The following is a 57671-nucleotide window of genomic DNA, read 5'->3' on the forward strand; positions in this document are numbered from 1 at the left end:
GGGACTGGGGACTGGGGGACTGGGGACAAGGTAAATAAGAAGAAACTTGATTTCTATGCCCTATTCCCCATGCCCCCTGCCCCCTGCCTCTTAATGGCCGTGAAAGTATTTGCACACTGAACGCTGAACCAGTAATCTTGATTTAAAATCACCTATAGGATTTTTCCAGGCGATCGCTTAATGTCTTTTCCGAATATTAGTGAATTTACAGTCCGTCGCTATGCTAACTCTAAGTCTTTTCAACGTGGCGAGGGTTACTTTGAATCGGGTGCTGTTACTAAAGTTACTCAACGTGGACAGCAGTTCCAGGCGGAAGTGGAAGGTCATGAAACCAAGCCTTATCGTGTTAGCTTGACTTTTGATGACAAGGCTGTAACCTTGGCTGACTGTACTTGTGCCTACAATTTTGATGGTTGGTGTAAACATTTGGTGGCGACGGCACTTGTATTGATTCGTCAACCAGATATGATTGAGCAACGCCCTACGCTTGCAAAACTCCTCGACCGTTTAGATCATGTGCAGACTCAAAGGTTAATTCAAGAGTTAGTCGCAGAAGCACCCGAATTGATTGATATTATCGATCAGCACGTTAGTTGGATGACTAACCCTACACCCAAGCCATTATCTACCAACACTGAAAGACACATTACCGTCAATTTGCCGGCGTTACGGAGGCAAATCAAGCAGATTCTGCGGGAAGCGGTGAATTATTTTGAGGAGGGGTATGAGGAAGATCCCCTGACGGAAGAGTTATTTAGCTTAGTGCAGGGTGCTTTAGAGTTTAACGAACGAGGCGAAAATGATAATGCGATCGCTGTTTTGGAAGTGATTACTGCTACCTGTGCGGAAAATTGGGAAGATGTATTAGAATACGGTGCAGACAATGATGAAATCGCCTGGGAATTGAATATTGCTTGGTGTGAGGTGCTTCTTTCTGCTGAACTTACTCCAGAAGAAAAAGTTGATATTCAAGTTAATTTGGAAGTTTGGCAAGACGAATGGAATACTGACTTTGCTATGGCTTTAGAAGCCTTACGTCAAGGCTGGGATGAACCACGAATCATCCAGGTACTCCAGGGAAATATCAGTACAAGGGGAGTTTGGGGTCAGGAAATCCCCTATTATGCCGATGATTTAGCGATGATTCGCTTGAAAATCCTGGAACGGCAAGAACGTTATCAAGAATACCTGTATTTGGCGCAAGCAGAAGGACAAACCCAAGCCTATCTCACCATGTTAGGACGTTTAGGCAGAATAGAAGAAGCGGTGCAAGCTGCCCAAACGGAAATGAGTTCAATGGAAGAAGCCTTCGCTTTAGCTAAAACTCTGGCTGAACAAGGTTCATTACCGCAAGCCTTAGAAATTGCCCAAACTGGTTTTAGGCTATGGGGTAATTGTCAGTATGCTTTAGGGATTTGGACTTGTGATTTAGCTTTGGAGTTGCATAATCAGGAAGCGGCTTTATTAGCACTCAAAGCTGCTTTTGAAGTTAAACCCCACTTTGTTGACTATCAAAAAATTGCAGAATTAGCTGGGGAAAATTGGGAAGTTATTAAACCCGATTTATTAAAAGTTGTCCACAACTGTGATAATTGGGCAATCCAACCAGACAAAGTGGATATACTTTTACACGAAGGCTTAATTGATGATGCCATTACCACCGTCAGTGAAATCAGTCATTATCATGCGTCCTTAGTTCAACGTGTCATGAAAGCCGCCATTCCTCACAATCCCGACTGGGTAATTGCCAACTCTCGCCGTCGTGCTGAAAGAATTATGGATGAAGGGAAAGCAGAATATTATAGTGAAGCGATCGCATGGTTAAAACACACCCGCGCCGCTTATATGGCATCTGGTAGAAAAGCAGATTGGGCGAGTTATCGTGAACAGTTAATGGAAATTCACGGACGTAAACGCAAATTAATGGGGATGTTGAAAGAAGGTAGTATGCAGTGAGAATTAATTGGTTGATAGACTACGATTAAATGTCTCGACATTGGCAAATCAACCTATGTCTGAATCAGTGCAATATATTACGAATCAACAAGGCGATCGCATTGGTGTCTTGTTGGATTAGAAGTAGTCAGAGGTAAAGGCTAAACAAAATATACGAATGTATAGGAATCATATTTGATTCCTGAAAAAAGCTCAGTACATCTCTGTTACGTCTTTTCCTGTTCCCTGTTCCCCTACTACGCAAATGATTTCAGGAATCAAAGCGGATTCCTATAAATTTTGACAGCATCATTTCAGGCTGATCAATTTGAATCATTATTATAGTTTGTATAGAAAATAGTCCTATTGTCAGAATAATTACCATGTGTTAATGTAATTTTTACAGTGAAGGTAATTATTTCTACCTAATAGGAAGGTAAAAATGCCTGAAAATCACCAAAGTCAAAATTTAGCTAAAGGAATTTTAGCTGGAGCCTTTATTTTAACTGGTTTTGCTCCGTTAAATGCTGGCGATGCAATAGCGAGTCAATTAGCCAAGAGTCTGGAAAAATATTTGTTACCTGTAGCTGAGGCTAATGTGGGCAATCCTATCTACATTGCTCAATCACCCGAAGAATTTGTGTCTTTACCTGAAGGAAATACATTATATATTGAAGGTAGTTCTGCTGTAATCGTGAATAAAGATGGAGAACAAAAACTTCCACCGGATGGCTATTATCGGCTCTCTATTGGTGCAATTCTCAAAATAGAATCAGGAAAAGTCACTTACAGTTCATCGCGTGATTTCGATCCGAACGTTACAGCAGATGTAAAGTGGAAACTCTGCTCCCCTCCATCCCAATGTAATTAAGTCAATCAATTTTGGATTTTAGATTTGCGATAGCGCAGCGTTAGCGACGCAGGAGCGAATGAGTGGATTGACTGCACCCATAAAGGGATGCAGCGTGGGGATTTTGGATTGACGTAAAGCCTGCGGTATAGCTGTGCTTAGAGCGTCGCGGATGCAGCGTAGCGAGTATTTCAGATTTTTCCACCCACTAGGGGTGGGGCTTGTACCCAAATAATCCAAAATCCGTCTTTAAAAGTTGAGCAACTGCCGTGCATAGTTTCCCGGCTTGTAGTCAGTGGCGTTCCTACGGCGAGAAACCCGCCTACAGAACTTTCCGCAAAATCCAAAATCTAAAATTCGCAGGGTCGCTAACATCATCTATTCCTTGTAGTTTTAAGATAAAAATAAAAATTTGTAAAGGAATTACTAGAGTATGAATCTGGTAATGAAATTAAGTAAACTATGCAACCTAAGATGCACTTATTGCTATGAGTATGATGAGTTATCTCATCAGGAAAAAATGCCCATAGAAAAGATTGAGTTTTTTTTAAAAAATTTAGCTCAGTACATTCTGAATCAAAAGGAAACTTTACCAGTAGAAATTATTTTTCATGGTGGAGAAGCCCTGCTACTACCTCATGATTATTTACGAACCATTTGTCAATTATGTGATCAATATTTTACGGAACAGGGCATATTTCATCGCACAGTAGTACAGAGCAATTTATTTAAGATATCTAATAAAACTATAGATTTACTACAAGAATTAGACATTGCTTTGGGTTTTTCACTAGATGTTTTCGGTGATCAACGAGTTGATATTGCTGGGAGAGTTTCACAAGAAAAAGTTTTAAGTAATCTGCAACGTTTGTTAGACAGAGGTATTGCTGTTGCAGGGATAGTTGTTCTTCATGCTTTGAACGTTAATCACGTAGAGGAAATATATCAATTTTACAATGAATTAAATATCGATTTTAGAGTGATGCCAATTTTTAATTACCAAGAGTCTCCAGAGAGAATGAAGCATTTACTAATTTCTCATGAAGAAATTGTCACAGCTTTAAAAAAAATAGCAGTAGCACAATTAGCATCTGCATCAAACATTGATATTTTACCTCTCAAAGATTATTTTGAGGCAGCCGTGAGATATTTAACAGGGCGCAAATTTCCTATTTATGATCCATCTCAAAAAGAATGGGCTTTAATTATTAACACAAATGGGGATACTTACTCTTATGGTGATGCTTATTTACCAGAGGGTTTTATGGGAAATGTTTTCCAACAATCCCTGAATGAAATTTTTACTTCTTCAGCTTATGCAAACACTACAAAAGTTCGCCTAGAGAGAGCAGCAACCTGTCGTCAATGTGAGTTTGATCAAAAGTGTGATCAATTACATCTTGTAGAAGCAATTTCTAGTGAACGTTCTTATGATGAAGTCGGCAAGCTCCAGTGTATGATCGCTAAACCCATGATTCAATTTATGGTAAATGAAATTTTGCGATCGCCTGAAGCTAAAGCACTCATTAATGTTTATGCTGTTCAAGATAAGTCTCAAACAAATGTAATTGTGCGTTAATCTAAAAACTAAGATTAAAGTGCTTATTACAAACTTTAATAAACAGATTAGAAGGTAAAACAAAAGTGGCGTAAGGTTTACATTTCTGTGGAATTACAGCGACATATACGAAATAAATGTCGGAAAACCTTAGATGTTACAGTTTACAAGTCTTGATGCAAAAGAAGAGAACAGCCCCGCCCCCAAAGAACCCCACGCCCCACAAATCCACGCACCACTAAATAAATCCAAAACCGAACCCCTCCTTAACCCCATCGGGAGGTATCCTTTAGTTGTAGGTGTAAAAGTAACATCATAGTGGTGAATCCAACTTCCCTCCACTCTCCATCCGACGCGATCGCCAAATCTTTCCCAGGCTTCTGTACTATACTCACGCTCTAGTTTACCACCGACGCTTAAGTATATTTCTTTTTGAACACTGAAGCCAAAATTTCCATTGCTATATTTTACCCACAGGCGGTCAATCGTACGGAGGTCAGTACAGGGAAAGTTTAAGAATTCTTCACGTCTAATGAAGTCTCCATCTATACGCCCTACGGCCTGAAGCATTACAAGATAGGTTTCATTGTCTGCTTCCTGCCATTTTTGTGCTGCTAGTAAGTCGCGCAATTTTGTGTAATCTACACCTCTTTCTGAGGCTAATTCATTTTGACGTAGTTTCTCAGCTTCTTGTTGTTCGTATTTTAGTCTTTCTGCTTCCTGCCGTCGCCATATTTCTGCCTCATGTTCGCGTTTTAACCTTTGCGCTTCTTCCTGTTCTCTTTGTCTTCGTAAAGCTTTAGCTTCTTGTTGTTTGTGTTGAAGTTTTGCTCGTTCCTGCTTGCGTTTTTCCACAGCAGCGCGGATACCTCTAGCTACATCCGCAAACGCTTCATCTTGACTATGCCAATTTCTTGACATCACAGGTTCAGCATTTTTAGGTAAAGCTTGCAGTTTAGCAAATGGTGCGCCAGTCCAATCAACAGGCCGCAAAATCACGGGAATGACGCAAGCTTCGCCTTTATCATGGCGTTCTATCGCTTTCTTAACTTCCACATCCCAACAATAATTAGAAGCCAAAAAGTAGGCACTCACAAGCAACAGAATAATGTCGGCTGTGTTTAAATTGTCGCTAATCTGATCATGCCACTGTTCTCCGGCTCGGATCTCACGGTCATGCCAGCTTGATATTACACCCTGCTTTTCCAATATACTCAGGTGGTAAGCTAATTCATCCCGTAGAGTCTCATCTTTGTGAGAGTAAGAAAAAAAAAGCTTGAAAGATTCCTCTGCCATTTTTGCGCTCAGGAGTAGGGGAATTCCAATGAAGTAAATATGCTATCACGTTGATGGCAAGGGGGCAGGCTTCCGCCGTGAGCGTCAGCCGAACGGGGGGCAGGGGGAAAGACAGTTGTTTTGGAGAAAATAAATTGGATAGTTTATTTTCTGGAAGTCCCTGAGATAAATTAGGCTTAGGATAAATTATAGTTTTTTACTTGATTTTCCTAAGCAGGTGACAGCCACATTACCTTAGTTCACAACATTACAACATTCAAGCAAAACATTTAAAAGTCAACTTAAAGCATTACAACATTAAGACAAAACATTCAAAGGTTAACCCAAAACACTACAACATTAAGGCAAAACATTCAAAGGTTAACCCAAAACATTACAACATTAAGGCAAAACATTTAAAGGTTAACCCGAAACATTACAATATTGAGGCAAAACATTACAACATTTGTGGCAAATGCTTATATGTTTGTTACAAACACTTAAACAAAACTTATAACCGCAGTCTTTCTTTTTAAATCTGCACTTTGCAGTAGTTATATATAGTTACTAGGTTACTTTTTTCTGTTGGAGTGTGAGTTGCGCTGTGATTGGCTGTCGGATCTCAGCTGTTGTCGGCCGTTGGTAATAATTCGCAACATATCTTTTAAGTCTTGTTCGATACCTTCTAAGACATGATCAGCGTATTCATCAGCACCCCCTTCAATTTCTTGAGCCTGCGCGATCGCAGTTTGTCGCATTTCCTCTAATTCTTGTTGACAAGCACGCCGCTTTAACTCAATTTCATTCAGAGTTTCTTTCATCATTGCATCACATTCTTGCTGCACTTGTCGCCGCAATTGTTCTGCTTCTTGTTGAGCCTGCCTGACAATATCGCTTTCCGCTAAGATTTGCGATCTTTTGACTTGAGCCGCATCAACAAGCTGTTGTCCATATTCTTCAGCCTCTAAAAGAATTTCATCTTTCTGTTCTAGGATGGCGGCTGCTTCCTGAAACACTGAAGGTAAAGAAACCCTGATGTAATCTAGCTGTTCTAATAATTTTTCCTCATCTATAATGGTGCGTCCCGTCAGAGGGATGCGGAAACTAGAAAGGATGAACTCTTCTAGGCGATCGAGTTCTTGCTGAATATCTACATTTCCGGCTTCGGGAATTTCTCCTGGAGAGATTCCGTTGGTGTACTCTGGGGGATAGCTTCCGTTGCGATTGGATTCGCCGCTATTGGATACTTGTGGTTGTAGCATTTGTATATATCTAGGGCAATTTGAGGGGGGACAAGATGATCGACTGAACCACCAAATCTTGCGATCTCTTTTACCACACTACTACTTAAAAAACTATATTCATTTGATGTCGCTAAAAAAACTGTCTCTATTTGAGTAGAAAGTGTTTTATTAGTATGCGCCATCTGTAGTTCTACTTCAAAATCAGAAATAGCTCGTAGACCCCGTAACAAAACTTGTGCTTTTCGTTGCTGGGCATAATTAACAGTTAAGCCATCAAAGCTATCTACCTCTACATTAGATAGATGTTTTGTTGTCAGGCGAATCTGCTCTATACGTTGCTGTACGCTAAATAGTGGTACTTTATTGGGATTACGCAATACAGCCACAACTACCCCATCAAACAAACGACTACCACGCTGAATAATATCGAGGTGTCCGAGAGTTATAGGATCAAAGCTACCAGGATAAATAGCAATCACAATTTTGACGGTATCGAAGTTACTGAGGAGATTATATAGGAATTGGGGCAGGGGGCAGGGGGATTAGGGATTGGGGATTGGGGATTGGGGATTGGGGACAAGGTAGACAAGGTAGACAAGGTAGACAAGGTAGACAAGGTAGGAAATGAGAACAACTGTTCCCTGTTCCCTGTTCCCTGTTCCCTAATGACTATTGACTAATGACTAATAACTATTGACTATTGACTATTGACTATTGACGATTTGGGGAATTTTACATGGTAATGGATTTTGCTGCTTTACCTCTGGCGTTTGTATTCACTTCTCCGGGCGCGGAAATCGGCTCTACGCCTCTTCGCTGGTATGGCTTACTAATCGCTATGGCTGTCTTAATTGGTGTCAGCCTTTCCCAATACCTTGCAAAACGTCGTCAGATTGATCCAGATTTATTGAATGATTTGTCAATTTGGCTGGTAATTGCGGCAATTCCTGCTGCCCGCATTTATTATGTTTTATTTAAATGGTCAGATTATGCTAAACAGCCCAGCAAGATTATCGCTATATGGGAGGGAGGTATTGCTATTCATGGAGCGATTATTGGTGGCGTTTTGGCAGCTTTAATTTTTGCAAAACTCAAACGAGTTCCTTTTTGGCAATTAGCAGATTTAGTTGCGCCTTCGCTGATTTTAGGACAGGCGATCGGACGATGGGGTAATTTTTTCAACTCTGAAGCTTTTGGTCGTCCTACCAATTTACCGTGGAAATTGTACATTCCACCAGAACGCCGCCCTTTGAGTCTAGCCAATTACGAATATTTTCATCCCACGTTCCTCTATGAATCTGTGTGGAACTTAATGGTGTTTGGCTTGCTTTTAACCTTATTCTTTCGCAGCTTATCAGGTAAGCCACGCCTGCGCTTAGGAACATTATTTATGGTTTATTTGGTAGCCTACAGCATGGGACGCTTTTGGATTGAGGGACTTCGCACTGATAGCTTAATGTTAGGGCCTCTGCGAATTGCACAAGTAGTCAGCCTCAGTGGAATGACATTAGGATTAGCCGGTTTAGCTTGGCTTTACCTTCTAAAACGCCCTTTACCTGATGTCGTATCCCCCGTAAAAGAGCAGCCAAGGGGACAGGTGACTGGGGATTAGGGATTGGGGACTGGGGATTGGGGACTGGGGATTGGGGATTGAGGACAAGGTAGCAAGAAAGAAGAAGCTAATGACTAATGACTGTTGACTAATGACTAATGACTGTTGACTAATGACTAATGACTAATGACTGTTGACTAATGACTATTGACTATTGACTATTGACTAATGCCTAAAAATAAAAAATGCCCCAGAGTTTTCTCCAGGGCTTAACCAGGGTGCATCTACCATTTCTCTCTACTACTCCTATAGAGGTAATCCGGAAAGATACTGAGCAAATTTCCAAAAAAATTTTTGGGGGGCTAAATTTATCCTGGTAATTACTGAGGCTGTATGAAAATTTTTGTATGAAAGCTCATCAAAATTCTTTAGAATCGAAAGTTTATATTGTGGGAGCAGGCCCAGGAGATCCTGATTTAATGACGCTTAAAGCGCAAAAATTGCTAGCGGCGGCGGATGTAATTTTATTTGCTGACTCTTTAATTCCTGAACAGCTTTTACAATTTTGTCGGGAAGATGCAGAAATTATTCCCACGGCTGATAAAACCTTGGAAGAGATTTTACCTTTGATGATTGAACGGGTGCGATCGCAGCAAAAATCCTTAGTTCGTCTCCAATCAGGTGATCCCAGTCTCTACAGCGCAACCCACGAACAAATGCAGCTTCTCGCTGAGGCCGAAATCCCTTTTGAAGTCATCCCAGGTATTAGTGCTTTTCAAGCCGCAGCCGCTAAACTGAATATCGAGTTAACCGTCCCTGGCGTGGTACAGACTATCATATTGACGCGCATTAGCGGACGTACAGAAGTACCTGAAAAAGAAGAGTTAGCCTCTTTAGCAGCCCATCAAGCTAGTTTGTGCTTATATCTGAGTGCGCGTCACGTAGAAAAAGCCCAAGCTAAATTACTAGAACACTATCCACCAGAAACTCCAGTGGCGATTTGTTTCCGCATTGGCTGGCCAGATGAAAAAATTAGGCTAGTCAGCCTTGAGCAAATGGCAGAATGTACCCAGCAAGAAAATCTGATGCGGACAACGCTATATGTCATTAGTCCAGCATTATCAACAGCAAAAGGGCGATCGCGCCTATATGATCCCGAATATAGTCGGTTATTTCGTCAATAGATCATGAGGCAGGGGTGCAGGGGGACTGGGGACTGGGGACTGGGGAAAAGGTAGACAAGGTAGGAAATGAGAAAAACTTTCCCTGTTCCCTAATGACTAATGACTAATGACTAATGACTATTGACTATTGACTATTGACTAATGACCATTGACCCTTCATTTGTGTGAAGGGTCTTAGAATATATAGAGGTTTCAGTTACCCTGAACACACCAGGATTTTTCGGTCAAATCTCTGATCACGCCAGCAGACGAGGCTATTCATGCTTATAAATACCTTACTTCTTTCTAATCAACTGCCCACACTAAAATATTCTTCTACACCAGAGCGTTTCGATGAAACCTGGGGTGATCCCCTAGCTACCCTCTTGGGTTTAGGACGTGCGGCTGGTGCTGACTTTATAGAATTCTTCTTAGAACGTCGCAACTACATTAGTAGCCTTGCAGAAGACGACACTATTACTAGTATTTCACCCAGCCTATCCACAGGTGCGGGAGTGAGAGTATTTCGGGGCAAAGCCGACTGCTACGTCAGTACCAATGACTTATCATTTTCTGGCTTAAAAGCAGCCTTAGAAAAAGGTTTATCTATTTTAGGGTTACAACTACCAGCCCCTAACGCTTTTATCCCAGAAATTAACCTGGAATTATTTAGAGACTACGCCACCAAACGAGGCAAAGATGGCTGGCTACCTCTGTGCAGTTCTATCCGCGAAATGGGCGAAATCCTCCTAGATGGTACTGCTTACCTCAATCAGAAAGCTAGCCATGTCCAGTCCCGCCGTGCTAGCTATTTCCGTGATTGGCAAGAAGTTTTAGTCGCAGCCAGTGATGGTACTTTTGCCCGTGACATTCGTTTGACGCAATCAGTAGGGTTTAACATACTCTGTGCTGACGGTGCAAATCGTTCCTCCATTGGTGAACGCGCCGGCAATACCAGCGATGCTAATTTCCTAAGAACTTGGGACTACCAGCAAGCCGCCGAACACATCGCCGAATCCGCCGGTAAAATGCTCTACGCTGATTATGTAGAATCAGGTAACTACCCCATCATCATGGCGAACCACTTCGGTGGAGTAATTTTCCATGAAGCTTGCGGACACCTGCTAGAAACTACCCAAGTTGAACGCAACACCACCCCCTTTGCTGACAAGAAAGGCGAAAAAATTGCCCACGAAAGCCTGACAGCTTGGGATGAAGGACGCGCCGATAATGCCTTCGGGACAATCGACATGGATGACGAAGGAATGCCAGCACAAAGAACCCTATTAATTGAAAAAGGCGTTCTGAAAAACTTCCTAGCAGATAGAACAGGTTCTTGGCGCACCGGACACCCCAGAACAGGTAGTGGTCGCCGTCAAAATTACACCTTCGCAGCCGCTAGCCGGATGCGGAATACTTACATTGCGACTGGTGACTACACACTTGATGATTTATTTGCTTCAGTCGATAAAGGTATTTACTGTAAGAAAATGGGCGGTGGTAGCGTAGGTGCTACTGGTCAATTTAACTTCAGTGTGGACGAAGCCTATTTAATTGAAAATGGCAAAGTTACCAAGCCACTTAAAGGTGCTACTTTGATTGGTGAAGCCAAGGAAATCATGAATAAAATTTCCATGTGTTCCCAAGATTTAGAAATTGCACCTGGTTTTTGTGGTTCTGTAAGTGGCAGCATTTACACCACCGTAGGACAACCCCACATCAAAGTTGATTCTATTACCGTCGGAGGACGATAGAATTTTAGATTTTAAATTTTTTTCGCAACAATAGATACCGGACTTCTTTGAGAAGTCCGGTATCTGAAACAAGCATCAACTCCAATCTAAAATCCAAAATTGACTATGCCGAATATTAATGAGATTGCAACTTACGCCAAAGAGAATGCAGAAAAACTTGGCATCAGAAAATTTGACATCTATGGTTCAACAGTAGATGAAACTAGTGTGCAAGTTGACCAAGGTGAACCCAAACAAGTCAAGCTTCTAATCGCTCTGGTGTAACTGTACGCGTTTGGAATGAAGACAATACAATCGGTATCACCAGTACCACCGATGTAGATCCCCAAGGATTAGAATTAGCTTTAAAAACTGCTTACGAAGCTAGTTTTTTTGGTGTGAAAGAACACGTACCAGATTTTAGTCCTGAAGCTACTTTACCGCTAGCAAAAACACTGGATGAAAAATCACCTCAATCACCTGTATCAGAACTAATCGAAAAACTGCTAATAGCTGAAAAGAATTATTAGCATCTCATGCAGCTATTAAAGGAGTACCTTACAACGGTTTAGCACAAAAGATATTGATAGATTTTATCTCAATAGCGATGGGGCTTTGAGAAAAGATTCTCTGTCTTTATCTTCGGTTTATCTGTATAGCAAAACTGAGGAAGAAGGTAAAAAACCACGCAGTGCCGGTGCTTATCGAGTCAGTCGCAATGTAGCAGATTTAGATATTAATGGTTGCATCGAAGAAACGGCTGAGAAAACTATCAGTCATTTGAACTACGAAAAAGTTAAGACTGGTAAATATCAAGTAGTGTTTTCACCGGAAGCTTTTTTAAGTATTTTGGGTGCATTTTCTAATTTGTTTAATGCCCAAAGTATCCTAGATAAACAAAGTCTATCTACACCCGATGATTTGGGTAAACAAATCGCTTCACCTCTGCTTTCTGTGTATGATGATGCCCTACATCCGGCTAACTTAGGTGCAGAAACTTTTGATGGGGAAGGTACACCTACTCGTCAAATTAAGTTAATTGAAAACGGTGTTTTAACTAGTTTTCTACACAGTGCCGGTACTGCTAAAAGGTTAAATGCTCAACCAACTGGTCATGCTAGTATTGGTGCCAAGGTAAGCGTCGGCCCGAATTTTTATCATGTGTTTGCTGCACAAAATGCTGCACAAGAGTTGAGCTTAGAAACGGCGGAAAATGTAATTTTAATTGATGATTTGCACGCTCTTCATGCGGGTGTAAGAGCTTTACAAGGTTCGTTTTCCTTACCGTTTGATGGTTGGTTAATTAACAAAGGTGAGAAAACCAGTATTGAATCCGCAACGGTTGCTGGCGATTTCTTGGAACTGCTGAAATCTATTATCTATGTAGAAAAAGAAGTTGAGTTAACTCCTGGTGGTGTTGCTCCGAGAATTTGGGTTGATGGTTTATCAATTACTGGTGATTAAATTTTGTAGTTTGTAGTAAGGACTTTAGTCCTTATTCTAATAGGACTAAAGTCCTCACTACGAACTGATAACCCTACTTTCTTTGTGAAGGTGGGGTTTTTTTATGTGTGATTGCAAACTTAAAACTTACATAATTAGAAATTAATTTGCTGTTAACGTTTGGTTTCTAGCCTAACTCAAGTGTTTTTACCGAAACTTGGCGACTTTAAGTAATTTGCCTGTAACCAAATACTTGTGAGGAGAAATCATGCGGCATTTCTTGGGAGCATTTTTGCTGGGAATGGCTACAATAGCTGTTATGCCTACAGAAAAAGTCCTAGCGGGAACATTGACAGGTCAACCCCCCATTGTCATCGGACATAGAGGTGCTAGCGGTTATCGTCCTGAGCATACTTTAGAAGCCTATAAACTGGCTATTGAGATGGGTGCTGATTACATCGAGCCTGATTTAGTCGCCACTAAAGATGGTTACTTAGTGGCGCGCCACGAAAACGAGATTTCTGGAACTACCGATGTTTCTAGCCGTCCTGAGTTTGCTGACCGTTTTGCGACAAAGGTTATTGATGGACAAAATATTTCAGGTTGGTTTACAGAGGACTTTACCCTAGCTGAGTTAAAAACTCTGCGTGCGATTGAAAGAATTCCAGCTATTCGCCCTGCTAACACAGCTTTTAATGGACGTTTTGAAGTTCCGACTCTACAAGAAGTGATTGATTTAGCAAAGGAAAAAAGCTCACTACTGGGACGGACTATTGGTATTTATCCTGAAACTAAACACCCGACTTATTTTGATTCTATTGGGTTGTCAATGGAAGAAATTTTGGTGAGTGTTTTAAATGCTAATGGCTATACTGATGAAACTGCACCAGTTTACATTCAGTCTTTTGAAGTTGCTAACCTTAAAGACCTGAACGCATTAACTGATGTTTCTATAGTCCAACTGCTCAGTAATGGTGGTAGCCCTTATGATTTTGTAGTAAGTGGTGATTCTCGCACTTATCGTGATTTAGCTACTCCTGAAGGTTTAGCAGAAATTGCTACCTATGCTAATGGGATTGGTGCTAATAAGAATTTGATTATTCCTAGAGATGCTAGTGGAAATCTGTTATCACCAACCAGCTTAGTTGATGATGCTCATGCGGCTGGTTTGTTGGTTCACGCATGGACATTCCGCGATGAGAATGTTTTCTTACCTGCAAATTTGCAAGGTAATCCAGAAGAAGAATACAGACAGTTTTACGCAACTGGAATTGATGGTTTATTTAGTGATAATCCTGATACAGCGTTTGCAGTTCGTTCTACTTTAGTTCCTGAACCTGGTGCAATCCTGGGATTGGGAATTGTACCTTTGTTTGGATGGTTATTCCGTCGTCGTAAGTAGTTCTGACTTTTCAGGGGATCTGGAAAACCTCTCTCTAAATCTCTCTCCTGCGAGGAGAGAGACTTTGAATTTGTGGTTGGGAAGTATAGCAATTCCCATTCCAGTGAGGCACAGCAGTCAAAATTAAACGCAGATGGACGCAGATAAACGCAGATAATTTTTTACGTCATTAGAAGTGATATTTAACAAAATTTAGGGGGTTTAAATCCCCGTTACAACACTTAATTGCGAATTGCGAATTGCGTTAGCGTAGCGGGACGTTAGTCCATTGCGAATTGATTTAATTGGTTAGAGATGTGGTTGTAGTGTTGAGTGAATTTAAGGGAAGATTTGCGATCGCACTCAAGCCTGCTGAATTCATTAAGTCTATCCAGTCGCGAACTAGGGTAAAGTCACTGGGTTTTTCAGCACGTAAATCAGTTAGGGCTTTTAAGGTATCGTACCAATAACCGTTGTCTGCGTAGATAAATACTCGCTGCTTGGGTGTGGATGTCTGCAATTGTGTGGCTAGTGCGGTGCTTGGTTGTACCCGTTCTATCCAACCACCGGCGACGGGATCACCACTGCGATCGCCGCCTGTGGGGTCGCATAATAGGGAAAATCGCCACCGATATTTTTTACCTACCTCTAAACCAGGAAAGTCAGCAGGTAATGTGTAACTCATGATGCCTTTGTTAGCGTTGAGGGGCAAGGTTTTCTCTAAGAGTATTTCGTTTCCGGCTTCGTTTCTGAGTAGAAAGGTGGCTTGCTGGGCGGAAGTTTCTGGTACACTGACAAAGAATGTCGGGCGATCGCTTATCGTTAATTCAACGGGAATTTGTGTGGTTGACATCCCTGTGGGTTTAGCTGGTAAGACTGCGCTGATGGCTTGGGGTGTACATTGACCCCGTGCTGCGCCTGCTTCTAAATTCCGAGAACCTCTAATTCCTGGGACTTTAAACTTTAACAGGGAACGACGACGCGGGGTAAATCTGGGCAGAGGATTTTGGGAAATTAAATTTGCATTGTTAATTACTGGTGTGGCTACTGCTGTTGTAGTTAACAATACTTCTGTAGAGAAAGTTAGACCTAATGTGATTAATAGTAGGGTCTTTTTTAGCATAATTTTTTGATGATAGTTAACTGAATAAACAGCTTGTTATGTGAAGTTACTTCTCCAAGCTGCTCAAAGATTTAATTAGTTTTATTAACAACAATTACTTACTAGTGACTTTATCATGACCGACAAAGTTCCGATATTGCAGTTACCTCAGTAGATATACCATAAAAACTTTCGGTAATTTATGAAAAAACGGTCAAATAAATGTTATAAAATTACCCAAATCTCAGGAATTGAGTAGTTAACATTACTTAAATACTGAATCTTGGCAAATTAGATAGTCCTCATCTGACTTTTCCACATAATGTGAAAAGTCAACGTTAAACCTAACCCCCTAACCCCCTTCCCTACTAGGGAAGGGGGAAAAATTAAAGCCTATCCCATTGATTCACGCCCTAATTGTAAGAGCAGGAGAAACCCCAGCTATGACTAATCCTCAACCAAAACCCTCTGGTTTCCCTCAAGCTGTGTTGACCTTCGGTAGTACAGTATTGCTGACAACTTTAGCAATTACTGGCGGAATTTTAGGGTTGCGGGGGTTAGGTAGTTTGGCGGGAATGGAATTAGGGGCGTTTGATTGGTTAATGCGATCGCGTCCTGATGAGGGTGTAGATAATCGCTTTTTGGTGGTGGGTATCAATGATGCAGATATTCAAACTCGTAAAGAATACCCCATAGAAGATGGGACATTAGCCCAGGTGTTGACCAAATTAGAGGCGCAAGCACCGCGAGTCATCGGTATAGATATTCTCAGGGATGTCAAGCAAGGAAGTGCTAAGGGTAGAGCCGAATTAGTGAAGATATTAACCGATAACGATAATATTGTTGCTGTCTGTGCCATTAGCAAGGCTGACTCTCCAGGTATCGCCGCCGCCCCAGGAATTCCTGAAGATAGGGTGGGAGTAGCAGATTTTCCTGTAGATCGGGGTGGAACTGTGCGTCAGGGAATGATTTTAACGATTCCCCAAGCCTCAAAACTACCAGTCCCTAGCGAACATATTTGCAATTACGCCAACTCTGAAAATCAACTACCATCCCTTAGCTTTCAAGTGGCTGCACGTTACTTAAATGAAGATGGAATTGCACCAGAACCAACCCCAAAGGGAGAAATCAAATTTGGTAACACAGTGCTAAAACGCTTAACCCCGAATGCAGGCGGTTATCACAAAGTGGATACGGGCGATTATCAAATGTTATTGAATTATCGTTCTGCCAAAAATGCCGTTAAACAAGTATCCCTGAGTGATGTGTTAGCTGATAAAGTGCCGGCAGATTCGATAAAAGACAAAATCGTGCTGATTGGTTACACAGCTGCCATTGTCAAAGATACCTTCTACACGCCTTATAGTGGTGGCGCGGATGATAGTCAAAAAATGCCAGGGGTGGTAGTTCATGCCCAAAACGCCAGTCAGATATTGAGTGCTGTTTTAAATAAACGACCATTATTTTGGTACTGGAACGAAGCACAAGAAGGCTTTTGGGTGTTTGGTTGGTCTTTGGTGGGAGGGATTTTAGCGTGGCGAATTCGCAAACCCTGGTTATTAATTTTAGGGGGTGGAGTGGCGATCGCTATCTTACTCGGCGGTACTTACCTCATCTTTCTCCAAGCAGGTTGGATACCCTTAGTACCAGCAGCCTTGGGACTCTTAACCACGGCTGCTGGCGTAGTTTTGATAGATAGATATGCCGCCACCATTGTCAAGACCGTGAAAGGATTCTTAAAAATCAACATTGAGATTGACAAAGACAAGAAAGATGAAGAGGTAGCTGCAATTACCGAAAGCGATTATTTTGTAGAGTTACAGCAAAAAGCTAAGGATTTGCGAGTTAGAGATAATTCACAGACATCTAATGTTGTAGGAGAAAATTCACCAACATCAGATTTGCACCCCCCAGAAGATATACATTTAGCTCCCACAATCCAGCCAAAATTGGAATTACCCCCCAATATTCTAGAAGTTGATTATTTACAAGCAGTGCGCGATCGCCGTAATAAAAATCAATCATCAGAAAACACAGAAGATATCAACAATCAATCAGGAGAACCGACATCAAACCCCGCAGAAGAACAAGAGGATTCAGATTATTGGCAACAATTACAAAATCGGGGGAAGAAACTTAGAGAAAACAAAAAGTAAGTTTTTAATGATAGGGGTTTAGGGGTATAAGGGTGTAGGGGTGTAAGGGAAATATATATACTTTATCGGCAGATGAATTATGAGTGAACCAGATTTTGAAGTATCATCAACACCAAAAACCATCTTAGATTTAACAGAATTACCCGATGAACAACGGCAATTAATGAATTGGATCATTCGCCAACACAAAGTTACTTTACCTGAGATTGTCAACAATCAGAATATTTCTGAAGAATTAGCACAACAGCATATTGATGATTTTATTTCTCAAGGTTTGATTCAAGTTATCAATGAAGGGGAGACTGTGTATTATCAACCCCATTTCAAAAGCCCGAAAAAAAGCCGCCTACCTCAAAACATTTGGGATAAATTAGACATCTAAATTCATCCCAATGCCCAATTCCCCATGCCCAATCCCCAGTCCCTAAACAATCATGTCAAAAATCGTCTCCATCCACTCATTTCGAGGTGGTACAGGTAAATCAAACTCTACCGCGAATTTAGCTGGAATCGTCGCCCGTTACGGTTATCGAGTCGGCATTGTCGATACTGATATTCAGTCCCCAGGGATTCATGTTTTGTTTGGTTTTGACGAACAGAAAATGAAATATTCTCTCAATGATTATCTGTGGGGACGCTGTTCTATAGAAGATACAGCCTATGATGTCACATCAGTTTTACAAAAAAATGTCGGTAAAAATAGCAAAGTTTACTTAATTCCTTCCAGCATTAAAGCGAGAGATATTACCAAAGTTTTACGAGAAGGCTTTGATTTTAATTTGCTCAATGAAGGCTTTCAAGATTTATTAACTACTTTAAATTTAGATTATTTATTTATTGATACTCACCCTGGACTAAATGAAGAAACCTTACTTTCTATTGCTATTTCTGATATTTTAGTATTGATTCTCAGACCTGACCGCCAAGATTTTCAAGGTACAGCCGTCACCGTGGAAGTAGCCCGCAAATTAGAAGTACCGAAAATGTTACTGTTAATTAATAAAGCTCTACCAGCATTAGATTTTGATGCCTTACGTGAACAAGTAGAAAAGACATATAACGCGCAGGTGGCAGGTATTTTACCTTTATCAGAGGAGCTAATTCAATTAGCAAGTAGTGATCTCTTTTGTTTGCGTCATCCAGAACACCCCTTTAGTCAAGTTATGGATAAGGTAGCTCAGATGATTATGCAGAGGTGATTGGGCATTGGGAATGGGGCATTGGGCATTGGGCATTGAGTATGGGATTTTTCTCCCCTGCACCCTGCACCCTGCCCCCCTGCTTCCCAAAGTTGCAAGTCACTTATTCAAGGGTCGTGCGATCGCTCTATGATTCGGTAAGTATCGTATAGGCGAAAATTATGACGCAGACAATTTCTATCAATGACAGCCAACGCTTACAACTGCAACCCCTAGAAGTTCCTAACCGGCTGTTATTGGGGCCTGGGCCTTCTAATGCTCACCCCGCAGTTTTGCAAGCTATGAATACCTCACCATTAGGTCATCTTGACCCGGCTTTCTTAGCTCTGATGGATGAAATTCAATCTTTGCTACGCTATGTGTGGCAGACAGAAAATCCACTAACTATTGCTGTGAGTGGTACGGGTTCGGCGGCAATGGAAGCAACCATTGCCAATGCTGTAGAACCTGGGGATGTGGTATTAATTGGTGTGGCTGGTTATTTTGGTAATCGTTTAGTTGACATGGCCGGAAGATATGGCGCAGATGTCCGCACCATTACCAAACCTTGGGGACAAGTTTTTTCACTCGCCGAACTCCGCACCGCTTTAGAAACTCATCGTCCGGCGATTTTGGCTTTAGTTCACGCAGAAACATCCACCGGTGCGCGCCAACCATTAGAAGGGGTGGGCGAATTGTGCCGTGAATTCGGCACACTTTTATTAATAGATACAGTCACGAGTTTGGGCGGCGTTCCCATCTTTTTAGATGCTTGGGGAGTAGATTTAGCTTATAGTTGCAGTCAAAAAGGCTTAGGTTGTTCCCCTGGTGCTTCTCCTTTTACTATGAGTCCCCGTGCAATGGAAAAATTGCAAAAACGCTCCACTAAGGTAGCAAACTGGTATTTAGATATGAATTTACTCGCTAAATACTGGGGAAGCGAACGTGTCTATCATCACACAGCTCCTATTAATTTATATTATGGGTTACGGGAAGCGTTGCGTTTAATTGCTGAGGAGGGACTAGCCAATTGCTGGCAACGCCACCAGAAAAACGTAGAATATCTGTGGCAACGCTTAGAAGAGATAGGACTGAGTTTACACGTAGAAAAAGAGTATCGCTTGCCTACTTTAACTACAGTCCGCATTCCGGCTGGTGTAGATGGGAAGGCGATCGCACGCCAACTACTCATCGAACATAACATAGAAGTTGGCGGCGGTTTAGGTGAGTTAGCAGGTCAAGTTTGGCGTGTGGGACTCATGGGTTATAACAGCCGTCCCGAAAGCGTTGATAGACTCATAGAAGCATTAGAGCAAGTTCTACCCAAGCAATAGAACAAGACACCAGGGTGTAGGGTATAGGAGAAGAAAAAGCCCACCCTACACCACAAATGGTGCAAGATTTGATTCTACAAAGTCTATAGTTGAGATAAGAATATTAACTAAAATTCGCCAAATAATTACAAATTAATAAGCTATTAAGCAGAAATATTGACAAATATAGGTAAAATGCCCAATTAATAAATTAGGCTAGCTCTTATTCATGTTTATAGCTATAAATAGCTGATTTATTAATTAAAACCATGTTAAAAAAAAATTTCTGCACCGACTTTTTACATTAGGTATTACTATCAGCGTCAGCTTGACTTTGAGTAGCTGCACACCAAAAAGACGAGCAATGCTGAGAGTAACTGCGGAAAAATTTCATGAACAAGTCATTGCAGCCATAACATCAGTTAAAGAAATTTACACATTGGGTAACGTTCCTCTAGAACCTTCCGTATCTCGTGAATCCATTACGGAACAATTGTTGGATGATAATGGCATCGATTTTAGCAACATTAACCAAGTCAATAAAATTATTACTCAAGATGATACAACAGATAAACCACCGTCAGTAGTTGAACGAGATTTAGAAGACTTAACAGCAGAATATGATACGGCATTAGAGATATTTAAAAATTTAGAAAATGTTGATTATGGCAGTTCCCAAATAGTTGCTAAAACTACACAACCTGCTAGATGTTTAACTGTAAAAATGTTACTCTTAGCCAAAGAAATTCAAGCAAACCCACCAAAACCAAGCAATCCGCGACGGGTATTAATTAGCTTAAAATTAAAGGATTTACAACAACAATATCGTGAAGCAGAGTCATCTGGCAACACCACAAAAATCGCAGAAATTAAACGCCAAGTTGCAGAACAAATTGATGAGTGGTTAAAGATTAATGCGGCTGAGAAAAAATTGATTGAAGATTCTATTACTCAATTAGTCATAGCTGCGGATACTGGGAGTAAACTATCAAAATTAATCGATGAATACTCTGACTTAGATTTTGAAGTTATCGCTACGAGAGTCACTCAAATCGTTGGCGTAACATCTAGTCTTACGGGTAAAGATTATAGTTCTGTCTTAACAAAGATGAGGACTGTAGAAACTACGATTAATTCAGATCCAACTTTGCGAGATTTCCTGCGGGACGTTTCTATTAAAACTAGACTAACACCCACTTCACAGCCAAAATTATGCCAAGAATTAGGATAGTTGCTTAAAAGTTCGTAGTAAGGGCTTTAGCCCTATCTTTCTACATATTGAATAGTTAGTTAAATAGGATAAAAATCCATATGTCTACCAATGATGAAATCGTTGAGAAATTGCAAACTATCGTAGATAAAATCAAGCCAGATGCGGACATAGATATCGAACAACTGCGTCAAATGCAATCTGATTTATTAGATATTCAGTCACAGCTACAATTTGAAAGAATAGATGCACGTAAAAATAAGAAATGGAGAGAAGCAGAAAAGCTTAGAGACGCTGAACAAGAATGTACACAAGCTCTAGGCACTTTACAGTCTGCTATTTTACGTCCGATTCTCATAGGAAAGAATCAAGACAACTTACAGGAGATGCGGAAAATTCTAGGCGAAGTTAAAACCGCCGCTAAAACTCAAGAACGGATAGATTTTATTATCAAGTCCCTCAGCTTTCTGAGAAGGATTTTGACATGATGTTATTGCAGGAAAAACCCAGCAAACAGCAATGGTAAAAGTATCAGAACCGATATGATCAAAACTACTGTCCCTGCTTCGATTTTAATTTGATTATCTGGTGGTTTAGTCATTTTGAATGTTAAGGATATAGTGAAACAACTGTTGACTATTGACCAATAACTATTTTGCCATTGCCTTTCTCACTTTCTCAACTTGTTTGGGTGCTGGCATATCGTTGAATAGAGCGATCGCTCTGTTAAAATTCTCTAGGCTCTGTTGTGTTCCACCAATTCTTTGATAAGTTAAACCTAACTGGTAATAGGCTTTGGCTAAGTTACATTTATCAGCCACCCTATTCATGTTGGCGATGGCTTCTTGATGTTTACTTATCGCCATTGTAAATTCCCCCTGTTCTCGATACAGTGCAGCTAAACAGGATGTAGCCCTTGCTTCTAAAACGGAAAACTGATTATGTTGACAATGTTGAATAGCTTGATTGCAGGTTTCTAGGGCAGCTTCAATCATACCTAAATTTTTATAGGTTAAGCTGATAAATAATAGGCTGACTCCTCTACCCCAAGAGGTTAATTTTTCACTGGATAAGCCTTTTTTTACCTCTTCTAATATCGGGGTAATATTCTGATTAAAACCGGCAGACGAATCTAAATAAACTAAACAGCATAAACAATACACTACATATTGATAATAATCATCATCTTTAATGACCATGTTTTTGACTGAATGCAAAATATGGGTGGCTCTTTCTACCTCCCACAAATCTATGTAACACAGACCTAAATTAAACATACTAGATATTTTTTCCTGCACAAAATTACATCTAGTGGCAATTTCGCAGGCTCTATGATGAAACTCAATGGCTGTAGAAATATTACCTGTTTGTGCGGCGGAAATGTTACTAACTTGGTGATATGCTCTGCCTAAAATATTGTACAGAACACTCAGATGATAATCAGATTTTAAATGAGGAATTAGGGGAGCGATCGCACCAATTAAAGTTTCTAAAAGACCAAGGCGACTGAACAATACACCCAATGATAAGCTATTATCCCATCTATTCGGTCGGCGTTGAATAATCACATTGGCGGCTGCTTCAAAATCCCCGATTTCCATATAATGGTGATAAGCTTCTAGTGCCATCAGTGCATTTTGCGGTTCTGTGACTGTTGTAACGCTGTTAGTCCAAAACTCTGCGGCTTTGCGGTTAGCGATTTCCCATTCTCCACTTTGCTTTAATCTAGCGATCGCTTCTGCACAAATTACAGGATGTAACCAGTATTTCCCCTTACGGCATTCTATCAATAAACGATCAAATAAAGACTTGATCACTCTTCTATGTTGTAGTTCCGTAACATCCCACAGCAAGCATTGTAATCCTGATATATCAACATGATTAATATCTTGATAACGATAGCAACCCAAACGACAAAGCAATTTATAAGCTGCTTTATCCATTTGTTCCAATCGTTTAAATTGACTAGATACTAAGTTTTCTAACCCACGCTCAATTAATAAATTACCTCGATTTTCTCGCCAATAAATATCTGCATTTCCCTCAAAATCTGTCCTAATTGTACCCGTGATAATTTTCATCGCCTTCGCATTACCGCCAAAGGCTTGACACATTTCCCTTAGTGCAGTTGCACTGACTTGAATTTGACGAATAGCAAAAAATTCTTGCCAAGCCGATTGGTCTAACCCTGTGAGAAAATAACAATCAACATCTACACCAGATTCATACAGGCGTTCTCGACTGGTAATTAGGGTGAGTGATTGTACAGTGGGATCTGCTAATACTCTAAATAGTTCTACGTAGGGACGATGTTCAGGAATCACACAACCGTTTTGATCTAAGGCTGGTTCTAAATTATCAATCAGAACGCCGATTTTTCTGTTGGGATCTCGAAGTTTGCGCCTCAGTCTTTCTAGATTAATCCCAAATTCTTTACCTGGTTCTTCGTTAAAATCTCCCCGCAGCCACTCCTCTACTACACTTTCCACAGTGACGATATTTTGGCTTTCTTGCGCCATCCAAAGTTCCAGTAAGTAAAAACCCTGAGACTTGAGATACTTACGAGCTAGTGTCGTTTTACCGACACCACCTTTACCTTGAATTAAAATAATTTTCGCACCACAATTAACACGGGTGTTAAGTTCAGTAATTTCACGCTCTCTACCCACAAAATGCTCTTCTGTTTCTTGTGACTTGCCATTATTGAGAGCTGGATTTAAAATAGTTTTCGTTCTCTGGGACAGTTGCGATTTGCAAAATCTCTGCACAACTGTGTGAAAAGTTGATTTTGTGACTTGTTCTCCCAGAATCTCTGAAAGCATTCGCCATAGCTCTGCACCAACTGCTTTTACGTGTCCTTCTGTGTAACGACAAAGTTCAGCTATCTTCTTATATGTATTTCTTCTGTCCTCCCAAAGATAGCGTAGGATGTCCCTTTGAACATTGTCGAGTCGTTTACCGGTTTGATCAAGAACCAATTTATCCAAAAGCTCTAAGGCTTCTTCTGCACCCATCGATCATTGTCTGTGTCATTGTTGGTTTATTATACTCATATTTTTACTAATTCTTTTCCCGTTTCCGTACCATAAACTACTTTTTCTTACTTAGTGGAATATACTGAATCATACCGAATCATACTGAAAACAATATCCACTTGTATTATGCTTGTAATCAATACAGGCAGGTTAAGTTAAGTGTCCAACGTGGTTGAGGAAAGATGCAAATCGCTACTAGTCTGAATTGAATCATGAGCAATCACAACTGAATAATCAATATTGTCTACCACAACTGAATAATCAATAACAGTAGCGTTTACTTAATAAGTAGTCAGCATTAACTAACTAGATTCTGTAGAGAGTGTTTTGAAACAGTCTGTCAGTCTTCACCCTACAGGAGTTTCAACAATGTTGAATCAAGATTGTCATCAAGATTGCAATCATAGTTATTGCCCTTTTGCTCAAGATACCAAGAATCCCAACAGATATGTTTGTCTCAAATGTGGTGTAGAGAGAGAAATTAACAGACATCCTTCTGGGTTTGGTTCATTCTTGATGTTGTTGTTATCTCTATTTATTGCTTTTCAAGTGATTGTAATTTTGGATAAGCAAAACAACGATAATCAACAGACAGAAGCAGTATCTCAACAGCAATAATTGAATATTTCCAGTTTCTTCCCGACAATTTTCCAGGAGTGCAATTATGAATACCCATCACGACACGATTCTCTTCCGTTTTACTTCTAAGTCACTGAAATACTTTCTGTTGATGTTGTTTGGCTTTGCTATTGTTTACGCCCTTTCTCATGCTTTAGGTGCGTTACATATTCTTCCTGCACTAATCTTTGTGTTGCAGCATTTATTTGTACCGTTGGGCGTGATACTTTTGTGCTTAATTACTGTCACTGTTTTATTTGAATCTCTGCGTTAGCTAGGATTGATCAGACGATGAAGAAGAGACTTGTATTCAATATAAAAACTCTGGATACAAGTCCTTACCTAGTTTTGTTCATTTTTTCCAGGGAAGTTTAGTCCCCATTTCTGTTAACGCTGAAAAAATCAGATAGGTAATTAATAAAGCCACACCTGCAAAGAAGGCTAGTAAATCATGATCCATAAGATTTTAGGCGATCGCTCCATTCATCGCCTATATTTTCTCACAAAACCTTAGCGTGTATTCAAGCTTGATATATGTATCGTGTTGAGGTTGATTAGTGCTGTTAGCCGCGCTACCGCTAATAGCACTCAGAACTGTTTTAGTGAATAGTTCAAATTGCTGAATAAACAAAAAAAGTCCGCTTTAGCGGACTAGGGTAGAAGGGTCAAATGATCTTAAGTTGACTATGAGATTGTTAAATCCCTCTTTTATTGTTAGCAATTAAGTCCTAAAAAGCAAGTATTAAATCCCATGATTTTAGACATTATTGCCAGAATTATGTCTTTAGAAATAGTCGCTGGTAATCTATGAAACATCTATCATTGCTAACAGCCCATCAATGCTTTTTTACCTATAAGCTTGATTTTTTAATTTTTATAAATCGCAGCTTATCAAGTTGTTAGGTTTTTAAATTTAAGTCATGCAAATCAGGAATTTAATCAGAAATAAATGTCTTTTGTCAATATCTAAAATATCTGTTTACCATATAAAATTTTACTCATTGCTATTTAGAGAACACCAAAAAATAAATTATCCTAAATAAACAGCTTAGTAGGGTGCGTCAGTGCGAGAAAACTTAACTATACCAAGAGATTATTCATACTGATGCACCCTACAGTTTGGATATTTTTTATCTGGAAGTCCCTTATTTTATATCAACGCAATGATATACAAAATTGTTTGATACCAATTTTATATGAAGCTGCATATAATAGGGGGAATAGAGTGGATAAATAAAAATAAGCATGAGCCGCCCGTTTAAGATTGAAATTGCAGAAAGCGAAGCAGAATTAAAGAAACGTCTACAAACAGCCAACGTAGGAAAGCAGAAAGAAAAACTGATGATGCTGTGGTGGATAAAAAGCGGACAGGTTGATGAACAGCAAGAAATTGGAAAACGCTTGGCTATAGATACATCAACTGTCACAAGGTGGTTACAAAGATATAGAGTCGGTGGACTAGATGAATTATTAGAAATTAAAAAAGCTCCGGGAGCAAAACGAAAAATTGATGAAGTAGCGATCGCGGCACTAACAGAGGAGTTAAAAACTCTGAACAGGTAATTTCCATCTCTTCTTATAACTTTATTTTAGAAGTTATTTTCTATGCAGCTTCATATTAAATTGGTATTAGTCCTTAGATGAGGACTAAAGTCCCCACTACAAACTATTTTCTTAACGAAGTTCAGCTTTGCCAGTCTGCTAATTGTGTAACTAAGAAATAACGCACATGATCAACAAAAGTTGCGCCCCATTGTCTTGTTCCATGTCCCATTCCAGGAACAACATAACAAGCACCATCAGGAAATTTCTGGGCGCAATTTTGAGCATCTTTAATATTGACCATTGGGTCATTAGCACCAATTAAAAAGCGCACTCTCCGAGGTAATTTTACACTGTCAATATAGTTCATGGGATTGCATTCCCACGCAAATTCATCTTGATATTTGAGGTTTTTAGCTAGTTGTAAAAGTTTGACTACAGGTGTTAAATCAGGTTGCAATCTGTCTAAAATTGACTCTGCTATTCCCCCTACCGGAGATGCAGCAATATCTGGTAAAAGATTATATCCCCAACTTTTTGCGAAAGATGGCAAATCTGCATGACCAATAGTTCCTAGTAACCTTTCTCCTAAACCATTGGTTGTGAAAGCATAGGCGGATAATAATACGCCCATACTCACCCCAAATAATGCCAGTCTGGGGTCAGAAAGTCCATAGCGATCGCCACAAAATTCTCTGACTTTGGCGATATCATTGGCTGTGCTGCGAAATATCGACAACAGCATGGCGGTATCAAAAGCAATTCCTCTATCAAGTAAGGGTTTAATTTCGTTCTGTGCCAAACTTGTAAAGCTGCGTACTAAACTGCGTTCACCGGCTAAGGGGGTATCGAATAAAGCTACAGCTATACCCATTTGGGTGAGAGTCGGAACGATGAAAGCATTCCAGCCATAAGGCGCGCACATCCCTTGTAAACCGATGACTAAAGGTGTGTGGTGTCTGGGGCGATGTTGTGGTAAAAATACTGCTACCGGAAAGCCGCTTAATTTTTCATCGATATCACTTACCCCAGTATAAGGATAAGGCTCATAGAACCAATAGCGATCGCCTCTCACACCTGCAAAAGTAATCTCATCAGCCCCGTAAATCATCATATTGTTTGAGAAATTTGCTTATTTTCTATGATTATTTGGTTTCCATCCAGTTTTCGCCTGCTCTGACTTCCACTACTAACGGTACACTTAATTTGACTGCACCTTCCATCACCGATTTAATTTTCGGTTGTAATTCTTCCCACTCATCAGGGGGAACTTCAAAGACTAATTCATCATGTACTTGTAATAATAATCGCGCTTGATAGTTGCGTAAAACTTCATGCAGTTGCACCATTGCAATTTTGATAATGTCTGCACTAGAACCTTGAATTGGCGCGTTAGCGGCGGAACGAAGTAAACCTGCGTCGTAAGCACCTAGATTTTTTAATTTGCTCAAATCAATGTCTTCTGGGTTGATATTTTTGAATTTACTTAAACTTTGATTAGTAAACTCAAAATATCGCCGACGACCAAGGATAGTTTCGACGTATCCTTGAGATATAGCTTGTTTTTTCACTCCTTCTAGATAAGCGAAAATTTCTGGATAGCGACTATTAAATCGTTTAATAAATTCATTGGCGATGTTCTTATCAATCCCTGTGGAACGGGAGAATTTTAGCGAACCCATGCCATAAATTACACCAAAATTAATCGTTTTAGCAATTCGACGTTCATCGGCTGTAATATCTTCTTTTTCAAAAACTAGTTTAGCTGTCACAGTATGAATGTCTTCATTCTGTTGATAGGCTTGCACTAACACAGGTTCTTGACTCAAATGTGCCAAAATTCTTAACTCAATTTGCGAGTAATCAGCCGCTACCATTAACCAACCTGATTCGGGTAAAAATGCTTTGCGAATTTGGCGGCTAAAGGCTGTCCGAATGGGGATATTTTGTAAGTTAGGATTAGAGGAAGACAACCTACCTGTAGATGTGGATGTTTGGTTGAAATTTGTATGTACTCTGTGGGTGTCTTTGCGGACTAACGCAGGTAAAGCATCTACATAGGTAGACTTTAATTTTGATAGAGTCCGATACTCAATAATCGCATTGACAAACCCCGTTTCGTCGATTTCTTGCAGTTTTTCTAATGTGGCTGCATCGGTTGAGTAACCTGTCTGAATTTTCCGCGAATATTTGGTACTCAAACCTAATTTTTCAAATAAAATATGACTTAATTGTTTAGGAGAACCTAAATTAAAGTTTTCACCAGCAATTTCTGTGGCTTGTTCATGCAGTTTTGCTAAATCTGTTTCTAATTGCTGGGATAGTTCTTTGAGATATTCAGAATCAATCCGAACTCCTGTATATTCGACTGCGGCTAAAACAGCTTCTAGGGGTTGTTCTACCTCTGTCAGTAACTTAGATAAAGCAGGAATCTTATCTAATTCCTCACGCATTTTTGCCACAAGTTGCCAAGTAGCATATACTTGTAAACAGCAATAATTTGCTACAGCAGGAATACTAATATCCGCAATGGTTTTACCTTTGGGGACTAACTCTTCATAGTTAGTCAATTGTAAGCCCAAATGACGCAGGGCTAAATCTGTGAGATTATGGCTATTATCGGGATTTAAAACATAACTAGCTAGCATGGGGTCAAAAATAATTCCCGCTAGGTTAATTCCTTGGGTGCGAAATACTAAGCGGTCAAATTTACCATTCTGGAATGTTTTAGGATATTGCTCACTTTCCAAAATTGGTTTGAGGGCTTTCAGTACAATATCTTTATTTAAATTCTCTCCGATTTTATGGTTTATGGGGATATAAGCTAATTCATCGGGTGCATTTCCCCAACAGCAACCAATCCCTACTAATTCCGCATCTCTGGGTTCTAAATCACTGGTTTCTGTGTCCCAAGCAACAGGAGTTTGAGGATTAGTAAATGTTTGTAACAGTGCAACTAATTCTATTAACTGTGATTCAGTGCGAATAATGCGCGGTTGAATGGGGGAATCTATTTTTTCTTGTTGTGCGGCTTGTGTTTCCGCCAAGGTGTAAAAATCTGCGTCATCGGCAGAATTTTCTTCTGTATCTGTAGTAGATACTTCTGCTGCTTCTGCAACTTGTCCGCCGAATTTTTGCTGTAAGGCGTTGATTTTCTTGAGATATAAATTAAATTCTAATTTCTCTAAAATAGGAATGAGAATACTATCATCAAAACCCTGTAATTGACTATCTGTTAAATTTACTTCTAGAGGGACATCTGTAACTATCTTGGCGAGGTATTGAGATTTATATGCGTCTGCTTTTCCTTCTATAAGTTTTTTTTGCGTCGCGCCTTTAATTTCATTAATAGAAGCGTAAATATTATCTAACGATTCATAAGCACTGAGTAATTGAACGGCGGTTTTTTCTCCTATTCCTCTCACGCCGGGAATATTATCTGATTTATCGCCACACAAGGCTTTAAAATCTACTACTTGTGTAGGTAAAATACCCAGTTTTTCTTTAACTTGTTCTGTACTAACTTCCGTGATGCCATTATTATTTGTAACGCGTTTAAGTGCATCGGGGCTAAAATTTAAGACAGTGATTTCCTTGGCGGGGTCGATGAGTTGAAATAAATCGCGATCGCCTGTTAAAATTTTCACCTTATACCCAGCCGCAGTGGCTGTTTGCGCCAATGTTCCCAACACGTCATCAGCTTCATAACCAGGCGCGGTGTAAATAGGAATATTAAAACCTTGCAATAATTCGTGTAAATTTTTTAAGTCCGGGACAAAATCTTCCGGTGTTCCTGGACGATCAGCTTTATAGGTATCGTCAGCTTCGTGGCGAAAAGTCGGTAAACCCAAATCAAAGGCGATCGCCATTGCTTGCGGTTGTTGTGTATCCATGACTTCCAACAGCGATTTGAGAAAGCCAAAACATACACTAGTGGGAATTCCGGTTTTAGTCCGCAGTCCCCCATCTCGTCCTTTAGCGAAAGCATAGTAAGAACGAAAGGCTAAGGAATGTCCATCTACAAGGATGAAGGTAGGACGGGTAGTAGTTTGATTCATTAGGGGTTTAAGGGTTTAAGGGTTTAAGGGTATAGGGGTTGAAGGTGTTCGACGGGGATTGAAAAAGAACCTAACACAGTTCCCCCAAGGAGTAGGGCTTTTAACCCTTGGGTTAGCTTGGCTGCGCTTTCTTCCCCCTACACCCCCACACCCCTACACCCCCACACCCACCCCAACGGGGCTTAGTAATAGGAGTTTGAGACATAGCCATATTGTAGCTAGAAAGCTACATCGAATCTACTGAGGCAGCAGTTTTTAACATCTGTTATTATTAACGTCGTTAGTTTCCAGCATCAAATCTAGTCGCTGCAAGGGTGAATCTTTTTCTACCTAGATACTTGCTAAATTAATTCAAACCTTAGATTTTAGTTTTCAACTTTGGGATTTATTATATTGCTTTTTATTCCTGTTCGTAGATAAAAATACAAGTAAATATCAATATTTAAATCTCTATATTCTACAGTGAATGAACACCATTCAAGTAATCACTAAAATCTAAATCCTGAGCGGAAATGAATATCATTGAGAGATAAGTAGAACGACTTGAAAAAACCAAACTATGTAAAGTAATGTAAAAAAATTGCATTTAGTTCGTAGTAAGGACTTTAGTCCTCTCATAAGGACTAAAGTCCTTACTACAAACCTTTAATTATTTACACCTTTCTACTTACTTGATAAAGTAAACCTGAAATTTGTAGTGACGTGGCAAGGCTAAAATAGTGCAATAGCAGAAGTTATATCCGCGTTTATCTGCGTGCATCAGCGTTTAATTCCAACCAAGTCTGTTGCATCATTTTAGTCATCTCAGTCCACTACTTAGTATTTACTTTATCAATATGTTCTAACTCTACAAAAGATTACATTTCCGTGGCAAATTGCATAAATCAACTGGGGTGTCAGCATCTCTACCAAAAATCAGCCTTACACCATCAAAACAGTTGAGCAATGAATAGTCTATTAAAAAAGTGGACTAGCAAAGTCAGTCAACATTCACTATTGCTAGCTCTATCAACATTACTCCCCACCTTGGGAGTTAGTCATCATGCAATGGCAGCAGAAAGGGTATTTACATCTTATTCTGGTTTGGAATTATCTATTTCTGTGGCTAGTTTAGAAACCTATGCCAAAACAGGTACAGTAAATGAAGAATTAGCCGTTTATCAACAATATTTGCCGGCGAAGCAATTTCAAGAATTACGACAAATCTTATCTAATCCTATCAAAGTTAGCCCTGCGATGTTGTCGCAGTTTCTGCACACATCCCAAGGAGAATTTTTACTGCGACGCTTGGGGGAAGTCATTCAAAGCAGAACTACGCAAGTGAAACCCGACTTAAAAACCTTGCGTTCAGCGTTAGTGTCAGCAGCTAATGAACCGGAAGGGTTAACGTTATTAAATATATTACGCAAATATCCTACTAACGGCGTTTACATTAATTTACCCCAAAGTTTAGCGATCGCCAACGAACTAGAACAAATCGTCAATAAAACCCAACAGGCGATCGCACTCGTTACCAATAAATCGAATCAGGAAGCTGCTAACATTTACAATAGCAAGGGTTTAACCCAACTAGCAGATTTAAGCAATCCTGGAAAAATCACATCACAGAAATATACACTGCGGTTATTTGACTCTACACGGAATCGCTTATTGTTAACTGATGTTTACCTTCCCCAAACTAAACAGAACGCACCTGTAATTGTGATTTCACATGGGTTAGGTTCTAACAGTAGTAACTTTGAATATTTGGCGACTCACTTAGCATCTTACGGTTTGGCGGTAGTTGTTCCCAACCATCCCACAGAAAATACAAAACAGCAGCAAGATATTATCTCAGCCGCAGAATTTCAAAATCGGCCTTTAGATATCAAGTATGTTTTAAATCAACTGGAAGTCAAAAACCAGTCTGATGTTGAGTTTAAAGGTAAATTAAATCTGCAACAAGTAGGTGTGTTTGGACAATCTTTAGGCGGTTACACAGCTTTAGCCTTAGCTGGTGCAAAAATTAACTTTGAGCAATTACAACGAGACTGCCAACCAGGAAAACTCAAAAAAACATGGAATTTGTCTTTATTGGTGCAGTGTCGCGCCTTAGAGATGAAAAACAAATCCCTACCAGATAGTTTACAAGATAAACGAGTCAAAGCGGCGATCGCTGTTAATCCCATCACTAGTTCGATTTTTGGCAAAGCGGGAATGAATCAGGTGAAAGTTCCTGTAATGTTGATTAGCAGCAGTGAAGACACCATTGCACCTGCTCTGTATGAACAAATCTTACCTTTTTCTTGGCTAGCTAATTCCCAAAAATATCTCGCCATACTTGTCGGTGGAACTCACTTCACCACCATCGGGAATAGTAACCCCAGCAGTCAGCAAATCCCTTTACCACCAGAGTTAGTAGGAGATGCAGCACAAGCACGCCGCTACATCAATACTTTGAGTTTACCTTTCTTTCAAAACTATGTAGCCAATAATGTCCAATATAACCCCTATTTAAGTGCAGCTTATGCCAAAACTATTTCTCGAAATTCTCTTGGTTTAAGAATAGTTCAATCTTTGAGTTTTACTGAATTAGCGCAAAGTTTAGGGAGTGAATCTAACAATATTCCTCCCCGATGAATAGGATGCTAGTAAGGACATAATTCCTGATTCCAATTCTCTATTAAATTTCGCCAAGTCAATGATGTAGAGACGTTGTATGCAACATCTCTACATCACTACGAAACATCATGAATTACTCGCTAGTTTATCTAAAATACTAAACATCACAGTATTAATTTGAGTAAAATTATCTGCTGGAGTTAGCATTTCTGAAGCTTGTTGGATATATTTCCCATCAACAAGTTCATCACCACAATTTTCAATGATTTGACTTACACTCTCTGGTGTTGACTCTAAGTGAAACTGTAAACCTAAAACTTTTTCATTATAAATAAAAGCCTGATTTTGACAAGCTGCACTGTAGGCTAATCTAGTTGCACCAGACGGTAAATCAAATGTATCACCATGCCAATGAAAAACTGTGAATTTCTGTGGCAAATCCCCAAAAATATATGATTCTTGCGCCGCCTCTGTTAATTCAATCGGAAACCAACCAATTTCCTTATACTCTCCTGGATAAACTTTAGAGCCTAAAACATCTGCAATCAACTGTGAACCTAAACAAATCCCAATTACCGTCTTATTAGCTGCGATCGCTTGTTCAATAAATCGCTTCTCTTGTGTCAACCAAGGATATTGTTCATCTTCATAAATATTCATCGGGCCACCCATCACCACCAACCAATCGAAATCCTCAATAGGTGGTAAGGGATCTTGAGCATAAAATCTAGTTGCAAAAAGAGAATGTTTATGCGTTGATGCCCAATTCTCAATACTGGCAGGTGTTTCAAAGGGAACGTGCTGCAAGTAATGAATTTTCATAGATAACCCCCCGATATCTGGCTGTAAATTTCATCATCTTTGCTGAAATTATAAAATTTAGGGACTTCCAGAAAATAAATTATTCAATTTCTGAAAGAGAATATTTTGATTTTTCCCCCTGCTCCTCCGCTCAGAGTTCTCTCTGCTCCCTGCCCCCCTGCCCACCACAGCGATTGTATATTTTTTTAGTTGGAAGTCCCTTATACCGTAGCTACTGATGTAAGTGGAAACGGATAAGGTACTCTCTCTACCCTAGTTTCCCACCTACCATCAGGGTAGAGTTTTAGTAGACGGAATCCAGGAAAATCTTGATTAATAGCAAAGGTTGGACTTTGGGAATGAAACTGAAAGCACGTTGAGGGAGTACCGAAATAGTCAACTTGATGACGCTGGTGCTGAAATTCCTGGTGAATATGACCAAATAAAACTAATTTTACTTGAGGATAACGATCTAAAATTGCAAACAACTCTTCAGGGTTTTGCAACCCACTCGCATCTAACCAAGTCGAGTTCACCAGAAAAGGCGGATGATGTAAAGCTACTAAGGTGGGGTAGTTACCAAGAATTTGTAGTTCTGAGTTGAGCCACTCTAGAGTTGTAGACGACAGATAGCCATACCAATGCTCAGGTAAGGAAGAATCTAGCAAAATAAAATTCCAACCTCCCCTTTGAAAAGACTTGCGTCGCGATAGCATTCCTTGATTCAAAATTTTATCCATTGCGATCGCGCAGTCATGATCCCCTGGTAGCCAATAGGTTGGTATTTTGAGTGTGTTTAGTTGATATTGCAGGTTTTCATAAGATTGAGGCGTACCATCCTCCGACAAATCTCCCGTAAGTAAGACTAAATCTAGTTCCTCTCTCAACTCTTGCAACCGTTGAATCACCGCTTGAAATGACTCTGTCGTCTGTATCCCTTGTAGTTGACAATTTTCCGTTGCCAACAGATGTAGATCCGTCACTTGAGCAACTGATATAGGAGAAGCCTGATTCATTTTTACGTTTAGGGATTTTTGGGTATTAATATGTGATTCTCCTTTGTCTGTTGTGGAGACAATATCATTTTTCTCGGTTGTCAAAAAATAGCTTGTTTATAAAACTTACATTTAACAGCACAAATAACATTATTTACCTTCACGCATCATGTTTAACGCCTCAAAACAACCTTTCCTTTTTTCAGCAATAACACATAAATAAAAGCAAAATTTTTGTATAAATTGTTATCCATATTAGTTTTTTAATTTTTCAATCTATCCTAAGATAGAAATTATGTGATTTTTGTAGCTTACAACACTTATACATTAACTAGAAGTGTAAATCCGGTTTCGGTCGGAAGATATGGCAGTTGTTAAGTGTCCATGAAATTGCTAGCCAGCTCACACTGAAAACATTTTCCCCCAGCTAAGAGTTGCTAGCAGCAGATCGGGAAGTTTCAGAAATACAAAGGAAAAATTTTCTAGAGCAGGAATGTCAATTTCGCTGATTATCTGATAATATGGATAAATATGGATATGGCGACATAGCCAAGTGGTAAGGCAGAGGTCTGCAAAACCTTTATCCCCCGGTTCAAATCCGGGTGTCGCCTTTAAGAATGTACATTAACTAATTATTTGTCACTGTTAACAGATTGATGTCATTTTTAACAAATTGATGTCCTGTTAACAGATTTTTTGTCACAAATACAAACGGACACCTATGACAAAGGCAGACCTCTGCCTTACCTTTCAACCCACCATAAATTTAGCAAAGTTTTAGTAGTTGTACTAAAACCTAAATATTGTAGATGTTCTTGGAAAGAATTTTTACAGCAACCTAGAGACGCACTCATTTTTTCCTCTAAGAACTTTCAACCCCCTAATTTAAGAACGGGAGTTGAAACTGCTCGAATCTTTAACCCCTTTCAAAAATAATTAAGGTGGGTTCCTCCTTGGTCGGAGGTGATTCGGTAGCCACCACTGCGGTAAACCCGCACCTCTATTACTGGGGGCGCACCTAATTCCTGTCTACAACAGACAGCAGTTTCAAGGTGGGCAGCTACTAGGGTCAGAAAGCACGACTGTGTTCCCACAGTCAAACTAACCCAAACTTTTCACAGTTCAGGGGTTGATTACAACATGAACTGCGGCGCTATTACTTATTCTATTTTCAAGGTTCAGGTTTTTGTCAATCAACCATTTGGCGTGAATTATAGGCGGCGATCGCTAACTCCTTTGCTTTTTGGTGTGGACTTCCTCTGATAGGCTGTTTCCCTTGTTCTATAACAATTCCAGCTTTAGTCGCTTGAGTTTGAATACACTCAATCAATCTGCCATAACTCCACTGATGGACACTATGCCGATACTGTTTGGCATAATTTTTCTGTGCTTCCAGGCAATCTGGACATTTTTGTTCAGCTATTGCTTGAATTTCACTGTTTACCTGCTCTCGTATATCGCCTAGTTTAGGAACGACTATGCTACCAGCAGAGTATGTTTGAGCAAGGGCGACAATTTTTTTAGCTATTAATCTATCTATGTACTGCCCTAACTCAGATTCTTCAAATGGTTTTGGTGAAGCAAATATTTGGGCTATTTGGCGTTTGTGAGATAAAGTTTGTTTTTCTCTTTGCTGTCTGTTTAACAGTTTGTAATTATCCCCAAGTAGCTGTTTGATGCTTTGATAGGTAATAACTTTATCTGTAATGCCGTCCACTATTGCTACTGTTGCAGGTTGTTTTAGACCAAGACTAACACCTACCAAAATATGAGATTTACCTTTGTACAAAGGTTGACTCGGACGAGGAAAGGAGTTATTGATTCTAGATAGTGTCGAATTTTTCTGCTTGATAAATCGTTCTTGTTTAGAGTTGAGATTGCCTTTCGCTTCGGTTCTGGTGATGATTTTGGCGATTTCTTCTGCTCTTTCTTGCTTTACTTGTTCTGTACCTTCAGCCGTCCACAGGCGGGTATCCACACAACAGTAGAGAGTTAGACTGTGAACGTTCCAGGGTTCACCCTTACCTTCCCCTTCCCGCCAAGCAATGCGACCACTGCGAAGAGTGAACAAACTGCTGGAGTGCTGATTTTTACTGTTGCGTTTGATTTGTTGGTCTTCTAAAAAGCGTTTAAACCAATGTAGCTGCCTATTATCGCAGTACACTTCAAAGGTATGCTCGCTGATGCCGTTGAATTTTACACAAATGCGTCCTTTTTGGTTTTTAAACCAAGTCATTTCTTCGCTGCTTTCATAAGCTACTGGGAACGGTACAGAACTAGATTGTCTCAAAAGGCTATTTTGCCAAGATTTCGCCTCGGTTTCGTTTTCAGGGATGTTGTATGTAGCAGTGAAGAGTGTTTGCAACCATTTAGTATTAGTTAAATCTCGACCTTTGGGAATTCGTGCTTCTAATTGTTCTTTTATACGTTCGATCTGAATCTCAACTTTACGGCGGCGTTGAGTAAATTTTTCGCAGTCTTCTTCTTTATCGGTGACTTTGCAGCCATTTTTGAGTACATAGCTAATGGCACAACGAGTCAGAATGTCTTCGGTATTGCGGTAAATTTCAAATAAGGTGTTAAATAGATGGCGATCGCTTGTTGGAAGTGCGTGCTTGATACCATCAGTTTGTGAAAGTGCAGATTTTTTGCTCTTTTTAACTTTGCTACTCTTGGCCTGTTGAGTGACAACTGTATCGAGTGAAGCAATTTGAGCCAAAATTTGAGTTGCTTTGGTGCGAATTCCATCCAAGGACGCGCCACAGATTTTGACTAATTCAGCATCACTTCTGAGCATTTCCAGCCAGTAGGTTTTACTGTCCAGTTGGGACTGCAACCGCTTCATTAAGGCCAGCCATGATTTATAAGTGTAATTCACCAATGCAACTGCACTGGCATAAAACCGAGAAGGTTGACCACTATAGCGCGAGTCAGTTTTGAGTGTCAGACATAGTTGCTTGACGATATCAGCAGGGATTCTAGCTTTTTGCCGCCAATTTTCCAGGTCTGGGTGATGTCCCAATTGTTCCAGTAACTCGTTAATCAGAGGCGTGTTTTGCTCTGCCATTAACTTCCATAAGTATTGGCGGGTAGATGCACTGGCAACCAAACGACACTGAATCGTGATTTGGCTCATGACATTTTAAAACATATATGTTTAATAATAACAATTTTGTCTTATAAATAGCCGTGTGTAAAATTATTTCATGCAAGAGACATTTTTTACGAGCAAACAAGCGGCTGAAATCACAGGCTGTACCCTGCGTCAGCTTCAGTACTGGCGAGAGAAGGGGGTGATTGTTCCTGTTATCAGTGAAACGGGAACTGGGCGTAGTATTTATTACTCAAAAGCCAATTTGGTGGAATTGGCTGTGATGGTATATTTTTTGTCAGCTGGGTTGAGTTTTGATTTGGCTGGTGAAACGGTCAAAACCCTGAAATACAAGGAGCCGGAGTTGTTTAAATCTGGTCAGGGAAAGCGTTTTATGTTGTGCTGGAATGAAAAAGAGCGATCACTTTCTTTAGTAGAATTTGACAGGGAAAAAGCGATCGCTTCCGTAGTGGAAGGTAAACCAGTGATTCCGTTGTGGTTAGATCAGATTTATCAGCAGATAGCCTTAAAATTGAAAAATTAAGTATTGAAAATAATTGTTTATGCTTAATAAAGTAAATAATTGCTGTAAGTATAAATTGTAGAATTGAAATTTAAAGGTGTGATTCTAGCTATAGATTAAAAAAATGATTCATGTAAGCTTGCCTATTTTAAGTTATACACAGCACAAGTCTTACGAATTATAAGATAATAGACGTATAAACTTGAGTAAAAATAACATCTTATGGTTAATGTAATACGAGGTGATGTAGATAAACCTGTTTCGTCCAGAAGACTAGCTGAGTACTTTGAGAGTAGAACAGATATTGATGGGAGTTTATATCTTGGCTATCCCATCATAGGAACTTCTCAAGGGGGTTATCAAATAGATGCACTTTTGGTATCTAGAGAAAATGGTGTTGTTATTTTTAACATTGTTGAAGGGACTAATAGCAATATTAATCTTGAAGAAGTTCAGGATGAAAGTTTTAACAAAATTCAGTCTAAACTATTTCAGCATAAATCTCTAACTGACAGAAAAAAATTGATGGTAGAGATTGGTGTAGTAACATTTGCACCTGCTTGGAGTGGTAAACCTAACAATATTTCAGATGAATATCCTGTTATAATTAGTGCTTCGTCATTAGATGAATATTTAAATTCTCAAAGCTGGGAACATAGTGAATACTTCGAGAATCTCAACTCAGTAATACAAGCTATGACTTCCATAAGAAAAAGGAAGCAACGCAGCTATGTTCAAAGAGAAGATTCAAGAGGTGCAAAACTCCAAAGACTGGAAGATTCTATTGCAAACTTAGATAGGAATCAAAGTGCTGCCGTAATTGAAACTGTTGAAGGTGTACAGAGGATTAGAGGTCTTGCTGGCTCTGGTAAAACTATAGTTCTAGCTCTTAAAGTTGCATATTTACACGCTAAACATCCTGATTGGGATATTGCTGTTACTTTTAATACCCGTTCTCTGAAAGGTCAGTTTAAGCACCTTATAAATACTTTTACTATTGAACATACAAGTGAAGAACCAGACTGGGATAAAGTCAAAATTATTCATGCTTGGGGAAGCCCGTCTATTGAAGGCATATATTATGAAGTATGTAAAAGACATAATATTGAATATAGAGATTTAAATACAGCTAAAAGATTGGCAGATACATACGGACAAGAATTTGATAAAGTGTGTGAAGAAGCTTTAAATAAAATTACAACTTTTGAGCAGTATTATGACGCAATATTAATTGATGAAGCACAAGATTTTTCTCAACATTTTCTGCGACTTTGTTATGAGATTTTGAAGGAACCAAAAAGAATAGTTTATGCCTATGATGAGTTGCAAAATCTAAATAAAAAGACGATGGAATCTCCAGAAGTCATCTTTGGAGAAGATGCTCACGGCAAACCGCGTGTTCAACTTCAGAACATACCAGGAGAACCAAAACAAGACATTATATTAGAAAAATGCTACAGGAACTCTCGCCCAATTTTATCTTCTGCACACGCTTTGGGATTTGGTATTTATAGAGAGGGTGGATTAATCCAGATGTTTGAATATGCTGGATTATGGAGAGATATTGGATATGAAGTCGATGAAGGAAGCCTAGAAGATGGAAAGTTTGTCAAGCTTCATAGAACAAGCAATACTAGTCCGAAATTCCTTGAATCTCACTCATCAATTGAGGATTTAATTATATTTAAATCATTCAATAATAATCGAGAACAAATAGAATGGCTGATAGATCAAATAGAGAAAAATTTGAAAATAGATGAATTAAAGGCAGATGACATAATGGTTATTCACTCTAATCCGCTTACAACTAGAACTGCTGTTGGAGAAGCTAGAGCTTTACTATTTGATAAGGGTATTAACTCTAATCTTGCAGGAGTAACAACTTCACCAGATGATTTTTTCAATGAAGAAGTAATAACTTTTACAAGTATTAATAGAGCAAAAGGAAATGAAGCTGCAATGATATATGTTGTAAATGCTCATGAATGCTTTTCTGGTTCAGAGCTTGCTAGAAAAAGGAATATATTGTTTACTGCCATGACAAGAAGCAAAGCTTGGATAAGAGTATTAGGGTATGGCGAAGATATGAAAGGTTTAGTAGAAGAGTTTGAGAGAGTTAAGACGAACGACTTTGTTCTTGAGTTTACCTATCCTACTGAAGAAGAACTTAGAAGAATGAATCTGATCAATAGAGATATGAGTCCGAAGGAGCGTGAGCGTATTGCCAAGCAACAGAAAAGCTTAAAAGAGTTACTTGAAGCTCTTGATAAAGGTGAAATTCACAAAGAAGATTTACCCCAAGACGTGCTAGAAAGATTAAGAGATAAGCTCCTTTAACAATGACTACTTATCAAGTTATTCACAAAGAAATTAATACTATTACTCAAAAATTAATAGAAATTGGTTTATCAGTCAAACAAAAATTTCCTTCATGTCTATGTATAAGTAAGGATTGTTATGAAATTGCTTATCCTGGTATGCAAGATTTATCAATAGTATTGAAAAATATTAATTATAAGGAAATATATAATGAGCTAGACAAAGGTGAAAACTATAATATAAAGATGATTGATGGTGCATTAATACAACTTTTGTACACTTATCAAAAGTCTGAGTTAATTTCACATAGGTTAGCTTTCTTCCCATCACCATCATTAGAAATGTTTCAAAACGAGCCAGAACTTTATGAAGATGATGAAATATATGCGGATATAATAGCAAAAAATATATTACCAGTACCAATTAGATTTGATTACGATCCAGACAATTATAAAGAGATAGATCATCCTAAATGTCATCTTACTTTAGGACAGTTTAAAAATTGTAGAATACCTGTTTGTTCACCCATTACACCAAGTACGTTCATATCCTTTATTCTTCGCAGTTTTTATAATACGGCTTTTAGAGAATTTACAAGTGAACTTACATTTTCAAGTAACCTTTTCAGTGAAACAATAAGTATTACGGAAAAGAAGTTATTACACATAGCTATTTATTGAAAATTTATCACAGGATGCTTCATTTTCTCCCATACGCATCAACTTAAAATAAGTATATATTTCTGCTCACGAACTACTAATTCTATGTTTTGTTGCAACATATTAAACCTTATTTGCCTTTTTTAGATAAAAAGGTTAGCAAGAGTGGATAATTACTGTTGGCATAGAGAAAGTGCTACTGAATCTCACAGCTTGCCAGTCAATAACGCTTCTGAAACTTACCCATTTCCGCAAATGGGGTAAAACATCGCTGACACCAACCATCAACCCATAAAGCCGGAACCTTAAACCTCGCTCCACAATTAAGACACTCTGACAATAACCTTAACTGATGCTGCTTACACCCTTGCGTTACCTTCAACTGCCACTCAATTTTGTGACAAGGCGACTCGGCATAACAAGCTGCACACAACCTAATCGGCTCCATCTTCATTCCCTCCCCAGCAGGTGGTAACATCTGCTCTAACCTATTGGCTTCAACTCCCACCACAATAGCCAAAGCTTCCAACTGCTGACGTGAGGGAGGCGGATTAAAGCGAAACTTTTCCCAACGAGCAACAGCACCCCCAAGTCGCGCCGCTTTACCTAACCCAGTAGGCGTTAATTCATTCGCTCGTCGAAACCGTCCCAAATAATGACTCAAACTTTCGCCCTGATACGGTTCCACTCGAAACAGCCAGGGTTGGATATCTTCGGCTTTCATTACCTATACTCCCCAGTTACTTCCTTCAAAGTTTCCAGGTCTATTTTTTGTAATCCTTTCTTCAAAGCCCGAATTGCCGCTTCTCTGAGAATCATATCCAACAGCCCAATATAACCCCCCGTTGCTTCACCCAAAGTCTTCAACATTGTCTTGCTGGAGAGATTAGAAGCCACCGACAGTTGCAAAACTTTCTTTTCCCAGATATCCACAGTCCGCTTAAAATCTTCTCCTGACATCTTGCCAAAGCGATGACAAGCCCGAAAACGGTTATAAACCTGCTCATCTCGCTTAATTACAGCATCCAGGCGGTCTGTTCCTACCAAAATTACGGCAATTTCTAACTTGTCAAAAATATCGCGCACCTCTGCAAAGGTTTTCGGTTTCAAACGATCAGCCTCATCAACAATCAGCATCTCTACCCCGCAACCCTTGAGAACCCGAAACGTGCGATCGCGAATCTCTGCAACTGTACCTTTTGTTACCTGATACTTCAAATGTTCAAGAATCACCCCAAACAATTCCTTAGCACCACACTCTTGCGGAATTTGAATATAAGCAACAGGCACAGTAGGCGGTTGTCCTGGTTCTTGCTTGGGTTTATGTCTGAGCCTGTAGGCATCACAAGCCATTGTTTTACCAGTTCTTGACTCACCTACAACCCGTCCAGACTGACGCGCTTGACGTTTTCCTTCCAGCCAGTCATGGAGAATTTTGACTTGTTCAAGTGGAACAAAACTTTTACGATTCAATCTTTGAATTTCTGCTTGTAATTTTGCATCAGTGAGGGCAATATCGCCCAATTCTTGAGCAACAGCTTGGGCTTGTTTTAAAGTCATTTTTTAAAATCCGTAATCTTCGCGCATTTGTTCGTAATCAAAAACCTCTGGCATCTCCGATTCTTCTTGAGTTTGGGGAGATGCTACTTCTAGTTGTTCTACTTCACCAAGCGATGGTTGTTTAGCTTTTTTAAGTTCCATCTGTTCGGCTTTTTGACGTTCCTTCTTAGTTGGCTTTTGGTTGACAAAAGTTTCACGCTCCCTGACTTCTGCTAAAATTGAGCGATTGCTAATTGTCTTACCAGCCTCTCGAATCTTACGACTACTGGCTTTGGCTTCATCTAAAGACAGTTGCTCTGTCTCCAAATCTTGAGCAAATGCCCTAGCAACAAACTCCTCCCGATTTCCTTGTTGGCGGTAAACCAATATAGTTGTGATATCTCTAGGGTCGAATCGTAAAATAATACTTTCCCCGGCGTATCCTGCTAAAAGTTCACCTCGATACATGATGTTTTCAAATTGCAGGTAGCCTCCTCTTTGAATCTGCCGTCGTGTTTGTTTCATGAGGCAGATATCCAAATCTCGCTCGGACATGGCATCTGGAACTGCAATCAACCCAGATTCCCAGCGTTGAAATCGAGTTTGATCGCCCATACGTGCATCAATTCGCTGGTTATAGTGATTGACGATATAACGTACCAACTGCTGCTCTAGCTGTCTTAAGGTAAGACAAGCTTCTTTTTCTGCTTCTTCTGGTCGCTCTTGTACATTCGACCCCGTATATCCTGGTAAATTAGAGAATAATTCGGTGTTAAAGGTCTTAAAAGGACGCTCGACAATACCCCCTTCACTAGGGCGATCTCGTAAATGACAAACAAAACCTAGTTGTACTGCAATCTGTTGCAAGTGGTTAGAACGAAAATCTTTGCCGCCATCTGTATAAAAATGTTCCGGCAAACCGTAAGTACCCCATTCTTGATGGAGTCCATATTCTGAACCATACTGTTTGGGCAAAATGGCATGACGCAACGCCAAAGCGACCACCTGAGAACTAGGTGCGTCATAGCCCAAATTAATACCTATAATGCAACGGGAGTAACTATCTACAACTGTTGTCAACCAGGGACGACCCAGAACTTTGCCATGCTGGTCTACCAATAAAACATCTACACGGGTATGGTCACACTGCCAAACATGGTTACTGTAATCTACGGATAAATCTTTTCCGTCACGGGTTTTTATTGCTAGGCGTGACCCTCGCCAACCTGGACTGCGAACGCTTTTAGCTTTCTCTTGCTTCTCAATTAATGGTTGCAAAATGCGGTATACGGTCATGTGGGAAGGAGGTTTAACACCAAGTTCATCAGCCCTTACCTTGACTCTCACAGCTACCTGCTGACGAGTCATTCTTTTACTGCCTTTATTGCCTTCCTTATAGGTTTTTAAAATAAATTCTTGCCAATTCTCGTTGACTCGGTGCTTTCCTTTGTCTGCACGTTGAGTTTGAGTGAGTCCTGCTAACCCTTCTTGCTCCCATTTATCAATCAGTCGCCGTATCGTTCGCACAGATTTACCCAATTTTACTGCTGCTTGTTGGAGCCTTTGAGCATATGTTGTGCGATCGCTTGCTTCTAGTAGACTTTGAATCACCTCCATTTTTAACTTTGCCTCATCTGTAAGTTCCGAGACAATTACATTTGCTTCGGTGATACTGCTGCTTGAGTCTGTGATGCTTGTCTTGGTTGCAGGTATGTCAGAAAAATTAGCTTCCTGCATAAACATAATTGTTTAATTGAAACATATATGTATATTTTACCTACAGAGTGACATTTAATCTGTTAATTTTTCTAAAATTCAAGAATTTTTCCGGTTTTTGTGAAATGACAGTTAAATTGTTAAATTTCAGGAATTGGACATCTAATTTGTTAATCCAGCCAAAATAAGGTTGTGAGAATTGAGCTAATCAAAAACCTGCCATAACCTTTGTTAAGACAGCCTTTGAGCTATTTATCTATTTTGTGACAAGATTTTGTTAATTGGACAGATAATTAGTTAATGTACAAGAAATATCAACCCCTAAAGCCCTTGATTTCAAGGGTTTTGTTGTTTTTATGTTGACGCTCCCCGCATTTCGCTTCGCTACATAAGGGGATTCTTGTTTCACTGAGCAACCTTGCCTAGACTTGTTGCCAAATCTGGGTAGAGGGTCATTTCTCCACAAGCGTTAAAAGTTTCCGTCCGCCCGACGGTACTCATGTCTAAATTAGTTTGTTTCAGTGCCTTGTTCAAAATGTTAATACTGGCGTTCAAATCCCTATCTAATATAGACCCACACTTACAAATATGAGTGCGAACAGATAGAGATTTTTTCACGACTTCACCACAGGATGAGCAGTTTTGACTAGTGAATTTTGGGTCAACAGGTATAACAACTCGACCATATATTTTCCCAAAGTATTCTAGCCATTGGGTGAACAGTGACCATGAAACATCACTAATTGATTTCGCAAGTTTACTATTCTTAACCATGTTTTTCACTTGCAGTTTTTCATACGCCACAAGGTCGTTAGACTTGATCACGCATAACGCTTGCTTAATTGCGTTATCTTTACGCTGACGCGAAACTTTCAAGTGTTTTCTACCAAGACGGTTAATAGCTTTTTTGCGGTTATTAGACCCTTTCTTTTTGCGACTAACTTGTTTTTGAAGTCTTTTTAAAGCCTTCTCTGACTTGCGTAAATATCTAGGGTTCTCTACCGTATTACCAAGGGAATCAGTGTAGAAGTGATTCAAACCAACATCTAAACCTATGGTTTTACCTGTTGGTTGAGTATCTATATTGCGTTCTGCGTCTACGCAAAATTGGACGTAGTAGCCATCTGAACGCTTAACTATTCTGACTCGCTTGATTTGTTTAATTTGGTAAAAATGTAAATCCCTAGTCCCTATTAACTTCAGTTGACCAATATTACATTTGTCTGTGAATTTAATGTACTTGCGGTCATCTGAGAGTTTCCATCCACTCAGCTTATATTCAACTGAGCGATTATCTTTTTGAAACTTTGGATATCCCTTTTTACCTGCAATTTTAGCTTTGCAATTATCGAAAAATCTCTTGATAGCAAAAGCTGTTCTTTCTGCTGCTGCCTGTCTTGCTGAGGAATTTAATTTATCAGCAAAATCAAACTCGTTAGCTATAACAGCAGTGTATTTATTCAAGTCGTAAGGTTTAACACCACGATTGTCCATCCAAAACCGTAAGCACTTATTACGGATGAATTTAGTAATCCGCAATGCTTCATCTATCTGTTGATATTGTCGCAAAGTGCCTTTAGCTTTGAACTCGAAAACAATCATTGTTTCTTACCTTATCGACCTCATGGTATTTTATAGTATTTTAGGGAATAGTACAATCCCTAAAATTGTTCAATGCTCAACTATCCCTCTCACTGTTCTTGCAAAGCAAGAAGTCATTCAAGGAATGTCTCGCATTAAGAAGCCTTTCATCCCCAAGTTCCACTTCGTTCCACTTGGGGTCTTCACAGCAAGTTAGATAAACAACTGGGGTAAAGATGTAAGTAGAGGGTTTTACCCTGAGATATATTTGATACTAAATTAACTGACGCTGGCGTAAGTCCTGGATATATCCAATCTACAACTTGATAGTCACAGTCTTAACTTCGGTGTACTGTTGTAAGCCATATTCACCCAGTTCACGCCCGATACCTGACTGTTTAAAGCCACCAAAGGGTGCTGCTGCATCAAATACGTCGTAGCAATTTACCCATACTGTACCAGCCCGGACATTATTCGCGATCGCATGAGCTTTGGTAATATCTTTTGTCCAGACGGCGGCGGCGAGTCCGTATATGGTGTTATTTGCCCGTTGAATGACTTCTTCGATATCTTGGAATTTGATAATACTCATCACCGGGCCAAAGATTTCCTCTTGAGCAATTTGCATCTCATCAAGGACATCAGCAAATACGGTGGGTGCAATAAAGAAACCCCTATCTCCGACACGATTTCCACCGCATAAAATTTGCGCCCCTTCTCGCATCCCTGATTCGATATAACTCATGACTCTATCGAATTGGTCTTTGTCTACTTGCGGCCCTTGTTGTGTATTGCTATCAAAAGGATCGCCGACAATTCTATTTTTGGCTTTTTCTACAGTTTTGGCGACAAACTCGTCATAACATTTTGCCTCTACAAATAGCCGTGAACCAGCAGAGCAACATTGACCTTGATTAAAGAATATGGCATTCTGTGCGCCTTCAATGGCAGCGTCTAAATCAGCGTCAGCAAAGACAATGTTGGGACTTTTTCCCCCTAGTTCTAGAGTGACGCGCTTGAGGTTACTTTTAGCCGCCGCTTCCATAATTAAATGTCCCACCTGAGTAGAACCAGTAAAGGCGACTTTATCCACATCCATATGATGAGCGATCGCAGCTCCAGCAGTCGGGCCATATCCTGATAATATGTTCACTACACCAGGGGGAAAACCTGCTTCGATGATTAACTCTCCCACACGCAATGCTGATAATGGTGTTTGTTCAGCCGTCTTGAGAACTACTGTATTACCTGTAGCCAAAGCTGGGGCTAATTTCCACGCTTGCATGACTATAGGAAAATTCCACGGGATAATTTGACCAACTACGCCCACAGGTTCATGACGAGTGTAGCAGAAGTAAGGGCCACTAATGGGGATGGTTTTACCTTGTACCTTATCTGCCCAACCTGCATAATAACGATAGCAGGCGATCGCTAATTCTAAATCTTCTACAGAATCGCGCAGTGGTTTACCGTTGTCTAGGGTTTCTAACCGCGCCAACTCATCAATATTTTCTGCTATTAAATCCGCTAACTTATAAAGCAACTCTCCCCGACGAGTCGCTGATAGTTTCGACCATTCTCCACTATTAAAAGCCTGACGCGCCGCTTTTACGGCTTTGTCTACATCTGGCGCATCTGCTTCTGCTACTTCACAGATGACCTCACCTGTGGCTGGGTTAATTGTCTCAAATCTACGACCGCTAACACTATCCACCCACTCATTATTAATTAGCAGCCGAGTTGCGCCAATTTTTACCTGTTGTTTTGGTTCTTGTGCTGTAACCATCAGACCGATCCAAAAATACTAACAGTTGCTCTTATGAATTTAGCGCAATGTCATATGGATTGGGCATTGGGAATTGGGCATTGGGAATGGGACGAGAAAGCATTTTTTATTACGTGCTTTCTGCGTCATCCCCACTACAAATATTGACACTGTTCTACTTAGGTTTAATGAAAATACAATTAACTGTGACATGACCATTAGAAGAGTAGGTGCAAGTTGTACAGCGATTAGTTCCATTAACTCCCTGACTATTGGTAGCAGGTGCATTAGTGGTTTCACAAGTTTTCTGTTCTGTTGAACCACCAGGCTGTGCGATCGCTCTTTGGGTATTAGTCGGGGCTGGAAGTACACTAACTAATGTATAATTTGCCGCGTGAACAGCATCAGCACAGTTACGAGAAATCACTTCTGCTTGGGGTTGTGCAGCCATTGCTCCGGTAGAAACTAGGGCAGTTGCTAAGATTGTCATACTCATCATGGCGGTGCGAGCGAGATTCATAGTAGTTTCCTTAGATTCAGTGGTGAAGTTTGTAAAGTGTTGTTTAACACCTTCACTTACTATCTATGTCGGAAGCTGATTTTTTATGCAGCGTCAGTGATGGACTCAGCATTCTCATAGCTATTTAGTTAGAATTGTGGTATCAAAGAATTCCGATACCAGAGCAATAGCCAAAACAGGTTTTTCCTAAGATTTGAGCTTACTTAATTAGAACTACTGTTTTCGCAAGTAGAGATAAGTAGAACGGTGTAAATAATTAAAGGTTTGTAGTAAGGACTTTAGTCCTCTCATAAGGACTAAAGTCCTTACTACGAACTAAATACAATTTTTTTACATCACTTTACATAGTTTGGTTTTTTCAAATCGTTCTATATCTAGTAATTAATTTGATATTTTTGAGGTGATGCTGATACCTGCATTCTCTAGCTATGGCTCAAGGTATGGGTAAAAATTTACTAACCGAGGAGTCGATTATGGAATCTCTGGATCTGAAATGGATTCGCGGACAGTTTCCTGCGCTGAACCAAAAAATTAACGGACAACCCGCTATATTCTTCGATGGGCCTGGTGGGACACAAGTACCAGGAGCAGTATTAGATGCAATTAGTGATTATTTAGTGAGGTCAAATGCTAATGCTCATGGTGCATTTGCTACCAGTGCGCGAACAGATGCGGTGATTACGGCGGCGAGGGTAGCGATCGCAGATTTTTTGGGTTGCAGTAGTGATGAGGTGGTATTCGGTGCGAATATGACCACTTTGACGTTGACTTTAAGTCGAGCGATCGCCCGCACTATTCAACCAGGTGATGAAATTATTGTTACCCGTTTAGACCATTATGCAAATGTTTCTCCTTGGTATGCTTTAGAGGAACAAGGCGCAATTATCCGGGTAGTGGATATTCATGTCACAGATTGCACCTTAGACATGAGCGATTTAGAACAGCAAATTAATTCCCGCACCAAGTTAGTAGCTGTCAGTTATGCTTCCAACGCTGTCGGGACAATTAACGATGTAGCTGCGATCGTGCGTTTAGCTCATGCTGTCGGTGCTTGGGTATTTGTTGATGCTGTTCATTATGCACCCCACGCCCCGATTAATGTTCATGCTTTAGACTGCGATTTTCTGGCTTGTTCCGCTTACAAATTTTTCGCCCCCCACGTTGGAATTTTGTATGGTAAACGCCAGCATCTAGAAAATCTCCAACCCTATAAAGTTAAACCTGCGAGTAATGAAGTACCATCTCGTTGGGAAAACGGTACTCTCAATCACGAAGGACTAGCAGGTGTAGTGGCAGCAATTAATTACTTGACAAAATTAGGTTGTCATGTGTCTCCCACTATGAATAATGAATTAGTAGAAGCGTTGATGGAAGCCGACAAGGAAGGCTTAGAACATTTCCAATGTCCACGCTTTTTAACATCAGAACACCCAGATGCTATTGCCTCAGCTTATCATAGTCGGCGTGCGGCGTTAGTTGCAGCCATGTCAGCCATTCAGCAATATGAAAGGGAACTCAGCCATAAACTAATTTCGGGACTCTTAGAAATTCCTGGCTTAAGCATCTATGGAATTACCGAACCCTATCGCTTTAACTGGCGCACACCCACAGTAGCCATCAGAATCGCAGGGAAAAGCCCCGAAAGTATAGCCAAAAATTTAGGCGATCGCGGTATTTTCACCTGGAACGGTAACTTTTATGCCCTTGGTTTAACAGAAAGACTAGGTTTAGAAACCAGTGGTGGCTTATTGCGAATTGGGTTAGTACATTACAACTCAATGGAAGAGATTGTGGAACTAGTGGAAGCGGTAAAAGGGGTGTAGGGGTGTGGGGGTGTGAGGGTTTAGGGGTGTGGAGGAGACAAGGTAGACAAGGAAGAAATGAAAAATTTTTCTCCCCATGCCCCATGCCCCATGCCCCATGCCCCATGCCCCATGCCCCATGCCCCATGCCCCATGCCCCATTTCATTATTGAGACAAATTCGTCAAATTCGCTAATTTATAGACGATTCGCGCGCCTACATTGCCATCCCACTCATCATCGCCAACTTCGCAGACATCGAAGCCGATAATTTTTCTCCCACTTTTGACTAGTTCTCTAAACAAACAAAAACTTTGCTCTAATTCCAAACCACCAGGGACGGGAGTACCTGTATTGGGGCAAAGTTTGGGATCTAATCCATCCACATCAAAACTAACATGGACATATTCTGGTAAATGGCTGATAATTTCTTGGCATAAATCTATCCAAGTTTTCCCAGAATAGAGTTGTTGTTTAATCGCTGGGTCATAATATGCCACAATGCGACCATTTGATTCATCAATCATGTTAACTTCATCATGACAAATATCACGCAAACCTACCTGCACTAATTTAGAAATTTGCGGTATTTTCATCGCATTAAACATGATGGAAGCGTGAGAAAATTCAAACCCTTCATAGGCATCACGTAAATCAGCGTGTGCGTCTATATGGAGAATGCCAAAATCAGGATATTTTTCAGCTAAAGCCTGGAAATAACCCAACGGTGAACTATGATCACCACCAATTACAGCAACTTTCTTACCCCGATTTATTGCTTCTTGACACTGGTTAAACAACCATTGATTTACCTGTTGAGAAGCTTGATTAATTTCAGTTAATACAGGTGTTAAATCGGGTGCATCTGTTAGTTCTTTTCCTTGTGCTAGCCGTTCAATAATTTGTCCAGCTAAGTCGCGATAATATTGATTTTTTTCGAGAATATCTTGAGGAATTTCTACAAGATAAATTCCTTGTTTCCAAGCTTCGGGATTGTCAAAGTCAAATAAATCCAGTTGAATGGAAGCATCAAGAATACGCTGTGGCCCGTTGGCTGTACCTGCACCGTAGGAAACAGTAACCTCCCAAGGTACAGCAAAGACAATTAAGTTTGCAGATTCATAATCAAACGGTAAACCCAAAAGATTACCGTTGATTTCGCCAATACCACTAGGATTATAGTCTTGCAGTAGATTACTCATAGTAAAAATTTGATGACACCTTACAAGGTATAACAATTTTGGATTTTGGATTTTGGATTTTGGATTAAAAGCCTAGATTCTTAGTCTGTTCCAGAATCTCGAAACAATACTACCTATCCCGATTTGGTGTTAAAGTCTCTCTTCGTTCCCAGTCCCCAATCCCCAGTCCCCAATCCCCAACCCCAAGTATCATTCCTCACAAGTTCCTCAAATTTTCTGTTTATAACTGCTTTAACGATGAAGGCGGAAAATCCAGGATTATAGCCTGATTCAATTGTTGATGCTTGACGGAGAATAACTATGATTCGCTTACTTGTGGGTATCTTAGTTTTTGTAATTAATACAATTTACCGCGATCGCCCTTATCCTCGCTTTTATGTTTTAGAAACTGTTGCCAGAGTACCTTATTTTTCTTATCTTTCGGTTCTCCACCTCTACGAAACTCTAGGTTTATGGCGTAAGGCTGACTGGTTGAAGGTTCACTTTGCAGAATCTTGGAATGAATTGCACCACCTATTGATTATGGAAGAATTGGGGGGTGCTGGATTTTGGGGCGATCGCCTCTTAGCCCGCACAACTGCTTTAATTTATTACTGGATTATTACGGCGTTGTATATTGTCTCTCCTGGTGCTGCTTACCATTTCATGGAGTTGGTAGAAAAACACGCCTACAACAGCTATGATAAATTCCTCACATCTCACGAAGCAGAATTAAAAGCTAAACCAGCACTAGAGGTAGCTAGACTCTATTATCGTGACGGCGACTTATATATGTTTGACGAATTCCAAACAGCACACACCCCCGCCGAACGTCGTCCACAAATTGAAAATCTCTATGATGTATTTGTCGCCATCCGTGATGACGAGATGGAACACGTTAAAACCATGATTGCTTGTCAATTACCAGACACAAAGCTTGCTTACCTCAGCCCTCATAACCTCGAACCTCAAACCGCAGCTTTCGCCAATACAGAAGCGAATAATACTCAAGCCATCACTGCTCGGTAGTTCATAATCATATTGTGTGTGGTTCAATACTAGCTAATAACCCCAGTTTCATACAAAAAACTGGGGTTTTCAAGTTTGGGGACTGTGGACTGGGGATTGGGGATTGGGGATTGGGGATTGGGGACTGGAAGTTAGACAAGGTAGAATTTATCTCTCAACCCAGCACTCACTACTCATTACTCATTACTTATTACTCCTTACTCAGCACTCAGCACTCAGCACTCAGCACTCACCTACGGTGATTACTGACTCAACCTCTCTAAAAAAATTTTTATCTTCACACTAAAGTTATTTAATTTACATCTACCTTAAGTATTATTTGAGCTATTAGCCATAACATGGTAACATCCAAGTGATTGATTGATGACTATTACAAAGAACAGTTCATCATACACCAATTAACATTAACAGCATCTACTATACTTACTTTACTAAGTATGCGTCATTTAGCCTGATGCGAAAATTTGGCGCGCTCTACTGAAAAAATCAATATCAATCAATTCTTTATTCAGCATCCAAACTTTGAGACTGTATGGCTAGTAAATTACACTGCAAAATTTGGCAATGGTGTGTTGCGTTGATTCACACATCATTAAAACCTGTAAAACTTATGTTCTTTAGCCAAGTTTGGCGGCGAAATCTCCAACTAAGACGCTTGTTCCCCATCTTGGCTATGATATCGTTTGTTACAGTCTTGTTGGTGAGTAATTTCACTCCTGTACTTGCCCAATTACCACGTCAAGAAATTCGTGGCGTTTGGTTGACGAATAATGATTTTAATATCCTCAAGGATCGTCGCCAAGTCCAAGAGGCGATGAATCAACTCCAGGAAATGAACTTTAATACTGTTTATCCTGTGGTGTGGAATTCTGGTTATGTGATGTATCCCAGTGCTGTAGCGCAAAGGGCTGGTATTCAACCTTTTGTTTTTCGTGGCTCAGATGGACATGACATTTTAGCAGATGTAGTTAACCAAGCCCATCGTCGGGGTTTGTTGGCGAATGCTTGGTTTGAGTTTGGGTTTATGGCTCCTCCTACATCAGAATTAGCTGTGAATCATCCAGAATGGTTGACACAAAAACGCAATAGTGGCAAAACTTCTATGAGTGCGGCTGGGGAAGTAGTATGGCTAAACCCTTTTCATCCCCAAGTTCAGAAGTTAATTAGTGATCTCGTTTTAGAGATTGTCAGTAACTATGATGTTGATGGGATTCAGTTTGATGATCACATGAGTTTACCTCATGAGTTTGGCTACGATCGCTACACCATTGCTCTCTACACCCAAGAAACTAAGAAAAGTCCTCCCGCTAATCCCCAAGACCCCAGTTGGTTGCGCTGGCGAGCTGATAAAATTACCGCATTCATGACTCAGCTAAATCAAGCCGTCAAAGCCAGAAAACCCAATGTAATTTTTTCTGTTTCGCCTAATTACTATGATTTTGCTTACAAGTTTCAGCTACAAGATTGGCTGGCTTGGTTAAGAAAAGGCTTGATAGATGAGTTAATTGTGCAAGTTTACCGTCCTGATTTGCAAAGTTTTGTGGCTAATATTTCCCGTCCCGAAATTCAAGAAGCCCAAAAAACCATTCCCACCGCAATTGGGGTGATGACAGGTTTACGAAATAATCCCGTTTCCATCCAACAAATTAAGTCTCAAGTCCGAGCCACCCAGCAACGAGGCTTAGGGGTAGCCTTTTTCTACTACAGTAGTATGTGGAACTACTCTTCAGAATCTTTAGATGAGCGTCAAGCAGGATTCCAAGCCTTGTTCCCCTATCCGGCGTTGCGTGCTAGGGTGGATTAACAAGAGGGACTGGGGATTGGGGATTGGGGACTAGGGATTGGATTTTCCCCTTCTGCTTCCTTTGCTTTCCTAATCCTTGTTCCTTAGTGTCAATGCTTCTACATCGACTTGCAGATTTTATAGACTCTGATTGGAATAATACTAATCAATCCCCTCGTTATTGGTATGAGGGGCGTTGTCTGCAAACTGGTGATTTACTCAGACTTCCACGCACATCTTTTGTAGAAGCGATCGCCTGTGGTTTAATGCAAAAATTAGCTGAAGATGAGCGTTATTCCCGTGAGGGAAAAATGTATGGTGTGTTGTTGGTGGAATCAGCCACGGGGGAACAGCAAGTATTAAAGGCTTTTTCTGGGTTACTCAATGGTGAAAGTATAGTTGATAGCTGGGTTCCGCCGATTCCAGGGAGGGAACAAGTAGCTTTACAAGAAGCCCAAACTTTAGCTGAATTAGCAGCAATTAAGCAAGAATTAATTAGCCTCCAGCAATTACCCGCCAGACAGGAGTATGAGAGATTATCCCAGGAATTTGCCCAACAGTTGAAAATCATGAGCGATCGCCATGCTCATGCTAAACAGCAACGTCAGCAACAACGCCAGCAACTCTGCGATACACTCACAGGGGAAGCTTTAACTTTAGCTTTAACGCAATTAGACGAAGTAAGCCGCCAACAGGGGATAGAACGCCGCCACCTCAAACGCCAGCGTGATGTGACTTTAGCGACATTAAAAACAGCGATCGCCACAGCAGATACACGCATCCAGGAACTCAAACACCAGCGTAAAGCCATATCTCGACAATTACAAACACAAATGCACGCGGCTTACTCCCTGATGAATTTTTTAGGGCAATCTTCATCATTACAGCAATTAATGCCCAATGGTTTACCCACGGGGACAGGCGACTGTTGCGCGCCGAAGTTACTCCACTACGCCGCTACCCACGGACTCAAACCCCTAGCAATGGCTGAATTTTGGTGGGGAACATCCCATCAAGATAAAAAACTCCACCCACAAGGGGATGGAGTTTTTGGGCATGGGGAATCGGGCATAGGGCATGGGGAAGAAGCTACCAATGCCCTATGCCCTATGCCCCATGCGGCGGGGCTGCTGTCCTTCTCCACCCGCAAGGGGATGGAGTTTCCCGCCGCTTTCGATAAAGTGCAGGGAGAATTTTATGGTGCTTGTGCTGAACGTTGTCAGCCGTTAATGGGGTTTTTGTTGTCTGGTTTGCAACCTAACCCCCCTACCCCCTTCCTTTATAGGGAAGGGGAGTTTTAAGCCCCTCCCCTACAAGGGGAGGGGTTTGGGGAGAGGTCAAAACCATCTACGAAGACGAATATTTAATTGCTGTCAACAAACCCCCTGGTTTACTTTCTGTCCCTGGACGCTATTTAGAAACTCAAGATAGCGTCATTAGTCGTTTGCGTAATTCCTTACCTGATGGCGATAATTTAACTGCTGTACATCGCTTAGATCAACAAACTTCTGGGATTCTCTTGCTAGCGCGTGATTTACCAACCTATCGCCAACTTAGCCAGCAATTTCAACAGCGACAAGTCCACAAGGTTTATGAGGCGATACTTGCAGGGGTTGTCACTCAAGATGAGGGTGTAATTGAATTACCATTGTGGGGAAATCCCGAAAATCGACCTTATCAGCAAGTTAATTGGGAACTTGGTAAACCCAGCGTGACGCGCTTTCGAGTGATGGCGAGAGAAGGAAATTATACCCGTGTGGAATTGGAACCATTAACCGGACGCACCCATCAATTGCGAGTTCATGCTTTGGTAGGATTGGGAGTTGTGATATTAGGCGATCGCTTGTATGGTTGCAATGCTGGGATGAGTCGTTTACACTTACACGCCAAAGAACTCCGCTTTCAGCATTCCCACACCCAAGCGACTACTCATTTGCAGACTGAAACGCCGTTTTGAGTAAGATTGTTTACAGTTTCTCAAGGGGTTCATAGCGGCAGTTTTGCAATCCGATCAACCCACTCTTCTGCACTTGATACAGACCAAATTAGCAACAATTCCTCAATCACGATTTCAATCGGTATTTTTCTAGAAACGATGATCACTCCTGAACTCTGATGATTGATGATAAATTCAGCAAACTCTGATGGCATGGTTTTACGATCATGGGTGACGAGAATGCGCCCCTGTTTTGCTGCGATCGCTAATACTTCGAGGTCTTTAACGCCCTCTAATCCAGCTGCAAAGGCCGTTTGGAAATCAACTGTAGCTTCTCGACGCAAAACCCCCGTGACAATTGCCTGATTTAAGTCAGCATCGGCTTGGTAACGAATAATCATGATCAAGCCTTTTGACTTATTGACTTAGCTGCTATCAGCTTATTGTACAAAACAGGATCAGTAGTTTTTAGGGGTTGGGGCATGGCATCAAAAGCAGTTTCCTCGGCTTCTAGGTAAGAATCTATTTCTACACGATTAGCTAGATAGAAGGCGATCGCACCATAAACTTGTTCCAATGTTAGCAACGGAAAAGACTGAACAATACTTTCAGGCGATAGCCCACCTCGGAAAGCATAAACAACAGAGTCAAGGGAAATTCTCGTTCCTTCAACCCAGTAGCCATCATTCTGATACTCTACATAAGATTTGGGTGCAACAACTGACATATGTTTATTTGGTTTTTACCTAATTTTAATCATATCAATCAGGTTTATCCTTTTTGTTATTAGGCGATCGCTTATATGGTTGCAATGCTGGGGTGAGTCGCTTACACTTACACGCCAAAGAACTCCGCTTTCAGCATCCCCACACCCAAGCGACTATTCATTTGCAGACTGAAACGCCGTTTTAATCTTTTTACTATGCTCGCAAACAGTCTATGATGCTGTTGGTTGTGGTTTTTGGGGATAACGTCGCTTGATGGGAAGTTTCACAACTTCGTGTCCACTCACAATTTGCTTTTGGCGTAGATCGCTAAATATAGCTTTTAGGTCATAGTTTAAAGACTTAGCATATTCCTCTCTGTACTGATGGATTTCTTTGACGATATCGTCCTCATACATATTTATTTTCCTCAAGAATCAAATCCCATTAACTCATAAGGTGTACAGATAATGGGTAAATCGTATCCCAGTCCAGAGCTAATCTGTGATAGTTTGCGTTGGATTTGGGCATTTGCCATATGTTTACAGTTCCATGTTAGCAAGTAATCCAAACCATAAACTGTGGCAAGTGCTATGTGTAACGCATCATTAGCGGCTTTGGGTGGTAAATTGCTTTGCTGCAAAAATTCTTGTGCAAGTTCCATAGCTTCTTCTGTTAAGTCCAGAAAAGTCAGGGATTGTAGTAAATTCAGCCTTTGAGATGCGATCGCTGTATCTCCCCTAGCCGCTTCATCCTCTACAATCTCAGAAGCATAAAGCAA

49 protein-coding genes, 1 tRNA gene and 3 pseudogenes (1 of these 53 running past the window's edge) are annotated in these 57671 nt (G+C 40.3%); 31 read left to right on the forward strand and 22 right to left on the reverse strand.

Going from position 1 to position 57671, the window contains the following annotated elements; all coding sequences use genetic code 11:
* Window positions 1–180: 180 nt before the first annotated feature.
* On the forward strand, window positions 181–1956 hold the full coding sequence (locus CV014_RS11030; RefSeq protein WP_236142072.1) for an SWIM zinc finger family protein: 1776 nt from the start codon (window positions 181–183) through the stop codon (window positions 1954–1956).
* Window positions 1957–2377: 421 nt separating this feature from the next.
* Entirely contained in the window at window positions 2378–2806 is a 429-nt protein-coding gene (locus CV014_RS11035; RefSeq protein ID WP_236142073.1) for a hypothetical protein, read from the forward strand.
* Between the two features lie 170 nt (window positions 2807–2976).
* On the opposite strand, the gene CV014_RS11040 is transcribed toward CV014_RS11035, so the two are convergent.
* Window positions 2977–3132 (reverse strand): hypothetical protein, encoded by a 156-nt coding sequence (locus tag CV014_RS11040; protein ID WP_236142074.1) that lies wholly within the window; start codon window positions 3130–3132, stop codon window positions 2977–2979.
* Window positions 3133–3230: 98 nt separating this feature from the next.
* Here CV014_RS11040 and CV014_RS11045 point away from each other — a divergent pair, with 98 nt between their 5' ends.
* Window positions 3231–4364, forward strand: coding sequence for a radical SAM protein (locus CV014_RS11045; protein ID WP_236142075.1), 1134 nt, complete (start codon window positions 3231–3233; stop codon window positions 4362–4364).
* 129 nt (window positions 4365–4493) lie between these two features.
* Here CV014_RS11045 and CV014_RS11050 read toward each other — a convergent pair whose 3' ends face one another.
* The 3 genes from CV014_RS11050 to coaD all read right to left on the reverse strand — a co-directional run bounded on the left by CV014_RS11050 (window position 4494) and on the right by coaD (window position 7341).
* Complete coding sequence (locus tag CV014_RS11050) at window positions 4494–5639, reverse strand: GUN4 domain-containing protein (RefSeq protein ID WP_236142076.1); 1146 nt, start codon at window positions 5637–5639, stop codon at window positions 4494–4496.
* 551 nt (window positions 5640–6190) lie between these two features.
* The gene (locus tag CV014_RS11055) at window positions 6191–6880 is read right to left on the reverse strand and encodes a DivIVA domain-containing protein (RefSeq protein ID WP_236142077.1); all 690 of its coding nucleotides are present in this window, start codon (window positions 6878–6880) and stop codon (window positions 6191–6193) included.
* Window positions 6769–7341, reverse strand: a complete 573-nt coding sequence (gene coaD, locus CV014_RS11060; RefSeq protein ID WP_236142078.1) for a pantetheine-phosphate adenylyltransferase — start codon at window positions 7339–7341, stop codon at window positions 6769–6771. Before coaD ends, CV014_RS11055 begins: the two co-directional genes overlap by 112 nt.
* A 42-nt stretch (window positions 7342–7383) precedes the next feature.
* On the opposite strand from coaD, the gene CV014_RS11065 reads away from it, so the two are divergent.
* The 6 genes and pseudogenes from CV014_RS11065 (at window position 7384) to CV014_RS11090 (ending at window position 14155) form a co-directional block, all read left to right on the forward strand.
* The gene (locus CV014_RS11065) at window positions 7384–7542 is read left to right on the forward strand and encodes a hypothetical protein (protein WP_236142079.1); all 159 of its coding nucleotides are present in this window, start codon (window positions 7384–7386) and stop codon (window positions 7540–7542) included.
* A gap of 56 nt (window positions 7543–7598) precedes the next feature.
* On the forward strand, window positions 7599–8474 hold the full coding sequence (gene lgt / locus CV014_RS11070) for a prolipoprotein diacylglyceryl transferase (protein WP_236142080.1): 876 nt from the start codon (window positions 7599–7601) through the stop codon (window positions 8472–8474).
* 347 nt (window positions 8475–8821) lie between these two features.
* Window positions 8822–9598, forward strand: coding sequence for a precorrin-4 C(11)-methyltransferase (cobM, locus tag CV014_RS11075; protein WP_236142081.1), 777 nt, complete (start codon window positions 8822–8824; stop codon window positions 9596–9598).
* 260 nt (window positions 9599–9858) lie between these two features.
* Window positions 9859–11331, forward strand: a complete 1473-nt coding sequence (locus CV014_RS11080) for a TldD/PmbA family protein (RefSeq protein WP_236142082.1) — start codon at window positions 9859–9861, stop codon at window positions 11329–11331.
* Window positions 11332–11436: 105 nt separating this feature from the next.
* Window positions 11437–12774 (forward strand): annotated as a pseudogene (locus tag CV014_RS11085) (TldD/PmbA family protein).
* A gap of 247 nt (window positions 12775–13021) precedes the next feature.
* Entirely contained in the window at window positions 13022–14155 is a 1134-nt protein-coding gene (locus CV014_RS11090) for a PEP-CTERM sorting domain-containing protein (protein WP_236142083.1), read from the forward strand.
* A gap of 280 nt (window positions 14156–14435) precedes the next feature.
* On the opposite strand, the gene CV014_RS11095 is transcribed toward CV014_RS11090, so the two are convergent.
* Complete coding sequence (locus tag CV014_RS11095; RefSeq protein ID WP_236142084.1) at window positions 14436–15257, reverse strand: DUF928 domain-containing protein; 822 nt, start codon at window positions 15255–15257, stop codon at window positions 14436–14438.
* A gap of 422 nt (window positions 15258–15679) precedes the next feature.
* On the opposite strand from CV014_RS11095, the gene CV014_RS11100 reads away from it, so the two are divergent.
* From CV014_RS11100 to CV014_RS11125, 6 genes are all read left to right on the forward strand, one after another.
* The gene (locus tag CV014_RS11100) at window positions 15680–17392 is read left to right on the forward strand and encodes a CHASE2 domain-containing protein (RefSeq protein ID WP_236142085.1); all 1713 of its coding nucleotides are present in this window, start codon (window positions 15680–15682) and stop codon (window positions 17390–17392) included.
* 79 nt (window positions 17393–17471) lie between these two features.
* The gene (locus CV014_RS11105; RefSeq protein ID WP_236142086.1) at window positions 17472–17774 is read left to right on the forward strand and encodes an ArsR family transcriptional regulator; all 303 of its coding nucleotides are present in this window, start codon (window positions 17472–17474) and stop codon (window positions 17772–17774) included.
* Window positions 17775–17826: 52 nt separating this feature from the next.
* On the forward strand, window positions 17827–18591 hold the full coding sequence (locus tag CV014_RS11110) for a MinD/ParA family ATP-binding protein (protein WP_236142087.1): 765 nt from the start codon (window positions 17827–17829) through the stop codon (window positions 18589–18591).
* A gap of 161 nt (window positions 18592–18752) precedes the next feature.
* A complete protein-coding gene (locus tag CV014_RS11115) occupies window positions 18753–19904 on the forward strand; it encodes an alanine--glyoxylate aminotransferase family protein (RefSeq protein WP_236142088.1) in 1152 nt (383 codons plus the stop codon).
* A 343-nt stretch (window positions 19905–20247) separates the two neighbouring features.
* Complete coding sequence (locus CV014_RS11120) at window positions 20248–21114, forward strand: hypothetical protein (protein WP_236142089.1); 867 nt, start codon at window positions 20248–20250, stop codon at window positions 21112–21114.
* A gap of 80 nt (window positions 21115–21194) precedes the next feature.
* The gene (locus CV014_RS11125) at window positions 21195–21581 is read left to right on the forward strand and encodes a hypothetical protein (protein WP_236142090.1); all 387 of its coding nucleotides are present in this window, start codon (window positions 21195–21197) and stop codon (window positions 21579–21581) included.
* A 162-nt stretch (window positions 21582–21743) separates the two neighbouring features.
* Here the strand turns inward: CV014_RS11125 and CV014_RS11130 are convergent, their stop codons facing one another.
* Window positions 21744–24107 carry a tetratricopeptide repeat protein gene (locus tag CV014_RS11130; RefSeq protein ID WP_236142091.1) on the reverse strand — a complete coding sequence of 788 codons (2364 nt, stop codon included), beginning with the start codon at window positions 24105–24107 and terminating at the stop codon, window positions 21744–21746.
* Between the two features lie 390 nt (window positions 24108–24497).
* On the opposite strand from CV014_RS11130, the gene CV014_RS11135 reads away from it, so the two are divergent.
* The 3 genes from CV014_RS11135 to CV014_RS11145 all read left to right on the forward strand — a co-directional run bounded on the left by CV014_RS11135 (window position 24498) and on the right by CV014_RS11145 (window position 26309).
* Window positions 24498–24746 (forward strand): hypothetical protein, encoded by a 249-nt coding sequence (locus CV014_RS11135; RefSeq protein ID WP_236142092.1) that lies wholly within the window; start codon window positions 24498–24500, stop codon window positions 24744–24746.
* Window positions 24747–24792: 46 nt separating this feature from the next.
* A complete protein-coding gene (locus tag CV014_RS11140) occupies window positions 24793–25020 on the forward strand; it encodes a hypothetical protein (protein WP_236142093.1) in 228 nt (75 codons plus the stop codon).
* 971 nt (window positions 25021–25991) lie between these two features.
* Window positions 25992–26309, forward strand: coding sequence for a helix-turn-helix domain-containing protein (locus CV014_RS11145; protein WP_236142094.1), 318 nt, complete (start codon window positions 25992–25994; stop codon window positions 26307–26309).
* A 121-nt stretch (window positions 26310–26430) separates the two neighbouring features.
* Here the strand turns inward: CV014_RS11145 and CV014_RS11150 are convergent, their stop codons facing one another.
* On the reverse strand, window positions 26431–27402 hold the full coding sequence (locus CV014_RS11150) for an alpha/beta hydrolase (protein ID WP_236142095.1): 972 nt from the start codon (window positions 27400–27402) through the stop codon (window positions 26431–26433).
* A gap of 31 nt (window positions 27403–27433) precedes the next feature.
* Window positions 27434–30346 carry a DNA polymerase I gene (gene polA, locus CV014_RS11155; protein ID WP_236142096.1) on the reverse strand — a complete coding sequence of 971 codons (2913 nt, stop codon included), beginning with the start codon at window positions 30344–30346 and terminating at the stop codon, window positions 27434–27436.
* A gap of 945 nt (window positions 30347–31291) precedes the next feature.
* On the opposite strand from polA, the gene CV014_RS11160 reads away from it, so the two are divergent.
* Window positions 31292–32965 (forward strand): alpha/beta hydrolase, encoded by a 1674-nt coding sequence (locus tag CV014_RS11160; protein WP_236142097.1) that lies wholly within the window; start codon window positions 31292–31294, stop codon window positions 32963–32965.
* A 108-nt stretch (window positions 32966–33073) separates the two neighbouring features.
* Here the strand turns inward: CV014_RS11160 and CV014_RS11165 are convergent, their stop codons facing one another.
* Both CV014_RS11165 and cpdA read right to left on the reverse strand, forming a co-directional pair.
* Entirely contained in the window at window positions 33074–33769 is a 696-nt protein-coding gene (locus tag CV014_RS11165; protein WP_236142098.1) for a type 1 glutamine amidotransferase, read from the reverse strand.
* A gap of 200 nt (window positions 33770–33969) precedes the next feature.
* Window positions 33970–34794: a 3',5'-cyclic-AMP phosphodiesterase gene (cpdA, locus tag CV014_RS11170; protein WP_329608372.1), complete on the reverse strand. Its 825-nt coding sequence runs from the start codon at window positions 34792–34794 to the stop codon at window positions 33970–33972.
* A gap of 488 nt (window positions 34795–35282) precedes the next feature.
* Between cpdA and CV014_RS11175 the strand changes: the two genes are divergently transcribed.
* A tRNA-Cys gene (locus CV014_RS11175) sits at window positions 35283–35354 on the forward strand.
* 578 nt (window positions 35355–35932) lie between these two features.
* Here CV014_RS11175 and cas12k read toward each other — a convergent pair.
* Window positions 35933–37879: a type V CRISPR-associated protein Cas12k gene (gene cas12k / locus CV014_RS11180; RefSeq protein WP_236142099.1), complete on the reverse strand. Its 1947-nt coding sequence runs from the start codon at window positions 37877–37879 to the stop codon at window positions 35933–35935.
* Window positions 37880–37949: 70 nt separating this feature from the next.
* Between cas12k and CV014_RS11185 the strand changes: the two genes are divergently transcribed.
* The 3 genes from CV014_RS11185 (at window position 37950) to CV014_RS11195 (ending at window position 41356) form a co-directional block, all read left to right on the forward strand.
* On the forward strand, window positions 37950–38378 hold the full coding sequence (locus tag CV014_RS11185; RefSeq protein ID WP_236142100.1) for a MerR family transcriptional regulator: 429 nt from the start codon (window positions 37950–37952) through the stop codon (window positions 38376–38378).
* Window positions 38379–38579: 201 nt separating this feature from the next.
* Window positions 38580–40694, forward strand: a complete 2115-nt coding sequence (locus CV014_RS11190) for a DEAD/DEAH box helicase (protein ID WP_236142101.1) — start codon at window positions 38580–38582, stop codon at window positions 40692–40694.
* A 2-nt stretch (window positions 40695–40696) separates the two neighbouring features.
* Window positions 40697–41356, forward strand: coding sequence for a DUF2290 domain-containing protein (locus tag CV014_RS11195; protein ID WP_236142102.1), 660 nt, complete (start codon window positions 40697–40699; stop codon window positions 41354–41356).
* A gap of 199 nt (window positions 41357–41555) precedes the next feature.
* Here the strand turns inward: CV014_RS11195 and CV014_RS11200 are convergent, their stop codons facing one another.
* The 6 genes from CV014_RS11200 to CV014_RS11225 form a co-directional block, all read right to left on the reverse strand.
* Window positions 41556–42059: a TniQ family protein gene (locus tag CV014_RS11200; protein ID WP_236142103.1), complete on the reverse strand. Its 504-nt coding sequence runs from the start codon at window positions 42057–42059 to the stop codon at window positions 41556–41558.
* Complete coding sequence (locus CV014_RS11205) at window positions 42059–42895, reverse strand: TniB family NTP-binding protein (protein WP_236142104.1); 837 nt, start codon at window positions 42893–42895, stop codon at window positions 42059–42061. Before CV014_RS11205 ends, CV014_RS11200 begins: the two co-directional genes overlap by 1 nt.
* Before the next feature lie 3 nt (window positions 42896–42898).
* A complete protein-coding gene (locus tag CV014_RS11210) occupies window positions 42899–44611 on the reverse strand; it encodes a Mu transposase C-terminal domain-containing protein (protein WP_236142105.1) in 1713 nt (570 codons plus the stop codon).
* A gap of 384 nt (window positions 44612–44995) precedes the next feature.
* Entirely contained in the window at window positions 44996–46192 is a 1197-nt protein-coding gene (locus tag CV014_RS11215) for an RNA-guided endonuclease InsQ/TnpB family protein (RefSeq protein ID WP_236142106.1), read from the reverse strand.
* A 295-nt stretch (window positions 46193–46487) separates the two neighbouring features.
* Entirely contained in the window at window positions 46488–47957 is a 1470-nt protein-coding gene (locus CV014_RS11220; RefSeq protein ID WP_236142107.1) for an aldehyde dehydrogenase family protein, read from the reverse strand.
* A 154-nt stretch (window positions 47958–48111) separates the two neighbouring features.
* The gene (locus CV014_RS11225) at window positions 48112–48456 is read right to left on the reverse strand and encodes a hypothetical protein (protein ID WP_236142108.1); all 345 of its coding nucleotides are present in this window, start codon (window positions 48454–48456) and stop codon (window positions 48112–48114) included.
* A gap of 473 nt (window positions 48457–48929) precedes the next feature.
* Between CV014_RS11225 and CV014_RS11230 the strand changes: the two genes are divergently transcribed.
* Both CV014_RS11230 and CV014_RS11235 read left to right on the forward strand, forming a co-directional pair.
* A complete protein-coding gene (locus CV014_RS11230) occupies window positions 48930–50279 on the forward strand; it encodes a cysteine desulfurase-like protein (RefSeq protein WP_236142109.1) in 1350 nt (449 codons plus the stop codon).
* Window positions 50280–50305: 26 nt separating this feature from the next.
* The gene (locus tag CV014_RS11235; protein ID WP_236142110.1) at window positions 50306–50431 is read left to right on the forward strand and encodes a histidine kinase; all 126 of its coding nucleotides are present in this window, start codon (window positions 50306–50308) and stop codon (window positions 50429–50431) included.
* On the opposite strand, the gene speB is transcribed toward CV014_RS11235, so the two are convergent.
* Window positions 50425–51459: an agmatinase SpeB gene (speB, locus tag CV014_RS11240; protein ID WP_236142111.1), complete on the reverse strand. Its 1035-nt coding sequence runs from the start codon at window positions 51457–51459 to the stop codon at window positions 50425–50427. The two genes, CV014_RS11235 and speB, sit on opposite strands and share 7 nt — an antisense overlap.
* Window positions 51460–51759: 300 nt before the next feature.
* Between speB and CV014_RS11245 the strand changes: the two genes are divergently transcribed.
* From CV014_RS11245 to CV014_RS11265, 5 genes and pseudogenes are all read left to right on the forward strand, one after another.
* Entirely contained in the window at window positions 51760–52467 is a 708-nt protein-coding gene (locus CV014_RS11245) for an alternative oxidase (RefSeq protein ID WP_236142112.1), read from the forward strand.
* A 14-nt stretch (window positions 52468–52481) separates the two neighbouring features.
* On the forward strand, window positions 52482–52709 hold the full coding sequence (locus CV014_RS11250) for a hypothetical protein (protein WP_236142113.1): 228 nt from the start codon (window positions 52482–52484) through the stop codon (window positions 52707–52709).
* A 290-nt stretch (window positions 52710–52999) separates the two neighbouring features.
* Window positions 53000–54271 carry a glycoside hydrolase family 10 protein gene (locus CV014_RS11255; protein WP_236142114.1) on the forward strand — a complete coding sequence of 424 codons (1272 nt, stop codon included), beginning with the start codon at window positions 53000–53002 and terminating at the stop codon, window positions 54269–54271.
* A gap of 92 nt (window positions 54272–54363) precedes the next feature.
* Window positions 54364–55272: pseudogene (locus tag CV014_RS11260) on the forward strand (RluA family pseudouridine synthase); the annotation flags it as partial.
* Between the two features lie 153 nt (window positions 55273–55425).
* Window positions 55426–56207 (forward strand): annotated as a pseudogene (locus CV014_RS11265) (RluA family pseudouridine synthase); the annotation flags it as partial.
* 29 nt (window positions 56208–56236) lie between these two features.
* Here the strand turns inward: CV014_RS11265 and CV014_RS11270 are convergent.
* Both CV014_RS11270 and CV014_RS11275 read right to left on the reverse strand, forming a co-directional pair.
* Window positions 56237–56587 carry a DUF5615 family PIN-like protein gene (locus CV014_RS11270; RefSeq protein WP_236142115.1) on the reverse strand — a complete coding sequence of 117 codons (351 nt, stop codon included), beginning with the start codon at window positions 56585–56587 and terminating at the stop codon, window positions 56237–56239.
* Window positions 56588–56589: 2 nt separating this feature from the next.
* Window positions 56590–56913, reverse strand: a complete 324-nt coding sequence (locus tag CV014_RS11275) for a DUF433 domain-containing protein (RefSeq protein WP_236142116.1) — start codon at window positions 56911–56913, stop codon at window positions 56590–56592.
* A 53-nt stretch (window positions 56914–56966) separates the two neighbouring features.
* Between CV014_RS11275 and CV014_RS29980 the strand changes: the two genes are divergently transcribed.
* On the forward strand, window positions 56967–57098 hold the full coding sequence (locus CV014_RS29980) for a hypothetical protein (protein WP_268964634.1): 132 nt from the start codon (window positions 56967–56969) through the stop codon (window positions 57096–57098).
* A gap of 25 nt (window positions 57099–57123) precedes the next feature.
* Here CV014_RS29980 and CV014_RS11280 read toward each other — a convergent pair whose 3' ends face one another.
* Both CV014_RS11280 and CV014_RS11285 read right to left on the reverse strand, forming a co-directional pair.
* Window positions 57124–57309, reverse strand: coding sequence for a hypothetical protein (locus tag CV014_RS11280; protein WP_236142117.1), 186 nt, complete (start codon window positions 57307–57309; stop codon window positions 57124–57126).
* Window positions 57310–57320: 11 nt separating this feature from the next.
* Window positions 57321–57671: the 3' portion of a type II toxin-antitoxin system VapC family toxin gene (locus tag CV014_RS11285; protein ID WP_236142118.1), read on the reverse strand. It continues 129 nt past the right edge of the window; the window shows 351 of its 480 coding nt (coding positions 130–480); its start codon lies off the right edge, out of view; its stop codon occupies window positions 57321–57323.

It is taken from the genome of Nostoc sp. CMAA1605 (assembly GCF_021596505.1).
Taxonomy (GTDB): domain Bacteria; phylum Cyanobacteriota; class Cyanobacteriia; order Cyanobacteriales; family Nostocaceae; genus Trichormus.

Excerpts from the sequence above, each read along its gene's own strand:
- CV014_RS11225 (WP_236142108.1), bottom strand. The coding sequence starts at position 48,456 with ATGAATCTCGCTCGCACCGCCATGATGAGTATGACAATCTTAGCAACT.
- cobM (WP_236142081.1), top strand. The coding sequence starts at position 8,822 with ATGAAAGCTCATCAAAATTCTTTAGAATCGAAAGTTTATATTGTGGGA.
- CV014_RS11090 (WP_236142083.1), top strand. The coding sequence starts at position 13,022 with ATGCGGCATTTCTTGGGAGCATTTTTGCTGGGAATGGCTACAATAGCT.
- CV014_RS11115 (WP_236142088.1), top strand. The coding sequence starts at position 18,753 with ATGACGCAGACAATTTCTATCAATGACAGCCAACGCTTACAACTGCAA.
- CV014_RS11030 (WP_236142072.1), top strand. The coding sequence starts at position 181 with ATGTCTTTTCCGAATATTAGTGAATTTACAGTCCGTCGCTATGCTAAC.
- CV014_RS11135 (WP_236142092.1), top strand. The coding sequence starts at position 24,498 with ATGTTGAATCAAGATTGTCATCAAGATTGCAATCATAGTTATTGCCCT.
- CV014_RS11095 (WP_236142084.1), bottom strand. The coding sequence starts at position 15,257 with ATGCTAAAAAAGACCCTACTATTAATCACATTAGGTCTAACTTTCTCT.
- cas12k (WP_236142099.1), bottom strand. The coding sequence starts at position 37,879 with ATGAGCCAAATCACGATTCAGTGTCGTTTGGTTGCCAGTGCATCTACC.
- CV014_RS11245 (WP_236142112.1), top strand. The coding sequence starts at position 51,760 with ATGATTCGCTTACTTGTGGGTATCTTAGTTTTTGTAATTAATACAATT.
- CV014_RS11255 (WP_236142114.1), top strand. The coding sequence starts at position 53,000 with ATGGCTAGTAAATTACACTGCAAAATTTGGCAATGGTGTGTTGCGTTG.
- CV014_RS11150 (WP_236142095.1), bottom strand. The coding sequence starts at position 27,402 with ATGATGATTTACGGGGCTGATGAGATTACTTTTGCAGGTGTGAGAGGC.
- CV014_RS11215 (WP_236142106.1), bottom strand. The coding sequence starts at position 46,192 with ATGATTGTTTTCGAGTTCAAAGCTAAAGGCACTTTGCGACAATATCAA.
- CV014_RS11120 (WP_236142089.1), top strand. The coding sequence starts at position 20,248 with ATGCTGAGAGTAACTGCGGAAAAATTTCATGAACAAGTCATTGCAGCC.
- speB (WP_236142111.1), bottom strand. The coding sequence starts at position 51,459 with ATGAGTAATCTACTGCAAGACTATAATCCTAGTGGTATTGGCGAAATC.
- CV014_RS11110 (WP_236142087.1), top strand. The coding sequence starts at position 17,827 with ATGTCAAAAATCGTCTCCATCCACTCATTTCGAGGTGGTACAGGTAAA.
- CV014_RS11105 (WP_236142086.1), top strand. The coding sequence starts at position 17,472 with ATGAGTGAACCAGATTTTGAAGTATCATCAACACCAAAAACCATCTTA.
- CV014_RS11145 (WP_236142094.1), top strand. The coding sequence starts at position 25,992 with ATGAGCCGCCCGTTTAAGATTGAAATTGCAGAAAGCGAAGCAGAATTA.
- CV014_RS11130 (WP_236142091.1), bottom strand. The coding sequence starts at position 24,107 with ATGGGTGCAGAAGAAGCCTTAGAGCTTTTGGATAAATTGGTTCTTGAT.
- CV014_RS11045 (WP_236142075.1), top strand. The coding sequence starts at position 3,231 with ATGAAATTAAGTAAACTATGCAACCTAAGATGCACTTATTGCTATGAG.
- lgt (WP_236142080.1), top strand. The coding sequence starts at position 7,599 with ATGGTAATGGATTTTGCTGCTTTACCTCTGGCGTTTGTATTCACTTCT.
- polA (WP_236142096.1), bottom strand. The coding sequence starts at position 30,346 with ATGAATCAAACTACTACCCGTCCTACCTTCATCCTTGTAGATGGACAT.
- CV014_RS11165 (WP_236142098.1), bottom strand. The coding sequence starts at position 33,769 with ATGAAAATTCATTACTTGCAGCACGTTCCCTTTGAAACACCTGCCAGT.
- CV014_RS11210 (WP_236142105.1), bottom strand. The coding sequence starts at position 44,611 with ATGCAGGAAGCTAATTTTTCTGACATACCTGCAACCAAGACAAGCATC.
- CV014_RS11200 (WP_236142103.1), bottom strand. The coding sequence starts at position 42,059 with ATGAAAGCCGAAGATATCCAACCCTGGCTGTTTCGAGTGGAACCGTAT.
- CV014_RS11055 (WP_236142077.1), bottom strand. The coding sequence starts at position 6,880 with ATGCTACAACCACAAGTATCCAATAGCGGCGAATCCAATCGCAACGGA.
- CV014_RS11230 (WP_236142109.1), top strand. The coding sequence starts at position 48,930 with ATGGAATCTCTGGATCTGAAATGGATTCGCGGACAGTTTCCTGCGCTG.
- CV014_RS11195 (WP_236142102.1), top strand. The coding sequence starts at position 40,697 with ATGACTACTTATCAAGTTATTCACAAAGAAATTAATACTATTACTCAA.
- CV014_RS11190 (WP_236142101.1), top strand. The coding sequence starts at position 38,580 with ATGGTTAATGTAATACGAGGTGATGTAGATAAACCTGTTTCGTCCAGA.
- CV014_RS11205 (WP_236142104.1), bottom strand. The coding sequence starts at position 42,895 with ATGACTTTAAAACAAGCCCAAGCTGTTGCTCAAGAATTGGGCGATATT.
- CV014_RS11100 (WP_236142085.1), top strand. The coding sequence starts at position 15,680 with ATGACTAATCCTCAACCAAAACCCTCTGGTTTCCCTCAAGCTGTGTTG.
- CV014_RS11270 (WP_236142115.1), bottom strand. The coding sequence starts at position 56,587 with ATGATTATTCGTTACCAAGCCGATGCTGACTTAAATCAGGCAATTGTC.
- CV014_RS11160 (WP_236142097.1), top strand. The coding sequence starts at position 31,292 with ATGAATAGTCTATTAAAAAAGTGGACTAGCAAAGTCAGTCAACATTCA.
- CV014_RS11280 (WP_236142117.1), bottom strand. The coding sequence starts at position 57,309 with ATGTATGAGGACGATATCGTCAAAGAAATCCATCAGTACAGAGAGGAA.
- CV014_RS11140 (WP_236142093.1), top strand. The coding sequence starts at position 24,793 with ATGAATACCCATCACGACACGATTCTCTTCCGTTTTACTTCTAAGTCA.
- CV014_RS11125 (WP_236142090.1), top strand. The coding sequence starts at position 21,195 with ATGTCTACCAATGATGAAATCGTTGAGAAATTGCAAACTATCGTAGAT.
- CV014_RS11185 (WP_236142100.1), top strand. The coding sequence starts at position 37,950 with ATGCAAGAGACATTTTTTACGAGCAAACAAGCGGCTGAAATCACAGGC.
- CV014_RS11035 (WP_236142073.1), top strand. The coding sequence starts at position 2,378 with ATGCCTGAAAATCACCAAAGTCAAAATTTAGCTAAAGGAATTTTAGCT.
- CV014_RS11080 (WP_236142082.1), top strand. The coding sequence starts at position 9,859 with ATGCTTATAAATACCTTACTTCTTTCTAATCAACTGCCCACACTAAAA.
- CV014_RS11050 (WP_236142076.1), bottom strand. The coding sequence starts at position 5,639 with ATGGCAGAGGAATCTTTCAAGCTTTTTTTTTCTTACTCTCACAAAGAT.
- CV014_RS11275 (WP_236142116.1), bottom strand. The coding sequence starts at position 56,913 with ATGTCAGTTGTTGCACCCAAATCTTATGTAGAGTATCAGAATGATGGC.
- CV014_RS11220 (WP_236142107.1), bottom strand. The coding sequence starts at position 47,957 with ATGGTTACAGCACAAGAACCAAAACAACAGGTAAAAATTGGCGCAACT.